This is a genomic window from Mycobacterium sp. GA-0227b, from assembly GCF_001499855.1.
GTDB lineage: Bacteria > Actinomycetota > Actinomycetes > Mycobacteriales > Mycobacteriaceae > Mycobacterium.
This window is the reverse complement of record NZ_LQIK01000007.1, coordinates 1-57,671: the sequence shown is the minus strand read 5'-3', so window position 1 is coordinate 57,671 and position 57,671 is coordinate 1. Positions and strand designations below refer to the sequence as shown.

Annotated in this window: 39 protein-coding genes and 1 pseudogene (1 of these 40 running past the window's edge); 22 read left to right on the top strand and 18 right to left on the bottom strand. The window is 66.9% G+C overall.

What is annotated here, in order from left to right; translation table 11 throughout:
• From AU185_RS07980 to AU185_RS07955, 6 genes are all read left to right on the top strand, one after another.
• A protein-coding gene (locus tag AU185_RS07980) for a PucR family transcriptional regulator (protein ID WP_059098851.1) crosses the window boundary here: on the top strand, nucleotides 1-1,100 show its 3' portion. Its footprint begins 211 nt before the window's first position; 1,100 of the gene's 1,311 nt are visible here — the last part of the coding sequence; its start codon lies off the left edge, out of view; it ends in the stop codon at nucleotides 1,098-1,100.
• A gap of 118 nt (nucleotides 1,101-1,218) precedes the next feature.
• Nucleotides 1,219-2,136, top strand: a complete 918-nt coding sequence (locus AU185_RS07975; RefSeq protein WP_172800316.1) for an ACP S-malonyltransferase — start codon at nucleotides 1,219-1,221, stop codon at nucleotides 2,134-2,136.
• A gap of 64 nt (nucleotides 2,137-2,200) precedes the next feature.
• On the top strand, nucleotides 2,201-2,503 hold the full coding sequence (gene acpM / locus AU185_RS07970; RefSeq protein WP_059098849.1) for a meromycolate extension acyl carrier protein AcpM: 303 nt from the start codon (nucleotides 2,201-2,203) through the stop codon (nucleotides 2,501-2,503).
• Entirely contained in the window at nucleotides 2,500-3,750 is a 1,251-nt protein-coding gene (gene kasA, locus AU185_RS07965) for a 3-oxoacyl-ACP synthase KasA (protein ID WP_059098848.1), read from the top strand. Before acpM ends, kasA begins: the two co-directional genes overlap by 4 nt.
• 23 nt (nucleotides 3,751-3,773) lie before the next feature.
• Complete coding sequence (gene kasB / locus AU185_RS07960; RefSeq protein ID WP_059098847.1) at nucleotides 3,774-5,045, top strand: 3-oxoacyl-ACP synthase KasB; 1,272 nt, start codon at nucleotides 3,774-3,776, stop codon at nucleotides 5,043-5,045.
• A 37-nt stretch (nucleotides 5,046-5,082) separates the two neighbouring features.
• A complete protein-coding gene (locus AU185_RS07955; protein WP_059098846.1) occupies nucleotides 5,083-6,504 on the top strand; it encodes an acyl-CoA carboxylase subunit beta in 1,422 nt (473 codons plus the stop codon).
• Here AU185_RS07955 and AU185_RS07950 read toward each other — a convergent pair whose 3' ends face one another.
• Nucleotides 6,505-7,254, bottom strand: a complete 750-nt coding sequence (locus AU185_RS07950) for an SDR family oxidoreductase (protein WP_059098845.1) — start codon at nucleotides 7,252-7,254, stop codon at nucleotides 6,505-6,507.
• 87 nt (nucleotides 7,255-7,341) lie between these two features.
• Between AU185_RS07950 and AU185_RS07945 the strand changes: the two genes are divergently transcribed.
• Nucleotides 7,342-8,223: a LysR family transcriptional regulator gene (locus AU185_RS07945; protein ID WP_059098844.1), complete on the top strand. Its 882-nt coding sequence runs from the start codon at nucleotides 7,342-7,344 to the stop codon at nucleotides 8,221-8,223.
• Nucleotides 8,224-8,259: 36 nt separating this feature from the next.
• On the opposite strand, the gene AU185_RS07940 is transcribed toward AU185_RS07945, so the two are convergent.
• Nucleotides 8,260-9,801: a glycerol-3-phosphate dehydrogenase/oxidase gene (locus AU185_RS07940; protein ID WP_059098843.1), complete on the bottom strand. Its 1,542-nt coding sequence runs from the start codon at nucleotides 9,799-9,801 to the stop codon at nucleotides 8,260-8,262.
• A complete protein-coding gene (locus AU185_RS07935; RefSeq protein WP_059098842.1) occupies nucleotides 9,798-10,376 on the bottom strand; it encodes a TetR/AcrR family transcriptional regulator in 579 nt (192 codons plus the stop codon). The genes AU185_RS07940 and AU185_RS07935 overlap by 4 nt, the downstream gene beginning before the upstream one ends.
• A 59-nt stretch (nucleotides 10,377-10,435) precedes the next feature.
• Here AU185_RS07935 and AU185_RS07930 point away from each other — a divergent pair, with 59 nt between their 5' ends.
• Entirely contained in the window at nucleotides 10,436-12,016 is a 1,581-nt protein-coding gene (locus AU185_RS07930; RefSeq protein WP_156425444.1) for an FAD-binding oxidoreductase, read from the top strand.
• Nucleotides 12,013-12,927, top strand: coding sequence for a diacylglycerol kinase (locus AU185_RS07925; protein ID WP_059098840.1), 915 nt, complete (start codon nucleotides 12,013-12,015; stop codon nucleotides 12,925-12,927). The genes AU185_RS07930 and AU185_RS07925 overlap by 4 nt, the downstream gene beginning before the upstream one ends.
• Before the next feature lie 97 nt (nucleotides 12,928-13,024).
• Here AU185_RS07925 and AU185_RS07920 read toward each other — a convergent pair whose 3' ends face one another.
• The 4 genes from AU185_RS07920 to AU185_RS07905 form a co-directional block, all read right to left on the bottom strand.
• A complete protein-coding gene (locus tag AU185_RS07920; protein WP_059098839.1) occupies nucleotides 13,025-13,537 on the bottom strand; it encodes a DUF3145 domain-containing protein in 513 nt (170 codons plus the stop codon).
• A 108-nt stretch (nucleotides 13,538-13,645) separates the two neighbouring features.
• Entirely contained in the window at nucleotides 13,646-14,470 is an 825-nt protein-coding gene (locus tag AU185_RS07915; RefSeq protein WP_059098838.1) for a serine hydrolase domain-containing protein, read from the bottom strand.
• A gap of 10 nt (nucleotides 14,471-14,480) precedes the next feature.
• Complete coding sequence (locus AU185_RS07910) at nucleotides 14,481-15,557, bottom strand: class I SAM-dependent methyltransferase (protein WP_059098837.1); 1,077 nt, start codon at nucleotides 15,555-15,557, stop codon at nucleotides 14,481-14,483.
• Nucleotides 15,558-15,589: 32 nt separating this feature from the next.
• On the bottom strand, nucleotides 15,590-16,441 hold the full coding sequence (locus AU185_RS07905) for a class I SAM-dependent methyltransferase (protein ID WP_059098836.1): 852 nt from the start codon (nucleotides 16,439-16,441) through the stop codon (nucleotides 15,590-15,592).
• 82 nt (nucleotides 16,442-16,523) lie between these two features.
• Between AU185_RS07905 and AU185_RS07900 the strand changes: the two genes are divergently transcribed.
• On the top strand, nucleotides 16,524-17,609 hold the full coding sequence (locus AU185_RS07900) for an S-(hydroxymethyl)mycothiol dehydrogenase (RefSeq protein WP_059098835.1): 1,086 nt from the start codon (nucleotides 16,524-16,526) through the stop codon (nucleotides 17,607-17,609).
• On the top strand, nucleotides 17,606-18,235 hold the full coding sequence (locus AU185_RS07895; protein WP_059098834.1) for an MBL fold metallo-hydrolase: 630 nt from the start codon (nucleotides 17,606-17,608) through the stop codon (nucleotides 18,233-18,235). The genes AU185_RS07900 and AU185_RS07895 overlap by 4 nt, the downstream gene beginning before the upstream one ends.
• Before the next feature lie 33 nt (nucleotides 18,236-18,268).
• Here AU185_RS07895 and AU185_RS07890 read toward each other — a convergent pair whose 3' ends face one another.
• The gene (locus AU185_RS07890) at nucleotides 18,269-19,012 is read right to left on the bottom strand and encodes an SHOCT domain-containing protein (protein ID WP_059098833.1); all 744 of its coding nucleotides are present in this window, start codon (nucleotides 19,010-19,012) and stop codon (nucleotides 18,269-18,271) included.
• Between the two features lie 137 nt (nucleotides 19,013-19,149).
• On the opposite strand from AU185_RS07890, the gene AU185_RS07885 reads away from it, so the two are divergent.
• Nucleotides 19,150-20,238, top strand: a complete 1,089-nt coding sequence (locus AU185_RS07885) for a class I SAM-dependent methyltransferase (protein ID WP_059098832.1) — start codon at nucleotides 19,150-19,152, stop codon at nucleotides 20,236-20,238.
• Nucleotides 20,239-20,273: 35 nt separating this feature from the next.
• On the opposite strand, the gene AU185_RS07880 is transcribed toward AU185_RS07885, so the two are convergent.
• The 4 genes from AU185_RS07880 to AU185_RS07865 form a co-directional block, all read right to left on the bottom strand.
• A complete protein-coding gene (locus AU185_RS07880) occupies nucleotides 20,274-22,085 on the bottom strand; it encodes an Hsp70 family protein (protein WP_059098831.1) in 1,812 nt (603 codons plus the stop codon).
• A gap of 63 nt (nucleotides 22,086-22,148) precedes the next feature.
• A complete protein-coding gene (locus AU185_RS07875) occupies nucleotides 22,149-23,234 on the bottom strand; it encodes an NAD(P)H-dependent amine dehydrogenase family protein (protein WP_059098943.1) in 1,086 nt (361 codons plus the stop codon).
• Nucleotides 23,235-23,328: 94 nt separating this feature from the next.
• On the bottom strand, nucleotides 23,329-24,426 hold the full coding sequence (locus AU185_RS07870; RefSeq protein WP_231740279.1) for a glycoside hydrolase family 183 protein: 1,098 nt from the start codon (nucleotides 24,424-24,426) through the stop codon (nucleotides 23,329-23,331).
• Nucleotides 24,427-24,468: 42 nt separating this feature from the next.
• Nucleotides 24,469-24,984 (bottom strand): hypothetical protein, encoded by a 516-nt coding sequence (locus AU185_RS07865; RefSeq protein ID WP_231740275.1) that lies wholly within the window; start codon nucleotides 24,982-24,984, stop codon nucleotides 24,469-24,471.
• A gap of 168 nt (nucleotides 24,985-25,152) precedes the next feature.
• Here AU185_RS07865 and AU185_RS07860 point away from each other — a divergent pair, with 168 nt between their 5' ends.
• The 5 genes from AU185_RS07860 to AU185_RS07840 all read left to right on the top strand — a co-directional run bounded on the left by AU185_RS07860 (nucleotide 25,153) and on the right by AU185_RS07840 (nucleotide 31,108).
• The gene (locus tag AU185_RS07860) at nucleotides 25,153-26,694 is read left to right on the top strand and encodes an ABC transporter substrate-binding protein (RefSeq protein WP_059098941.1); all 1,542 of its coding nucleotides are present in this window, start codon (nucleotides 25,153-25,155) and stop codon (nucleotides 26,692-26,694) included.
• Nucleotides 26,691-27,659: an ABC transporter permease gene (locus AU185_RS07855; protein ID WP_059098829.1), complete on the top strand. Its 969-nt coding sequence runs from the start codon at nucleotides 26,691-26,693 to the stop codon at nucleotides 27,657-27,659. Before AU185_RS07860 ends, AU185_RS07855 begins: the two co-directional genes overlap by 4 nt.
• Nucleotides 27,656-28,537, top strand: coding sequence for an ABC transporter permease (locus AU185_RS07850; protein ID WP_059098828.1), 882 nt, complete (start codon nucleotides 27,656-27,658; stop codon nucleotides 28,535-28,537). The genes AU185_RS07855 and AU185_RS07850 overlap by 4 nt, the downstream gene beginning before the upstream one ends.
• Nucleotides 28,534-30,150: a dipeptide ABC transporter ATP-binding protein gene (locus AU185_RS07845; RefSeq protein ID WP_059098827.1), complete on the top strand. Its 1,617-nt coding sequence runs from the start codon at nucleotides 28,534-28,536 to the stop codon at nucleotides 30,148-30,150. The genes AU185_RS07850 and AU185_RS07845 overlap by 4 nt, the downstream gene beginning before the upstream one ends.
• A gap of 217 nt (nucleotides 30,151-30,367) precedes the next feature.
• The gene (locus AU185_RS07840) at nucleotides 30,368-31,108 is read left to right on the top strand and encodes an SDR family NAD(P)-dependent oxidoreductase (RefSeq protein ID WP_059098826.1); all 741 of its coding nucleotides are present in this window, start codon (nucleotides 30,368-30,370) and stop codon (nucleotides 31,106-31,108) included.
• Between the two features lie 5 nt (nucleotides 31,109-31,113).
• Here AU185_RS07840 and AU185_RS07835 read toward each other — a convergent pair whose 3' ends face one another.
• From AU185_RS07835 to AU185_RS07820, 4 genes are all read right to left on the bottom strand, one after another.
• Complete coding sequence (locus AU185_RS07835) at nucleotides 31,114-32,757, bottom strand: DUF7800 domain-containing protein (protein WP_059098825.1); 1,644 nt, start codon at nucleotides 32,755-32,757, stop codon at nucleotides 31,114-31,116.
• Nucleotides 32,758-32,823: 66 nt separating this feature from the next.
• Nucleotides 32,824-34,464, bottom strand: a complete 1,641-nt coding sequence (locus tag AU185_RS25440) for a hypothetical protein (RefSeq protein ID WP_059098824.1) — start codon at nucleotides 34,462-34,464, stop codon at nucleotides 32,824-32,826.
• A 244-nt stretch (nucleotides 34,465-34,708) separates the two neighbouring features.
• Nucleotides 34,709-34,897: a hypothetical protein gene (locus tag AU185_RS07825; protein WP_059098823.1), complete on the bottom strand. Its 189-nt coding sequence runs from the start codon at nucleotides 34,895-34,897 to the stop codon at nucleotides 34,709-34,711.
• Between the two features lie 22 nt (nucleotides 34,898-34,919).
• On the bottom strand, nucleotides 34,920-36,200 hold the full coding sequence (locus tag AU185_RS07820; RefSeq protein ID WP_059098822.1) for an acyl-CoA dehydrogenase family protein: 1,281 nt from the start codon (nucleotides 36,198-36,200) through the stop codon (nucleotides 34,920-34,922).
• Nucleotides 36,201-36,330: 130 nt separating this feature from the next.
• Here AU185_RS07820 and AU185_RS07815 point away from each other — a divergent pair, with 130 nt between their 5' ends.
• From AU185_RS07815 to AU185_RS07800, 5 genes and pseudogenes are all read left to right on the top strand, one after another.
• Complete coding sequence (locus tag AU185_RS07815; RefSeq protein ID WP_059098821.1) at nucleotides 36,331-36,630, top strand: DUF732 domain-containing protein; 300 nt, start codon at nucleotides 36,331-36,333, stop codon at nucleotides 36,628-36,630.
• A gap of 38 nt (nucleotides 36,631-36,668) precedes the next feature.
• Nucleotides 36,669-37,586 (top strand): annotated as a pseudogene (locus AU185_RS25550) (lytic transglycosylase domain-containing protein); the annotation flags it as partial.
• Nucleotides 37,587-37,691: 105 nt separating this feature from the next.
• The gene (locus tag AU185_RS25545; protein WP_231740278.1) at nucleotides 37,692-38,327 is read left to right on the top strand and encodes a DUF1460 domain-containing protein; all 636 of its coding nucleotides are present in this window, start codon (nucleotides 37,692-37,694) and stop codon (nucleotides 38,325-38,327) included.
• A gap of 362 nt (nucleotides 38,328-38,689) precedes the next feature.
• Nucleotides 38,690-39,382, top strand: a complete 693-nt coding sequence (locus AU185_RS07805; protein WP_231740274.1) for a Type 1 glutamine amidotransferase-like domain-containing protein — start codon at nucleotides 38,690-38,692, stop codon at nucleotides 39,380-39,382.
• Nucleotides 39,383-39,440: 58 nt separating this feature from the next.
• Nucleotides 39,441-39,920, top strand: a complete 480-nt coding sequence (locus AU185_RS07800; protein ID WP_231740273.1) for a DUF2505 domain-containing protein — start codon at nucleotides 39,441-39,443, stop codon at nucleotides 39,918-39,920.
• 6 nt (nucleotides 39,921-39,926) lie between these two features.
• Here the strand turns inward: AU185_RS07800 and AU185_RS07795 are convergent, their stop codons facing one another.
• Together AU185_RS07795 and AU185_RS25875 are read right to left on the bottom strand one after the other, a co-directional pair.
• Complete coding sequence (locus AU185_RS07795; protein ID WP_059156956.1) at nucleotides 39,927-55,817, bottom strand: non-ribosomal peptide synthetase; 15,891 nt, start codon at nucleotides 55,815-55,817, stop codon at nucleotides 39,927-39,929.
• The coding region (locus tag AU185_RS25875; protein ID WP_231740272.1) for a condensation domain-containing protein at nucleotides 55,804-57,671 on the bottom strand (1,868 nt) is incomplete at its 5' end. The genes AU185_RS25875 and AU185_RS07795, both read right to left, overlap by 14 nt.

Here is a 57,671-nt window from a genome sequence, read left to right as displayed (position 1 = left end):
TCGTCGAGTGGATGCGTGACCCGCAGAGCAATGTCAGCTACACCGCGCAGGCCTTCGAAGTCGTCCCCCAGGATCTGCGGCGGCGCATCGCGCTGCGGCAGTCGGTCGAGATGGTCCGCATCACCATGGAGTTCTTCGAAGAGGTGGTGCCGCTGCTGGCCCGCTCGGAGGAGCAGCTGACCGCGCTGACCGCGGGCATCCTGAGATACAGCCGCGATCTCGCGTTCGCCGCGGCCAGCGCCTACGCCGATCAAGCGGAGGCACGTGGCGCGTGGGACACCAGGATGGAAGCCAACGTTGTCGACGCCGTGGTGCGCGGCGACACCGGCCCGGAGTTGCAGTCCCAGGCCGCCGCGCTGAACTGGGACGCCACGGCGCCCGCCACGGTGATCGTGGGCCTGCCACAACCCGACCGGGTCGATCTGGCCAGCGACGACGTACACGACGTCGTTAAGCGCAACGGCCGCGCGGCGCTGTCGGACGTGCACGGCAACTGGCTGGTCGCGATCGTGTCGGGAGCGCTCTCCCCGACCGACCGGTTCCTGACCGAAATCCTGACGGTGTTTGCCGACGGGCCGGTGGTGGTCGGTTCCACCGCCACCACGCTGGCGAACGCCCACCGCAGCGCTACCGAGGCCATCGCGGGCATGAACGCCGTGGCGGGCTGGAGCGGGGCGCCCCGGCCGGTGCCTGCGCGCGAACTCCTGCCCGAACGTGCGCTGCTGGGCGACGTGACGGCGATCGCGGCCTTGGAAACCGAGGTGATGAGGCCGCTGGCCGACGCCGGACCCGCGTTGACCGAGACGCTCGACGCCTATCTGGATTCCGGCGGCGCGATCGAAGCGTGCGCACGCAAATTGTTCGTTCATCCAAATACCGTCCGCTACCGGCTGCGGCGGATCGCCGACTTCACCGGCCGTGATCCCACGGTTCCGCGCGACGCCTACGTGCTGCGGGTGGCCGCAACCGTGGGCCGACTCGGCCGCCAGCCATACCAAACGAGCACAGCAAACATGATCACTGCGCTGCGGCACGCGCCGCCCGCGGAAGCGCTGGACATACCGCTGCCGGGCAGCGAGATCGCGGGCGGATATCAGTAGCGTCGCATCACAGGCAGTTTTGTGGGGTTTCCACAAAAACATAAGACGAGGTTCATAATCTCTTACACCGCGCAAACCCGTCTTCACAGTGTTTTCTTAATTCGTGCCTCAGAAAAGCGTGCTTGCACTTCTCGCGCCCGGACAGGGTTCCCAGACACCCGGCATGCTCGCCGCGTGGCTGGAGCTGCCCGGTGCCGCCGAGCGGCTCGCCGCCTGGTCCGAGATCAGCGGGCTGGACCTGACCCGGCTGGGCACCACCGCGACCGCCGAGGAGATCACCGACACCGCGGTGACCCAGCCGCTCGTCGTGGCGGCCACCCTGCTGGCTCACGAGGAGCTGACCCGGCGCGGCCTGATCGCCGGACGTGCAGACCAGGAAGTCGTCGTAGCGGGCCACTCAGTCGGTGAAATCGCCGCCTACGCGATCGCCGGCGTGCTCTCGGCCGACGACGCAGTCAAGCTGGCGGCCACCCGTGGTGCCGAGATGGCCAAGGCGTGCGCTGTCGAACCGACCGGCATGGCCGCGGTGCTCGGTGGTGAGGAAGCCGACGTGCTCGCCCGCCTTGAGGCGCTCGACCTGGTGCCCGCCAACCGCAACGCCGCGGGACAGATCGTCGCCGCCGGCGCCGTCGCCGCGCTGGACAAGCTCGTCGAGGATCCGCCGGAGAAGGCGCGGGTGCGCAAGCTGGCCACCGCGGGCGCTTTCCACACCCACTACATGGCCTCGGCGCTGGACGGATACGCCGCGGCCGCCGAAGGTGTAACGATCTCTGAGCCCACCGCGAAGCTGTTGTCGAACGCCGACGGTCAGCCGGTCGTCTCGGCGACCGACGCCATGAGCAAGCTGGTGGCGCAGATGACCCGGCCGGTGCGCTGGGATCTGTGCACCGAGTCGATGCGCGAACTCGGTGTGACCGCGCTCGTCGAGTTCCCGCCCGCCGGGACGCTCGCGGGCATCGCGAAAAGAGAACTTCGGGGGGTGCCGACGCACGCCGTCAAGTCCCCCGCTGACCTGGACGGGCTCTCGGAGCTCTAGCCAGTACAACCACATATCGAACGTCATTCCCACGAAGTAACAACCCCAATTAGAAGGAGCCATTGTGGCCGCCAGTCAGGATGAAATCATCGCCGGTCTCGCCGAGATCATCGAAGAGGTCACGGGTATCGAGCCTTCCGAGGTCACCCCGGAGAAGTCGTTCGTCGACGACCTGGACATCGACTCGCTGTCGATGGTCGAGATCGCCGTGCAGACCGAGGACAAGTACGGCGTGAAGATCCCCGACGAGGACCTCGCCGGTCTGCGCACCGTCGGTGACGTCGTCACCTACATCCAGAAGCTCGAGGAAGAGAACCCCGAAGCCGCCGCGGCCATCCGCGCGCAGATCGAAGCCGATCGGGCATGAGTAGACCTTCCACTGCTAACGGCGGTTTCCCCAACGTCGTCGTGACCGCCGTCACGGCGACCACGTCGATCGCGGCGGACATCGAGAGCACGTGGAAGGGGCTGCTGGCCGGCGAAAGCGGCATCCGCGTCCTCGAGGACGAGTTCGTCACCAAGTGGGACCTGCCGGTCCGCATCGGTGGGCACCTCGTCGACGCGATCGACGACCATATGACGCGACTGGACATGCGGCGGATGTCGTATGTCCAGCGCATGGCCAAGTACCTCAGTGGCCAGCTCTGGGAGACCGCGGGTACGCCTGAGGTCGATCCGGATCGCTTCGCCGTGGTCGTCGGCACCGGTCTGGGTGGCGGCGAGAAGATCGTCGAGACCTACGACGCGATGAACGAGGGTGGCCCCCGCAAGGTGTCGCCGCTCGCCGTGCAGATGATCATGCCGAACGGTGCGGCCGCGGTGATCGGTTTGCAGTTGGGCGCCAGGGCCGGGGTCATCACCCCGGTCTCGGCGTGCTCATCGGGTTCGGAGGCCATCGCCCACGGCTGGCGCCAGATCGTGATGGGCGACGCGGATATCGCCGTTGTCGGCGGTGTCGAGGGCGGAATCGAGGCGCTGCCGATCGCGGCGTTCTCGATGATGCGCGCGATGTCGACCAACAACGAGGATCCTGCGGGTGCGTCCCGGCCGTTCGACAAGAACCGCGACGGTTTCGTCTTCGGCGAAGCCGGTGCGCTCATGATCATCGAGACCGAGGAGCACGCCAAGGCCCGCGGCGCCAAGCCGTTGGCCCGCCTGATGGGTGCGGGCATCACCTCTGATGCCTTCCACATGGTGGCGCCCGCCTCCGATGGTCTGCGTGCGGGCCAGGCGATGAAGCGTGCGATGGAAACCGCGGGCCTGGCGCCCAAGGACATCGACCACGTCAACGCCCATGCCACCGCGACCTCGATCGGCGATGTCGCCGAGGCCAACGCGATCCGGTCGGCCGGCGTCGAGCACGCGGCGGTCTACGCGCCGAAGTCGGCGCTCGGCCACTCCATCGGAGCGGTCGGCGCGCTGGAGTCGGCATTGACCGTGCTCTCGCTGCGTGACGGCGTCATCCCGCCGACGCTGAACTTCGAGACCCCCGATCCTGAGATCGATCTCGATGTGGTTGCAGGCGAGCCTCGTTACGGCGACTTCCAGTACGCCATCAACAACTCGTTCGGCTTCGGTGGACACAATGTCGCCCTGGCCTTCGGGCGCTACTGAGCGGAAGGGACTTTCGAGCAGTAATGGCAGGGTTGACGCGTTCAACTCGGCTCTCCACGGGGGCCGGTTTCCCCAACGTGGTCGTCACGGGTATCGCCATGACGACCGCACTGGCAACCAGCGCGGACGACACCTGGAAGAAGCTGCTGGACGGTCAGAGCGGCATCCGCAAGCTCGAGGATCCGTTCGTCGAGGAGTATGACCTGCCGGTTCGCATCGGCGGGCATCTCCTCGAGGACTTCGACCACGAGATGACGCGGGTGGAACTGCGCCGATTGTCGTATCTGCAGAAGATGTCGACGGTGCTGGGCCGCCGGGTGTGGGAGAACGCCGGCACGCCCGAGGTGGACCCCAAGCGGCTGATGGTGTCGATCGGCACCGGCATGGGCTCCACCGAGGAGCTGGTGTTCAGCTACGACGGTATGCGCGCCAACGGGCTGAAAGCGGTTTCGCCGCTGGCCGTGCAGATGTACATGCCGAACGCCGCAGCCGCGGCGGTGGGACTGGAGCGCAAGGCTCGCGCCGGGGTGGTCACTCCGGTGTCGGCCTGCGCATCGGGGTCGGAGGGCATCGCGCACGCGTGGCGCAACATCGTGCTCGGCGAGGCCGACGTCGCGATCTGCGGTGGTGTGGAGACCAAGATCGAGGCGGTGCCGATCGCCGGCTTCGCCCAGATGCGAATCGTGTTGTCCACCACCAACGATGACCCGGCCGGTGCGTGCCGACCGTTCGACAAGGACCGTAACGGGTTCGTGTTCGGCGAAGGCGGTGCACTGATGGTCATCGAGACCGAAGAGCACGCCAAGGCCCGCGGCGCCAACATTCTCGCCCGGATCATGGGAGCCAGCATCACCTCGGACGGCTACCACATCGTGGCGCCCGATCCGAACGGTGAGCAGGCCGGTCACGCGATGACGCGTGCGATCGAACTTGCCGGCCTGCAGCCCACCGACATCGACCACGTCAACGCGCATGCCACCGGCACCAGCGTGGGCGACGTGGCCGAAGGCAAGGCGATCAACAACGCGATGGGCAGCCACAAGCCGGCGGTGTACGCACCGAAGGCGGCGCTCGGCCACTCGGTCGGCGCAGTCGGCGCGGTGGAGTCCATCCTGACCGTGATGGCGTTGCGCGACGGCATCATTCCGCCGACGCTGAACCTGCGCAACCTGGATCCGGAGATCGATCTGGACGTGGTCGCCAGGGAGCCGCGGTCGGGCAATTACCAATACGCGATCAACAACTCGTTCGGATTCGGTGGGCACAACGTCGCGCTCGCCTTCGGGAAGTACTGACACTCCCCCAGGGATCCAGCGCTACAGGAGGTTTTAGATGACGACCATGGCCCCCGAGGCAGTCGGCGAATCGCTGGATCCCCGCGACCCGCTGCTGCGGCTGAGCACCTTCTTCGACGACGGCAGCGTCGAGTTGCTGCACGAGCGGGACCGCTCGGGCGTGCTCGCCGCCGCCGGAACCGTCAACGGCGTGCGCACCATCGCGTTCTGCACGGACGGCACCGTCATGGGTGGGGCCATGGGCGTCGAGGGCTGTGCCCACATCGTCAACGCCTACGACCAGGCCATCGAGGAGCAGAGCCCGATCGTCGGGATCTGGCACTCGGGTGGCGCGCGGCTGGCGGAAGGCGTAAAGGCGCTGCACGCGGTCGGTTTGGTGTTCGAGGCGATGATCCGGGCGTCCGGATACGTTCCGCAGATCTCGGTCGTCGTCGGCTTCGCCGCCGGCGGCGCGGCTTACGGTCCGGCGCTGACCGACGTGATCGTGATGGCGCCCGAAAGCCGGGTCTTCGTCACCGGTCCCGATGTGGTCCGCAGTGTGACCGGCGAGGACGTCGACATGGCGAGCCTCGGCGGGCCGGACACCCACCACAAGAAGTCCGGCGTGTGCCACATCGTCGCCGACGACGAGCTCGACGCCTACGAGCGCGGCCGTCGGCTGGTCGGATTGTTCTGCCAGCAGGGCCATTTCGACCGCGCCAAGGCCGAGGCCGGCGACACCGACCTGCACGCGCTGCTGCCCGAGTCGGCGCGCCGCGCATACGACGTGCACCCGCTCGTCGAAGCCCTGTTGGACGAGGGTGTGCCGTTCGAGGAGTTCCAGGGCAAGTGGGCCCCGTCGATCGTCATCGGGCTCGGCCGGTTGTCTGGTCGCACCGTCGGCGTCATCGCCAACAACCCGCTGCGCCTCGGCGGCTGCTTGAACTCCGAAAGTGCGGAAAAGGCAGCGAGATTCGTGCGGCTGTGCGACGCGTTCGGCATTCCGATCGTCAACATCGTCGACGTCCCCGGATACCTGCCGGGCGTGGATCAGGAGTGGGGCGGCGTCGTGCGGCGCGGGGCCAAGCTGCTGCACGCATTCGGCGAGTGCTCGGTCCCGCGCGTCACGCTGGTGACGCGGAAGATCTACGGCGGTGCGTACATTGCCATGAACTCGCGGTCACTGGGCGCGACGAAGGTGTACGCCTGGCCCGACGCCGAGGTCGCGGTGATGGGCGCCAAGGCTGCGGTTGGCATCCTGCACAAGAAGAAGTTGGCCGCCGCTCCGGAGGACGAGCGCGAGGCGTTGCACGAGCAGTTGGCCGCCGAGCACGAGAAGATCGCCGGCGGAGTGGATTCCGCGATCGACATCGGCGTCGTCGACGAGAAGATCGACCCGGCGCATACCCGGTCGAAGCTGACGCAGGCGCTGGCCGAGGCGCCGGCGCGCCGCGGCCGCCACAAGAACATCCCGCTGTAATCAGCGGGTGGTGTAGCCGCCGTTGGCGAAAATCGTCTGTCCGGTGATCCAGTGGCCCTCATCGGCGAGGAACACCACGAACGGCGCGATGTCCTCGATGTTTGTGAGCCGGCCGCCCATGGCCTGCGACTTGTGGAACTCGACGCGCTCGGGCGTCTCCTGCCCGTAGAAGAAGGGCGTGTCCATCGGGCCGGGCCCGACGTTGTTGACATTGATGCCGCGCGCCATGAATTCCTTGGCGGCCGCCCGGGTGAAGTGCTCGACCGGGCTCTTGGCTCCGGCGTACGTCGAGTAACCGTCGGTGAAGGCTGCAAGCAGTGCGGTGACGATGGTGGTCACCGATCCACCGTCGGCGAGCTTGCGGCCAGCCTGCTGCAAGAAGAAGTACGCGGCCTTGGAGTTGATGTCGAACATCGAATCGTATTCGTCTTCAGTCGTTTCCATGATGGGCTTGCGCAGGACCTTGCCGACGGTGTTGACCGCGATGTCCACGCTGCCGAAGGCGTCGATCGCCGCGTCGAACAGTTTCTCGACGTTGCCCGGAACCGTCAGGTCGCCCTGAACCTTGACGGCCTTGGCGCCTGACCCTTCGACCTGGGCGACGGTCTTGTCTGCATCGGACTCGGTGGCGGGGCTGTTGTAGTGGACCGCCACATTGACGCCGCGTTCTCCCAGCGTGGTGCTGATCAGGCCGCCGAGGTTCTTCGCTCCGGCGGCGACGACTGCTGACTTGCCTGCGAGGTTGCTCATAGTGCCGACCGTAATCAGAAAATCGACAAATGAGAAACGCATAAAACCGCACTATTGACAAACAACAGTTGTAGATAGGCTGTTCGCATGGCACGCGCCATTCCGGACCTTCGCCGTCTGCGACACTTCATCGCGGTCGCCGACGCCGGCGGGTTCACCCGCGCCGCCGAAGCGTTGCATCTCAGCCAGCAAGCGTTGAGCAGTTCGGTACAGCAGCTGGAAAAGGAGCTTGACGCAAAGCTTTTCGAGCGGGTCGGGCGGCAGGTATCGCTGACACGTGCCGGTCGGTTGCTGCTCGCGGAGGGCCAGACGCTACTCGCCGCCGCGCACACCGTCGCCGACCACGTGCACCGCGTGGCGGCGGACACCGAGGCGGTGTTCGTTGTGGGCCACACTCCGGCGTTGAGCAGCGCCGAGGTCTACACGCTGATGGAGCCCGCGATCGCGGCGTTCACCGACACGTCGTTCACCTTCCGGCAGATGTTTCCCGATGTCCTGGTCGCCGGCCTGCTCGACGGCTCAGTACACCTCGGCCTGCGCCGCGGTGTCGTGCCGCCGAGCAACCTGGCAGGCGCGGTGATCGGCTACGACCGCGTCCGCGTGGCCGTTCCCGCCGACCATCGGCTCGCGACCCGCCGGAAAGTGGACATTCACGACCTCGTATCGGAACGGATTGCGCTCTGGGCCCCTCCGGGTGCGTCGTATTACAGCGATTTTCTGATGAGCGCGTGCCGACGCGCTGGTTTCGAACCGGGCTATGTCGTCAGTCGTGTGCAAGGAGCCGCCACTGTCGCGGCGCCGCTGACCACCGGGGCGGTCGGGTTCGTCACGGCACCCGCGGGGCCGGCGATGGGCGGTCGGGTGACGGTCGTCGACCTGGTACCCGTGCTGCACGTTCCGGTTCAAGCGCTCTGGCAACGGCATACGTCGTCGGCGGTGCGGGATGCGGTGGTGACTCCGGACAAGTGAATCCGCTCGGCGACCACCGCCCAGTGCCGGGCGTGGTCAAAGTTGAGATTTCGCCAGCATTTCCTGCGCGACGCCCACGACCCGTTCCCGGTCGGACTCCACCAGGCCGATGCGGGTGCGGCGGTCGACGATGTCGTCGACGTTCAACGCGCCCTCGTGGGTCACCGCATACTCGAATTCCGCGCGGATCACGTCGATTCCCTCGGCGACAGGTTCGGTCGACCGATCGCAACTCGCCGCCGCGATCACGTTCGGTGCCTCTGCACCGAAGCGTGAGAGCAACGAGCCCGGCATCTCCGGTGGATGACGAAGGGTGGCAACAGGATTCGACGGCGCGCCGACCAGCGGCAGATTGCGGGTGCGGCAGCGCGACGCCGTCAGCCCCCGCAAAGCGATGGACTGGTCGAGCACATCCTCGGCCATGTGCCGGTATTCGGTGAGCTTGCCGCCGATGACGCTGATGACGCCCGACGGTGATTCCACCACCGCGTGATCGCGCGACACGTCGGCCGTGCGGCCGCTACCGGTGTCGATGAGCGGTCGCAGGCCCGCGTAGGCGCCGATCACATCCGACGGCGTCAATGCTACGGCCAACGCGGTGTTCACGGTGTCCAGCAGGAACGAGATTTCGTCCGGCGAGGGTTGCGGCACATCGGGTATGGGCCCCGGCGCGTCCTCGTCGGTCAGCCCGAGGTAAACCCGACCCAACTGCTCGGGCATAGCGAACACGAAGCGGTTGATCTCGCCGGGGATCGGGATCGTCAGCGCCGCAACGGGATTACCGAACGCCGCCGCATCGAACACCAGGTGCGTTCCGCGGCTGGGCCGCAGCTTGATCGACGGGTCCACCTGTCCCGCCCACACTCCGGAGGCGTTGATCACCGCGCGCGCGGTGACGTCGAAGGACTCACCGGTGAGCTGGTCGGTCAGCATCACCGAGGTCCCGGTGGCCGACGACGCCGCGACCCGGGTCAGGACGCGGGCACCGTGCTGCGCAGCGGTGCGCGCCACGGCGGTGACCAGGCGGGCGTCGTCGATCAACTGCCCGTCGTATGCGAGCAATGCACCGTCGAGTCCGTCGCGCCGCACGGTGGGCGCCAGTTCGGCGGCACGGCGCGCATCGATCCGCCGCGACCGGGGCAGCGCCGAAGCCGGTGTGCCCGCCAGTTTGCGTAGGCCGTCGCCGGCCGCGAAGCCGAAGCGCACCAGCGCACGCGACGCCGCATTCATCGACGGAAGCAGCGGAACCAGCTGCGGCATGGCCGTGACGAGATGAGGCGCGTTGCGGGTCATGAGGATTCCGCGTTCGACGGCGCTGCGCCGGGCGATGCCGACATTGCCCGTCGCCAGGTATCGCAGCCCGCCGTGCACCAGCTTCGAGCTCCACCGGCTGGTGCCGAACGCCAGGTCGTGCTTTTCCACCAACGCGACGCTCAGCCCGCGGGTGGCGGCGTCCAGCGCGATGCCGGCGCCGGTGATACCGCCGCCGATCACCAGGACGTCGACCCACTCACCGTCGGCGAGTGCAGCCAGTTCGGCAGCGCGGCGCGCGGCGTTCAACGCCGTTGAGCCGCTCACGGTGCGAGGTATCCGTTCAAGGCGCGGGCCAATTCGGCGTTGAGCGAATCGCGGTCCAACAGCTTTTCGACCATCTGCGCCGACTGGATCGTCGACTGCGTGATGAGCAGGCACATGGCGCCGATCTGGTGTGGGTCGCCGGGTCGGACGCTGCCCTCGTCCTGGGCCGCCTTGATCGCCGTCGCGAGTGCATCGACAAGGATCATCTGGCTCGTGCCCAGCCGGTTGGCGATGTAGACCATGGCGAACTCGGGCGCGTCGTGCAGCACCGACATGACGACCTCGTCGTTGCGCACGTGCTCGGCCACTGCGACGACGCGTTGCACCAGTGCTTCGCGGCCGGGTCCGGTGTCTGGCACCGCCTCGAGCACACCGGCGATGCGCGACGTCATCAGCGCCGCGAGCACGCCGTTGGTATCCGACCAACGGCGGTAGATGGTCGGGCGGCTCATCCGTGCGCGCCGAGCGATCTCGGTCATCGTCACCCGTTTGACACCGACGGCGAGCACGCATGCCGCCGCGGCCTCGAGGACGCGGTCCTCGACGGACGATTGATCGTTACGGATTGACGACATGTGTAATACTGTAACGCATGACGCGTCCGGATGCTCACCACACCGCCCTCCTGCCACCGATGAAGTGGAACGCCTGGGGCGATCCAGCGGAAGCCAAACCACTGTCCGACGGCATCCGCGCGCTGCTCGAACAAGCGCTCGGCGTGCAGGAATCCGCGACGTCCGAACTGCGGCCCGACGAGGTCAGGGTGCGGCCGTCGTCGCTGTCCGCCGCTGACCGCGATGCGTTGACGGGCATCGTCGGGTCGGACTACTGCCGAGTCGACGACCAGGGCCGGCTGCTGCGGGCAGGCGGTAAGTCCACGCTGGATCTGTTGCGCCGCAAAGACACCGGCGTGCAGGACGCACCCGACGCCGTGGTGCTACCGGGAAGCGAGGACGAGATAGCCGCAATCCTGCACTTCTGCAGTGACCACCGGATCGCCGTCGTACCGTTCGGCGGCGGCACCAGCGTCGTCGGCGGCCTGGACCCCCTCCGGGGCGATTTCAGCGCGGTGGTCTCGCTGGATCTGCGCCGCCTGAACGAACTGCACTTCCTCGACGAGGTGTCCGGAGAAGCCGAGCTCGGCGCGGGGATGACGGGACCGGACGCCGAACGCCTGCTGGGCGAACGCGGCTTCTCCCTCGGCCACTTCCCGCAGAGTTTCCAGTTCGCCACCATCGGCGGTTTCGCTGCGACCCGGTCGTCGGGTCAGGACTCCGCGGGCTACGGGCGGTTCAACGACATGGTCCGTGGCCTGCGGGCGGTGGCGCCGGTCGGCGTGCTAGACCTCGGACGCGCCCCAGAGTCGGCGGCGGGACCGGATCTGCGGCAGCTGGTGATCGGTTCGGAGGGCGTGCTGGGCGTCATCACCCGCGTGCGGGTGCGGGTGCATCCGGTTCCGACTGCGACGCGTTATGAGGCGTGGTCGTTTCCCGATTTCGCGACCGGCGCCGACGCGCTGCGCGCCGTCGTCCAGACCGGCACCGGTCCGACGGTGATCCGGCTGTCCGACGAGGCTGAGACCGGGGTGAACCTCGCGACCACCGAGAGCATCGGCGAAAAACAAGTCACCGGAGGCTGTTTGGCGATCACGCTGTTCGAGGGCACCGAGGCGCACGTCGCCAGCAGGCATTCGGAAACGCGCGCGGTGTTGGAGGCCGCCGGCGGCACGTCGCTCGGCGAGGAACCCGCGCGGGCATGGGAGCACGGCCGGTTCGGGGCGCCGTATCTGCGTGACTCGCTGCTCTCTGCGGGCGCGCTGTGCGAAACCCTCGAGACCGCGACGAACTGGTCCAACGTGCCGGCGCTGAAAGTCGCCGTCACCGAAGCGTTGACGAACGCGCTGGCCGAATCGGGCACGCCCGCTCTGGTGCTGTGCCACATTTCGCATGTGTATCCCACCGGCGCATCGCTGTACTTCACCGTTGTCGCCGGGCAGCGGGGCAATCCGATCGAGCAGTGGCGCAAGGCGAAGGCCGCCGCATCGGATGCGATGGTCCGCACTGGGGCCACCATCACCCACCACCACGCGGTCGGCGCCGACCACCGGCCGTGGATGCGCGACGAGATCGGGGACCTCGGCGTCGAGATTCTGCGAGCCGTCAAGGACAAGCTCGACCCGGCGGGAATCCTCAACCCCGGCAAGCTGGTTCCATGACGTTTCAGGGTCGCGTCACGATGCTGACCAACCCCGCGTCGGGGCACGGCAGCGCGCCGCATGCGGCCGAACGCGCTGTTGCTCAGTTTCATCGGCGCGGCGTGGACGTCGTCGCGATCGCAGGCACCGACGCCGAGCACGCGCGGCGACTCGTCGAGGGTGCGCTCGAACGCGGTATGGATGCGCTTGTCGTCGTCGGCGGGGACGGCATCATCTCGCTTGCGCTGCAGGTGTTGGCGCAGACCGAGATACCGCTCGGCATCATTCCGGCGGGCACCGGCAATGACCACGCGCGCGAGTTCAGGATCCCCACGCGCGATCCCGAGGCCGCGGCCGACGTGGTGGTCGACGGCTTGGTCGGCGGTGTCGCGCAAACGATCGACCTAGGGCGCATCCGCGGCGCGGACGGCACCGACAAGTGGTTCGGCACGGTGATGGCGGCAGGTTTCGATTCCCTGGTCACCGACCGCACCAATCGGATGCGCTGGCCGCACGGCCGGATGCGATACAACCTCGCGATGGTGGCCGAGCTGTCGAAGCTGCGACTGTTGCCTTTTCGGCTGACGTTCGACGGCGAGGAGGTGACGACGGAGTTGACGCTGGCCGCGTTCGGCAACACCCGCAGCTACGGCGGCGGCATGCGCATCTGCCCCGACGCCGACCCCACCGACGGTCAACTCGACGTGACGATGGTTGCCTCGGCGTCGCGAACCAGGCTGATCCGGCTGTTCCCCACCGTTTTCAAGGGCACGCACGTAGATCTCGATGAGGTTCGCACAGCGCGGGCGAAGACGATACGGGTCGACTCCCCGGGCATCAACGCGTATGCCGACGGCGAGTACGTGTGCCCGCTGCCGGTCGAAGTGACGGCCGTTCCCGGCGCGCTGAACATCTTGACGCCCGCCACATAACGCGAGCAGACGCAAATTGCCTCATTTCGGCCCATTTCTGGGGCAGTTCGCGTCTGCTCGGCGAGGCGAGGACCCAGCCCAGCTCGGCGAGGAGACCTCAGCCGACTCCGCGGCTGAGCCAGCTCACCTCCGCGCCCGCACCGCCGTCTCGGTATGCCTCGAGCGCCTCATCCCACGCGGTGCCCAGTACCGAGTCCAGCTCGGCGGCCAGCGTGTCGGCGCCCGAAGCCATCAGCGCGCGCAACCGCATTTCGCCGACCATCACGTCCCCGTTGGCGCTCATCGACCCGCTCCACAGACCCAGTTGAGGGGTGTGGCACCAGCGGTGGCCGTCGACGCCGGGGCTGGGATCCTCGGTCACCTCGAACCGCAACACCGACCACGAGCGCAGCGCGCTGGCCAGCGCCGCGCCGGTGCCCACCGGACCCACCCAGTTGGTGACCGCACGCAGCTGTCCCGGCATGGCCGGCTGCGGAGTCCACTTGAGGTTTGCCCGGGCCTGAAGGGTCGACGACAACGCCCACTCGACATGCGGGCACACCGCCGCGGGTGAGGCGTGGATGTAGACCACGCCCGTCGTCGCGTCGGCGAACTGGTTCGACGCACGCATAGCTGCTCCTTCGGCTCCACGAGGGACGTCTTCCCCAAGCGGCCTCGCGAAATCCGAATTACAGCTGTGTCGTGCGTGTCTATTGTGCCCTGTGAGACGCCTGTTGCGCTAGTCTGCGCCGAATTCTCTCAGGACTTCGTCAGACAACTCCCGCCACGGCTCGTATGCCCAGTCCCCGAAATCCCGGTCGGTCAGCACGACCAGCGCCAGATCGGCCTGCGGATCGGCCCACAAAAACGTCCCTGACTGGCCGAAATGCCCGAAAGTGCGGCCCGAGTTCCCGGTGCCCGTCCAGTGCGGGGACTTGCCGTCGCGGATCTCGAAGCCCAACCCCCAGTCGTTGGGGCGCTGTACCCCGAAGCCCGGTAGCACGCCATCCAGGCCGGGAAACTGCACCGAGGTCGCCTCGGCGTGCAGCTGCGCCGACACCGTGACCGGCCGCAGCAGGTCGCCGGCGAACGCTGCCAGATCGGCCACCGTCGACGTCGCGCCGTAGCCCGCGGCCGCCGCTCCACCGTCGAGTGCGCTGTCGGTCATCGCGAGCGGTTCGAACACGGCTTCGGTCAGATACCGCGCGAACTCGATGCCGGTGGCCTTCTCGAGCGTCTCGGCGAGCACCTCGAAGCCGTAGTTGGAGTAGACGCGGCGCGTCCCCGGTTCTGCCATCGTCTCCGCCGAGTGCATGGAGTAGCCGGCCGCGTGCGCAAGCAGATGACGGACGGTGGCGCCCGGCGGGCCCGCCTCGGTGTCGAGGTCGACGGCGCCCTCCTCGACACCGACCTGCACCGCGCGGGCGGCCAGCAGCTTGGTGACCGACGCCAACGCGAACCGGTGGCGGACATCGCCGCACTCGGCCAGCACGCCGGACGGTCCGACCACGGCGGCGGCGGCATCCGGAACAGGCCAATCGGCCAGGGCATCGAGCGCGCTCATCGCGCCGAGCCTACTTGCGCGCGATGTAGTAGTTGTTGATCGGATCCGACTCGATTTCGCGCATCTGGACGTCGGCGAACCCCGCCTCGGCGAGCATCGACGTGGCGAGTTGGTGACCCCAACAGGTGCCGAGCCCTTCGCCGTCGAGGCCCAGCGACACGCTCATGCAGTGCATCGTCGAGACGGTGTAGAGGTACGTGGACAACGGCACGCCGACGTTGTCCTCCAGCCGGCTCGACGCCTTGATGTCGACCATGAGCAGGTAGCCCCCGGGCCGTAGTGCGCGGTAGATGTTCGCCAGCACCGCAGCCGGGGCCGCCTGGTCGTGAATGGCGTCGAAAACCGTTATCAGGTCGTAGCTTTCGGGCATGTCGAGTTCGGCCACGTCGGCGGCGACGAACGTGGCGTTGGTCAGGCCGAGCCGAGCCGCCTCGGCGCGCCCGACGCCCAACCCCTCGTCGGAGAAGTCGATTCCGGTGAACCGGCTCGCCGGGAAGGCCTGCGCCATGACGTTGATGGCATGCCCACTGCCACAGCCGATGTCGGCGACCTCGGCACCCTCACGCAATAACTGCGGAAGCCCGTCGGCCATCGGCAGGATGACGTCGACGAGCGCGGCGTCGAACACCTCACCGCTCTCCTCTGCCATCAGCGTGTGGAACCGCGGATACTCGCTGTAGGACAGTCCGCCGCCGGTTCGGAAGCAGCCGATGATCTTCTGTTCGACCTCGGCCAGCAGCGGAATGAACTGCGCGACCCGCGCGAGGTTGTCCGGGCCGGCGGCGCGGGTGAGCACCGCGGCGCGATGGCGCGGCAGCGTGTAGGTGTCCGTCGCGGCGTCGTAGTCGACGACCCGCGACGCGACGACTCCGCCGAGCCATTCGCGTACGTAGCGTTCGTTCAGCCCGGCGGCGTCGGCGATTTGGGCGCTACTTGCCGGCGGTAGCTCGGCCAGCGTGTCCCACAACGAGGTCTGGTGTCCGATGGACAACAGGATGGACAGGCTGGCGCTGTCGATCGCGTCGACCATCCGCCCGGCGAATTCTTCGGTGGAGTCGGCGGCGGAGTTCTTGTCGAGTGTGGTCATAACCCGATCAACGGTAGGCGCGCCACGTCGGTTCAATGCCCCGATTCGTCGACACGGCGCCGCGCCACGATCGCGAAGTTGAGCGGAATTCGTGGCGCCGATGGTGGGAGCGCCCAGCCCTCCGGTGATGGGATAAGGTCGGCAAACGCAGGCCAGTCCATGTATGGCAGTTCGACCAGTGCTTCGATCTGCAGTCCCGCCTGCAGCAGGGCGGAGACGATTTCCCCGAGATCATGCCGCCACTCATGGTTCTCGACGTGGCTGATGAGACCGGCTGAATCCTCCGTGTACGTGCCAGAGTCCTCGTAGATGCGACTGCCTCCGCCAGCCAAGTAGTCGTCGGTGATCTCCCATGGCTCGAACGCCATGGCACCGAGGATTGGGTGGTCATCGCGGATCAGGAACAGTCCACCCGGCTCGAGCAACTCACGGATGGACTGGGCCCAGTTGACCAACTCGGGCAACCACACGATCGTTCCGGCGCTGGTGACGATGAGCTCGAACCTTCGCTCGATCAGCGTCGATGCGAACCGGGCGTCACCTTCGACCCACGTCAGTTCGCGGCCATCGCGCTCTGCGATGCGGGCGGCGTGACGAAGAGAATTGGGCGAAAGGTCGAGACCGTGGACGTCAACGGCTCCCATTCTTGCCCACGAGACGGTGTCGATGCCGATGTGGCACTGCAAATGCAGCAGCGAACGGCCAAGGACCTGACCGTTCGGCAGATGCGGTTGCAACACGGAGAAGTCTTTTCGCACTACGCGGGAGATTTCGGACGGGTCGCTCAGGAACCCGTCCACGTCATACATCTGCGATATCGCGTGGACATCTGCACGCTCGTCCCAGTTAGCCCTATTCGCTGCAATCGCTTCGGCGTCACTCACGGCACCAGTGTCTCCCGAGCCGCTAGCTGGACATACGTATGGACACTATTCCAATCCGGACGCCACCCATTAGGTTGGACGCATGAGCCAGACGGTGCGCGGTGTGATCTCACGCAAGAAGGGCGAGCCAGTAGAAGTCGTGGACGTCGTGATTCCCGACCCCGGTCCGGGCGAGGTGGTGGTCGACGTCACCGCGTGCGGGGTGTGCCATACCGACCTGACGTATCGCGACGGCGGGATCAACGACGAGTTCCCGTTCCTGCTCGGACACGAGGCGGCCGGGACCGTCGAATCGGTCGGCGCCGGCGTGACCAACGTCGAACCCGGTGACTTCGTGATCCTGAACTGGCGCGCCGTGTGCGGCCAGTGCCGGGCCTGCAAGCGCGGCCGTCCGCATCTGTGCTTCGACACCCACAACGCCGCGCAGAAGATGACGCTCACCGACGGTACGGAGTTGACGCCTGCGCTGGGCATCGGCGCGTTCGCCGACAAGACTCTGGTTCACGAGGGCCAGTGCACCAAGGTCGACCCCGAGGCCGATCCCGCGGTGGCCGGGCTGCTTGGCTGCGGCGTGATGGCCGGTCTGGGCGCGGCGGTCAACACCGGCGCGGTGGGCCGCGACGACACCGTCGCGGTCATCGGCTGCGGCGGCGTCGGCGATGCGGCCATCGCCGGCGCGCGATTGGTCGGCGCCAAGCGCATCATCGCCGTCGACACCGACAACAAGAAGCTCGACTGGGCCCGCGAATTCGGCGCCACCCACACCGTCAACGCGCGTGAACTGGACCCGGTGCAGACCATTCAGGACCTCACCGACGGTTTCGGCGCCGACGTTGTGATCGACGCGGTCGGCCGACCGGAGACCTGGAAGCAGGCGTTCTACGCCCGCGACCTGGCGGGAACCGTTGTGCTGGTGGGTGTTCCGACGCCGGACATGACGCTGGAGATGCCGCTGATCGACTTCTTCTCCCGTGGAGGCTCACTCAAGTCGTCGTGGTACGGCGATTGTCTACCCGAACGGGACTTCCCCACCTTGATCAGCCTCTACCTGCAGGGGCGGCTGCCGCTGGACAAGTTCGTCACCGAACGCATCGGCATCGACGACGTCGAGGAGGCGTTCCACAAGATGCACGGCGGCTCCGTGCTGCGTTCGGTGGTGATCCTGTGAACGGCGGGCCGATCGGGCGGGTGGTCACCCACGGCACCTTCGAACTCGACGGCGGTAGTTGGGAAGTCGACAACAACATCTGGGTTGTCGGCGACGACTCCGAGGTGGTGGTGTTCGACGCGGCGCACGACGCGGGCCCGATCGTCAACGCCGTCGGCGGCAGGCACGTCGTGGCAGTCGTCTGCACGCACGGGCACAACGATCACGTGACCGTCGCGCCCGAGCTCGGTCAAGCGCTCGACGCTCCTGTGCTGTTGCATCCGGCTGACGAGGTGTTGTGGCGAATGACGCATCCCGACAGCGACTTTCGCACCGTGTCCGACGGTGACACCCTGCGGGTGGCCGGCACCGAGTTGCGCGCGTTGCACACCCCTGGCCACTCGCCGGGGTCGGTGTGCTGGCATGCGCCCGAGTTGAATGCGGTGTTCTCCGGTGACACCTTGTTCCAGGGCGGGCCCGGTGCGACGGGGCGGTCCTTCTCGGACTTCCCGACCATTCTCGAGTCGATCTCGGGCCGGCTCGGCAAGCTGCCCGGCGACACCGTCGTCTACACCGGCCACGGCGATTCCACCACAATCGGCGACGAGATCGTGCACTACGACGAGTGGGTGGCCCGCGGCAGCTGAGCTGCCTATCGGCTCGGGCCACTGGTCCCGTAGCTAGTCATCGAGGATGCGGCGCTTCTCGGCCTGGAACTCCGCCTCGGTGAGCGCACCCGAATCCCTAAGTGCGGCCAGCTGCTTCAACTGCTCGAGCCGCACCCCCTGGTCGTTCGGCTGGTAGCCGGAGGTCGGTGTCGACACCGACCGCAGCGTCGGCGGTCCGTCGGCGCTGAGCATCTCGTGCGGCGCAAGCGGTCGCGCCGCCTTGCCGGCGCGCGCCGACCAGACCATGGCGGCGATGAGTTCGAGCACCCCGAGCGCGATCAGGCCGCCGAACACCCAGAGCAGCCAGCTGTAGGCACTGCCGTGGCCGAAAGCCAGCCGAGGGTTGATGTACCCGGCCACATCGCCGTCCGTCGCGACGCGGTAGGTGCCCGCTTCGGCCACCTCGATCAGCCACACCCGCACGTGCGTGTCACTGTTGACTGTTGTTGTCCCGCCGATGTTTTCGGTCACCACCGGGTCGGCGACGCCATCGGGCGACTCGATGTCGATGCTGATCTCGGGGATGGGGAAGCCGCTCGTCGGCTGACCGGTGATCATGGTGTGGAAGCTGACGGTCACCTCGCCGGCCGGCAACTCGATGCTGCCCGTTCCCGGGATCGGCACCTCACCGTATGCGTCGAACTCGTCGAGCACGAACGCGTTGAGTACCAGCGTGACGATGAACCCGACGACGGACACCAGCAGGGTCAGCACGGAGACGACGACGGCGATGCGCGGGGCGACCCTTCCGCTCATGGCCAGAGTGTGACACGGCCGGGCCGCGTGCGGTGGCCTTGATGGGATCAGTCGACACCTTCGGCGGCGTCAATTCCGAACGGGGACTACCGTCGTAAGCGACCGAATCTGTTGTCCGCCACGTCCGGGAGGTCGCGTTGCCCGAGTCCAGCATCGTCGTGCGGCCCGAGCCGATGGAGAGCGGGTCCTACACCGCCGGCTCGCGGCTGCAGGCCGCCGGACTGCAGGCCGCGATCAAGCTCTTCGAGGAAGCCGCCGCCGCGGTGCCGGTCCCCCGCCTTCCGCAGCCGTTCGTCATCGCCGACTACGGCGCCTCCACCGGCCATAACTCCCTGCTGCCGATCTGCGCGGCAATAGCGGTGCTGCGCAAGCGGACCCGCACCGACCACTCCACGCTCGTCGTGCACACCGACGTGCCGGAAAATGACTTCACCGCATTGTTCCGGACGCTCGCCGACGATCCGGATACCTATCTGAGCAAGGACGCGGCGACCTTCGCCTCGGCGATCGGCCGGTCGTTCTACTCGCAGATCATGCCGTCCAGCAGCGTCAATCTGGGGTGGAGTTCGTGGGCGGTGCACTGGCTCAGCCGTGTCCCGGCGCCGATCCCCGATCATGTCCACGTCGCATACAGCCGCGACGAGAGCGTGCGCGCCGCCTATGCCAGACAGGCCGCCCAGGACTGGCAGGAGTTCATCGCGTTTCGCGGCCGCGAGTTGCGTCGCGGCGGTCGTCTGGTGGTGATGACGACGGCGGTCGACGACGACGGCGAGATCGGGTACCGCCCGGTGCTGGGCGCACTGGTCGACACGATCGACGAGCTCGCCGCCGAGCGGCTATTGACCACCGACGAGGTGTACCGGATGGGCATCCCGATCGTCGGCCGCAGTGAGCAGGATTTCCTGGCGCCGTTCGCGCCGAAGGGCCGCTTCGAACAGCTCGAGATCGAGCACCTCGAGGTCTTCGACGCCGGGGACCGCTTCTGGCAGCAGTACCAAGTCGACGGCAACGCAGACGCTTTCGCCGCGCAGTGGGCGTCCTTTTGCCGGGCCGCGGTGTTCCCGACGATGGTGGGTGCGCTCGACGGCGTCGGCACCGAGCCACGGGTGGCGGAGATCTTCGACCGTCTCGAGGCTGGCGTTGCGACCCGGCTCGCCGCGGCGCCCGAGGAAACCCAGATTCCGATGGCGCACCTGGTGTTGACGAAACGACCCAGGGCCCACTGACCGCGGCTCGACGGGTAGCCCGTTCGCCGGTGGGGTTACGGCGCGGGCTGCCCGGGCAGTTGCGGAGCCGGCACCCAGGGCAGCCCCGGGATGGTCGGGTACGGCGCGGTTGGGGTCCACGCCGGCGGCTGCGTCGTCGGTGGCGGCTGCGTCGTCGGTGGCGGCTGCGTCGTCGGTGGCGGCTGCGTCGTCGGCGGTGGCGGCTGCGTGGTCGGTGGCGGCGCGGACGTAGGCGGCGGCGCGGACGTGGGCGGCGACTCGGGTGACGGCGGCGGCTCGGTGACGGTCCGCGTCTGCGGCGGAGGCGGCTGGTAGACGGTCTGCGGCGGCGCCTGCGTCGCGGGTGCCGGTTCGGCGGAGGTGGGCGGCGGTGTCGCGGGTCGCGGGGTGGCCGTGACCGGAGGCGCGGTGGTCGACGCCGGCGTGGGAGCGGTCTGGTCGCCGTCCATCACCCAGAACACCGCTGCCGCCAGGGCAGCCAGCACCACGACGACGCCCGCAGCGAGCGGAACGGCCGGGTTTCGGTACCACGGCGTTCGTCGAGGTGGCAGGTCATCCCAGGACTCGTCGCCGAACTGCAGCTGTGGTCGCACCCCGGCGGCGGCGCCCGCGGGCTCCGGCGCGTAGTCGTACGGGTCGGTGGCCGCCACCTCGGGCACCTCGTCGGCGTCCGACCACGCCAACGCGCCGAAGGCGCTCGACTGCGGCGACATCTCGTCGGCCGCCGCGTCAACCTCGGGCGCCATGGCGGTTGCCGCACCGGCCGCAGCGGCGGCCCCGGGCGCCGCGGCCATCGCGGTCATCCCCTCTTCGACGGTGCCCCGGGCGGCCGCCAGCCCGCCGCCCACCGCCGCGGTCAACTCGGGCTGGGCCGTCGTGATGACCGGCACCCGGAATCGCTCCGACAGCGTCGTCGTGATGACCGGGATCCGCGCGCTGCCGCCTACCGATGCCACCGCCGCAAGCTCTCGAACACCGTTGCGCTCCAACGTGTCCTGAAGCACGTCGGCGAAGGCGGTGACCGGCGCGCGCAGCAGCTCGTCGAGTTCGGTGCGGGTCAGCCGCACGTCGCTTCGGTGCCCGGGCAGGTCGGCCACCAGCGAGGTGAACGCCGCAGTGGACAGCCGCTCCTTGGCGCCGCGGCACTGTGCGCGCAACCGCGACAGCGATCCGATCGCCGAGGTGCCGGACAGGTCGATGGTGCCGGCCCTGGCCAGGTCGTCGAGGACGTGGGTCAGCAGCGCCTGGTCCACCAGGTCACCGGACAGGTCGGGGTGACGCACGGTTTCGGCGACCGGCGAATAACCGTTGCCGGCGTCGACCAGGGTGATGCTGGTACCGGTGCCCCCGAAGTCACAAAGCGCGATGACGCCGCGCGCGGGCAGGCCAGGCTCGTTCTGCAGCGCGGTCAGTGCCGCGACACTGTCGGAGACGACGGGCGCCGGCTGCGGACGGTCGAACTCGGGCATCGCGGCCAGCGCGCCGCGCAGCGCGTCGACCGAGGCGGGCCGCCAGTGCGCCGGATGCGTCACCGCGACCGGGCCGACGGGCCGGCGCCCACCCCCGACCGCGTACAGCATCGCCCGCAGCGCATCCGCGAGCACGGCATCGGCGCTGTGACTCGAGCCGTCGGCGGCGACGATGCCGACCGGATCGCCGACGCGGTCCACGAAATCGGTCAGGATGAGGCCACGCTCGTTGAGGTTGGGGTTTTGGCCGGGCACGCCGACCTCCGGGGGCCGGTGCGCGAAACGCGTCAACACCGGCGACCGGGTCAGCGCGGACCGGTCCAGCACGACGGCCGCCAGGTTGGTGGCACCAACCGACAGCCCGACCCCGTCAGCCATCACTCCTCGTCTCGATGAAAAACCCCATTGGGTTCCATCTCAGCAGATCGGGTTGGCGTTACTTCACCGGATGGTGCCTGCACCCGGAATCAGCGGTAGATCGAGCGCCGTCACCCAGCCCGGCGAGAGTTCGTTGACCGCGGGTACCGCGTTGAGTGCGCGTAGTCCTGTGGCCAGGCAGCCGGCCGCGGCCGCATCGCGCCCGGAGCCGTCGGTGAACCGGAACGCGGTCTCCTGGAAGATGCTGGGAGTGCCCTCGATGTCGACGCGGTACACGTCGTTCTCGTTGCCCGAGGGCCAGTCGGGCGCCGCGTCGCTGCCGATCCGGTTCACATGCTCGAGCTGGATCCGGGTCTCGCCCCGGTACACGCCGTTGATCGTGAACCGCACGGCGGCGACATTGCCGGGCGCGATGGTTCCCTTGACGGTCTTGCGTTCGGTCGGCGTCACCCATTTGTCCCATGTCGTGGTGATCTCGTCGAGCATGATGCCCGCAGCGTGCGCGATCATCGGAACCGTTGCGCCCCAGGCGAACACGAGGATGTCGGGGTTCTCCAGCAGCGGGCGGTACTCGGGCGGTTTGCCGATGCCCATCTCGCGGTCGTAGTCGCCGGAGTAGTTGGTGTAGTCGAGCAACTCCGAGGCGCGCACCTTCCGCACCTGCGAGCACAGGCCCATCAGCGTCATCGGGAACAGGTCGTTGGCGAACCCGGGGTCGATGCCGGTGGTGAAGCACGACGACTCGCCGAGCTCGCACGCCGCGGTGACGGGCTCGATCCAATTCGGCGGGTTCAGGTGCATGGTCGGCCAGATCCACGGCGTCATCGCGGTCGAGCAGACGTCGATCCCGGCCCGCAGGAAACGGGTGATCAGCGCGATGTTGTCCTCGGCGTGGTTGGCCGTCGGGCCGTAATGCACCAGCGCATCGGGTTTCAACGCGATCAACGCGTCGAGGTCATCGGTCGCCGTGATCCCGAGCGGGGTGCTCAGGCCGCAGATCTCGCCGACGTCGCGGCCCACTTTCTCCGGGTCGCTCACCCCGACACCGGCCAACTCGAACAACGGGTGCTCGACGATTTCGGGGATCACCATCTTGCCCACGAATCCGGTGCCCCAGACCACTACGCGCTTGGCGCCAGCTTCCTTCACCACAGCTCGACGGTCCCCTTCCACTCGGCCACGGCCTACACCCTAGGTGCGCGCGTGGCGTTTCAGCCGCGAACAGACGCAAATGGCCTCAAAATCAAAGGTTTTCGGGGACATTTGCGTCTGCTCGCGCTCGACGGGATGTGTCGCGCAACGAAGCCTTGAATTGCATTGCGCGATAGGGCCAGCCGGTCGCGGTGTTCCACTGTGACACCACCAGCCCGACGCCGCCGTCGATGTCGAAGCGCGACCCCGGCAGCAGGTAGCCCCCGTAGAGCTGGGCGACGCGGCTGCCGAAGTGGTCCTCGGCGTCCCACGCCGTTCCGACGACCGGCATCTGGATCGGCGTGGTGTGCATGTTCGCCACGGGCGAGGCCACCACCCGATAGCCGAGTGCATACTTCGACGCGAGAAAGCCGCCCAGCACCCACTTGTCCGGCCCGATACGGCGAAACGCCAGCTCTCCCCATCTCTCACCGGCCGGTGTGACAGGTGTCGCGGAAGTCCCCCACGCCCACCGGCCGCCTCTGAAACCCCAACCGAGATAGCGGGTCCGGTCCCCGATGTGTTCGGGACGCACCCGCATCAAGACGATCCCCTTGTCGCGCTGAAAGCCGGTGGCCGCCACGTAAACCCAGCCGTCGTCCGGATCGAAATCCCATGCCCAGCACTGTGCGTGCCCGCCGTGCAGGTCGGCGGGGAACTTGGCCTTCTCGCCCAAGTGCGTCCAGGTGACACCGCTGTCGGGCGAGCGCCAGATCTCGGTCCAGACGACTGTGCCGAAGCCGCGGTTGACGATGACGTGCAGGTACATCGAATCACCGACGGTCAGTAAGTCCGACGGGATCACGGTGCTGATGCCGCTGCGGCGCCATCCGGAGGCCGCATCGTCGTGCGCGTAGTGCCACAGCTGCCTCGCGTAGTCGGGGTCGCTGCCGCCTGCGCACTCGAAGACGATTTCATGGTCGGCGTCGCCGGTGCCGATCAGCACGACCGGTGAGCGCCAATCACCCTCCCCCACCTTGCGACCCGAGAACGTGTCGCCGAACACCGACACCAACTTGCCGTCCGGCGCCGTCACCGAGGCGCCGAGATCGGTGCAGGTGACGCCCCATCGGTCGGTGAGTCCCGGACCGGTGAGGTCGACGGCCTTGCCGTTGAGAAGCGGCAGTCGGGCCCGTCGAGTGGGCCGCAGGCCATGGCCGGCTGCCCGGCCGATCGACGGGTTGTCGGGCACCTAGAAGCAGCGTCGAAGGCCGCCGGGCTCACAGATCAGCGGATACGGCGTGACGGGGATGGCCAGCGGCTCCTTGAACGACAGGGTCAGCGGCATCTCGACCATCGCGGGCTGCTCGCCGCATACCGCGCCGTGGATGACCTTGAGGGTGCCGGCGAGCGTGCTCCCGTTGAACGAGTAGATCATCGTCTGGGGCGCCTTACTGCCGTCCGCGCATTTACGGAACGAGTCATTGGGGTTCGCCTCGAATGTCCACTGGCCGCCGACCTGGACGGCTTCGGCGCCGCCGCGGCCTGCCGGGAAGACCTTCAGCCGACACCCGACGGGAAGGATCAGGGGCTCGCGCAGGTCGCCGACGGTCGGGACGCAGATCGGGTAGATCTCCCAGGTGGTTTCGGCCTGCCCGGCGATGCGGACGTTGTAGACGCCCTCGGGAGTGTCCGGCGACTTGACGTCCCCCTGACCGTGCGCAATACCCTGCGCGCCGAACAGCACGCCGAGAACGAGCGCGGCCACGCCCAGAGTCCGTGTGATCGTGTTCCTCAACGTGGTCCCTTTCCCGGCGTCAGCGGTGTACTGAGTATTTCAGTGTGCACATCGGCTCGTCACGGCTTTCCCCTGTCCCGGGTTTCGCCGACCAGCGCCGACGGGTAAAGACGCGGCACGAGGCTCGGGATGGTGGCAATGAAACGACTGGTGGCGGTGGCCCCAGCAGTGGTCTTAGCAGTGGTCTCGGCCATCGTCATCGTCCTGTCCGGGTGTTCCACCGGGCAACGTGTCGACCTCGGCGACTCGTCGAACCACCTCATCGCCGCCATCGCCGGCGAGCCCGACCAACTGGACCCGCACAAGACCAGTGCCTACTTCTCCTTCGAGGTGCTCGAGAACGTCTTCGACACGCTCGTCGAACCGGACGCCAACCTCGAGATGCGGCCCGCGCTGGCCGAGTCGTGGGACGTCAGCCCCGACCAGCTGTCGTGGACGTTTCACCTCCGGCCCGGGGTGACATTCCACGACGGCAGCCCGTTGAGCGCCGACGACGTCGTGTTCTCGTACCGGCGCATCATGGATGAACAGCTGGCCAACGTCGACAAGTTCAGCGCCGTCACCGACGTGCGGGCCGTCGATCCGCTGACCGTCGTGATCCGCGTCAAACACCCCACGCCGAACCTGTTGACCAACATCGGCGGCTTCAAGGGCATGGCGATCGTGCAGCGCCGCAACGTCGAAAGCGGTCAGATCGCCACCCACCCGATCGGCACGGGACCGTTCGCGTTCCAGTCCCAGAAGAGCGGCGACTCCATCACGCTCAAGGCCAACCCGTCGTATTGGGGTGGCCCACCGAAGGTGCCGGGTGTGACGTTTCGCTTCATCTCCGAACCGTCGACCGCGCTTTCGGCGTTGCAGGCCGGTGAGATCGACTGGACCGACTCCATCCCGACGCAACGGGTGATGCAGCTGCGCGACGACGACTCGCTGCACCTGGCGGTGACCCCGAGCAACGACTACTGGTATCTCGCGCTCAACCAGGCCCACAAGCCGTGGGACGACGTGCGGGCGCGCCGAGCCGTCGCCTACGGCATCGACCGCGACGCGATCGTCGCGGCGACCAGCTACGGCACCGCGGTTGCGAACCAACTCGCGATCCCCGAGGGCAACCCCTGGTACACCGAGTACACGCGCTACCGCTACGACCCCGACACCGCCAACCGGCTGCTCGACGAGGCGGGCGTCGGCGACATCGACCTCGACATGCTGGTCACCAGCGAGTACCCCGAGACCGTCACCGCGGCCCAGGTGATCGCCGACAACCTTGCGCCGCTTGGTATCACGGTCAAGATCCGCACGGTCGACTTCGCCACCTGGCTCGACGAACAGAACTCCGGCCTCTTCGACATGCTGATGATGGGCTGGCTCGGCAACATCGACCCGGACGACTTCTACTACGCCCAGCACCACACCAACGGCACCAGCAACGCCCAGAAGTTCTCCAACGCCGAGGTGGACCACCTGCTCGACGCCGGTCGGGTGGAAACGAATCGCGAAGCGCGCGAAGACATCTACCGCCGAGCCGCCACGATCATCGCCGACCAGGTGAGCTACATCTACCTCTACAACCCGTCGGTGATCCAGGCCTGGGTGACAAACCTGTCCGGATACGAGGCCCGCCGCGACGGTGCTGTCCGGTTCCGCACGGCAAGCCTCACCCAGGCCGAAACGACATGACCGCCTTGCTCGTTCATCCGATCACCCGGTTTTTGGCGCGCCGGCTGGCGTACTCGGCGGTGGTGCTGCTCGGGGTGCTCGTCGTGAGTTTCGCGTTGGTGCACCTCGTGCCGGGCGACCCGGTGCGCATCGCGCTCGGCACGCGCTACACACCGCAGGCCTACGAGGCGCTGCGGTCGGCGAGCGGCCTGGACAGACCGATCATCGGCCAGTTCTTCGGCTACCTCGGTTCCGCGTTGACCGGCGATCTCGGCGTCAGCTTCCGCAACGGCGATCCGGTGACGGAGATCCTGCTCGAACGCCTGCCCGCGACGGTGTCGCTGGCCGCGGTGGGCATCGTGATCGCGCTGCTGATCGCCATTCCCGCTGGCATCTGGTCGGCGCTGCACGAGGGCAGGCTCAGCGACGCGATCGTGCGGATCGGCAGCCAGTTCGGCGTCTCGATCCCGGATTTCTGGATGGGCATTCTGCTGATCGCCTTGTTCTCGTCAACACTGCACTGGCTGCCCACCTCCGGCTACCGGCCGCTGGTCGAGGATCCGACCGGGTGGTTGCGCCACCTGGTCTTGCCCGCGGTGACCATCGGCCTGGTCGCGGGAGCGATCATGACGCGGTACGTGCGCTCGGCGGTGCTGGAGGTCGCGGCGATGGGCTACGTGCGCACCGCGCGGTCGAAGGGACTTGCGCCGCGGGTGGTCACGCTGCGCCACACCGTGCGCAACGCGTTGATCCCCGTACTGACCATCACCGGTATCCAACTCGCCACCATCCTTTCCGGTGTGATCGTCGTCGAAGTGGTGTTCGCGTGGCCCGGACTGGGTCGACTCGTCTACAACGCGGTCGCGGCGCGCGACTATCCCGTCATCCAGGGCACGGTGCTGCTCATCGCGGCGCTGTTCCTGCTCATCAACCTCATCGTGGATGTGCTCTACGCCGTCGTCGACCCGAGGATCCGGCTCTCATGACCACTCCCGCCGAGCAGGGCAGCAGGATGTCGTCGCTGCGACTCCTGCTGGGCAACCCGGTCACCGTGGTCAGTGCCGGTCTGTTGATTGTGATCGCGTTCGTCGCGGTCACCGCGAATTGGATTGCGCCGTACGGGATCAACGACGTCGACGTGCCGAATGCGCTCCAGGCACCCAGCGGCACGCACTGGTTCGGCACCGACGAACTGGGCCGCGACGTGTTCTCCCGGGTGCTGGTGGCGACGCAGTCGTCGATGCGCGTCGCCGTGGTGAGCGTGGCGTTCGCCGTGGTGGTGGGCGTGGCGATCGGCGTGGTCTCCGGCTACCGCGGCGGTTGGCTGGACACGGTGTTCATGCGCGTCGTCGACGTGATGTTCGCGTTCCCGGTGCTGTTGCTCGCGTTGGCGGTGGTGGCGATCCTCGGGCCTGGTGTGACGACGACGATCCTGGCGATCGGCATCGTCTACACGCCGATTTTCGCGCGCGTCGCGCGGGCCAGCACGATGAGCGTGCGCGTCGAACCGTTTGTCGCGGTGTCGCGCAGCATGGGCACCGGCCATCTGTACATCCTCGGCCGCCACATTCTGCCGAACATCGCCGGACCACTGGTGGTGCAGACCTCGCTGTCGCTGGCGTTCGCGATCCTCTCGGAGGCGGCGCTGTCGTTCCTCGGGTTGGGCATCCAGCCGCCGCAGCCGTCGCTGGGCCGAATGATCTTCGACTCCCAGGGTTTCGTGACCATGGCGTGGTGGATGGCGGTGTTCCCCGGCGCCGCGATCTTCGTCGCCGTACTGGCGTTCAACCTGCTCGGCGACGGCCTGCGCGACGTCCTCGACCCGAAACAGCGCACCATGATCGAAGCCCGGAGAAAGCAGTGAGCGAACCGGTGTTGAGCGTGCGCGACCTGCGGGTCGGCATCGGCCGACGCGAAATCGTGCACGGAGTCTCGTTCGACGTGCACCGCGGGCAGACGCTCGGCATCGTCGGCGAATCGGGATCGGGCAAGTCGATGACCGTGCTCGCCGCGACGGGTCTGCTCGACGCCCCTGGTGCCACTGTCTGCGGAACCAGCACGCTCACAACGGGTTCCGGCCGGACCGAGCTCGTCGGCGCACCGAGCCGGATTCTGCGCAGCGTGCATGGCGGTCAGATCGGCTTCGTGTTCCAGGATCCGGGCACGTCGCTGAACCCGCTGTTGACGCTCGAGCGGCAGATCACCGAATCGCTCGAGGCGCACCGCCGGATGAACCGGCAGCAGGCGCGGGGCCGCGCCGTGGAGTTGTTGGAGGCGGTCGGCCTGCCCGATCCGCAGTCGCGGCTGCGCGCCTATCCGCATCAGCTCTCGGGCGGGCAGAAGCAGCGCGTGATGATCGCGATCGCGATGGCGTGCGATCCGGTACTGCTGATCGCCGACGAACCGACGACCGCACTCGACGTCACCACCCAGGCTCAGATCGTCGAGTTGGTGGCCGACCTGCAGCGCGACTTCGGCACGGCGGTGGTGTGGATCAGCCACGACCTGGGCGTGATCGGCCAGGTCGCCGACGACGTCACGGTGCTGCGCGGCGGCGAAGCCGTCGAGCAGGCGCCGATCGCCGACGTCTTCGACCGTCCTGCGCACGAGTACACCCGTGAACTGCTCGCGGCCCGGCCGCTGATCGGGCGGCCCGGCCCGGCGGCCGTGGCCGATGCGCCTGTGCTGCTGGACGTCAACGGCCTCGACGTGCGCTTCGCGGTCCGCACGCCGGTCGGCACATCGACCGTGCACGCCGTCAAGGAGTTGACGTTTCAGATCCGGCGCGGCACCACGCTTGGTTTGGTCGGCGAGTCGGGATCGGGTAAGTCGACGGTGGCCGCGGCGCTCACCGGCTTGCTCCGCCCAAATGCCGGCACGGCAACGCTCGACGAGGCCGAGGTGTTCAGCGTCCGCGGCTCTGCCGAGAAGGCGCTGCGCCGGCGGATCGGCCTCGTGTTCCAGGATCCGTTCTCGTCGGTGAACCCGCGTGCCCGCGTCGGCGCCGCGATCGGCGAACCGCTGATTGTGCACCGCCTCGCGAAAGGCAGGCGTGCACGCGCGGCCAGGGTGGCCGAGTTGCTCGAACTCGTCGGTCTGCCAACGTTATTCGCGTCGCGCTACCCCCACGAACTGTCCGGGGGTGAGCGCCAGCGGGTGAGCATCGCCCGCGCGCTGGCCGGCGAGCCGGAGCTGCTGATCCTCGACGAAGCGACTGCGGCGCTGGATGTCTCGGTGCAGGCGCGGGTACTCGACCTGCTGGCCGGGCTGCAGCGCGACCTCGACCTGACGTACCTGTTCATCGCGCACGACCTCGCGATCGTGCAGCAGGTCAGCCACGACGTGCTGGTGATGCGCGACGGCGCCACGGTCGAGTACCGTCCGGCCGCGGAGCTGTTCGCGTCTCCGCAGGACGACTACACCCGCACGTTGTTGGCGGCAGTACCCCCGGAGCGCCCGCGAGCCTCGTGCAGCTAGCTCGTCGGCACCGATGTACATCGATCCGGGCCCTACGGTCGAGATTGCACTCATGGTCGTGATGTGTGCGGTCGGCGCCGTACAACCCTGGGTGCAATCTGGCGCGTAGGACGTCTCGGGCAACATAGGACGGCCAGGTTGTCGGCGAGTTGTCCGCGCGCACGTTGCATAGCTTGTTGTCTCGAGGCGACAAATGCCGTTATGAGAAGGTCTTGCCATGACTCAACTCAGCGGCAAGGTCGCTCTGGTTACGGGTGCGTCGGCGGGCCTGGGCGCCGCGGTGGCCCACCTCTTCGCCGAGCGCAACGCGATGGTGTTCGGCATCGCACGCGACGCCGAGCGGATGGCATCGGTGTTCGAGGCGGTGCCCGGCGGTCGTTTCGCGTCGGTGGACGTGGCGTCGTCGCAGGCCTGCCGCGACGCCGTCGCACAGTGCGTCGACGCGTTCGGCCGACTCGATGTGCTGGTCAACGTCGCCGGCTTTCACCAGATGCGGCACACCACGACGGTGACCGACGACGAGTGGGACCGCGACCTGGCGGTGAACCTCAACGGGCCGTTCTACCTGTGCCGTGCCGCTCTGCCTCACCTGCTGGAGAGCGGCGGCAACATCGTCAACGTCGCCTCCATCGCCGGCGTCGAGGGCGAGGTCTACTCGGCGGGGTACTGCGCGGCCAAACACGGGCTGGTCGGGCTGACCCGCGCACTGGCCGTCGAGTACACCAAGGACAGAATCCGGGTGAACGCGGTGTGCCCGGGCGGGATGCCGACCGCGCAGACCACCGAGTTCACCGCGCCCGACAACGCCGACTGGAACCTGATCATGCGCATCGCGTCGCCGCGCGGGTTCTCCGACACCGCCGACGTCGCCAAGGCGATCGCGTTTCTGGCCAGCGACGACGCCGCCGCGATCCACGGCGCGGTGTACCGCGTGGACAACGGCAAGGGCGCCGGCTGAAGGGATCAGAGCAGCTTGTGCTCGATCACCGTGGTGAGACGCGGTTTACGCCAGCCGCCGCTGATCTTCTCGATCCGCACCCCCATCTCGCCGCCGGCGATCTCCAGCGTGCCGACCTGGTTGCGGAAGTGCGGCATCGTGACCGGCCGCCAGCGCAGTCGCGGCATGCCCACGTCCGTGGTCTTGACCAACAGCTTGCCGACGATCTCCGCGGTCCGAGTATGACCGAGCCGCAATACGATTCGCTCCACCGCCGACGGTTCCTTTCGCAGCCCCGAGCACACCACCTGCCAGATCTTGGTCAAGGCATTCGGCGCGTCCTGCGGTAGCTCGATCTCCGACACCCAGCAGTGGTGGACGTCCCCGCCGAACATGACCATCGACTGCGGAGCCTCTCCTCGTTTGCCGGTGGCGACGTCGATCACCAGGTCCTCGAACCGCCGGAAGCTGTACTGGAAGCACGCCCAGTGGTCGAGGTTCGCCGCGATGCGCACCTTCTCGCCGAGCCCGGTCAGCCATCGACCCCAAGCGCCGTCGGTGACCGCTTCGGACCAGCCCTCGATGTGGTGCATGCCGTAGGGCAACAGGATCGGCAGCGAGCTCGCGAACAGCAGATGGTCGTAGTTGCCGTCGACCCTGGCGGTGATCCACTCCCATTCGTCGTCGGTCATGATGCGGCGCTGCCCCGGTTGCAGTTGCCTACCGGTTCGCGAGTCGGCGACGATCAGCCGGGACGAGCCGAGGTCGCGGCACATGCTGAATCGTGAAGCGCCCTCGTCACTTTCGGCCCGCTTAGCGAGCAGCCTGATCGGCTCGGTGCCGTCGCGGCTGGCCAGGACCTGCTGGAACGTCTCGTCGTCGGCGAGCTCCTGCGGCGACATGTTGCCCAGATGCTGGTAGATCCAGTAGGCCATCAACCCGCCGATGATCCGGGTCTCGTACCAGTCGGTCTTGCGCTTCTCCTCCAGCCACGCCTGCGAGGTGTTCCACTTGTCGTTGATCTCGTGGTCGTCGAACATCATCGACGTCGGCAGCGTGGACAGCATCCACCGCACCACGGGGTCGCTCCAGGCGTCCCAGTAGCCGATGCAGTACTCCTCGAAGTCCTCGAGCACCTCGACCGGCCCGTCGGCGTGTACCTCGCGGTCGGCGACGAGGTCCCTGATCGTGTCGTTGACCTGATCGGCGTAGAGCTGGTCGCCCATCATCAGCAGCGCGTCGGGCCACAGCGCCGACGGCTGTCGCAGCATCCGCATACCGTAGGTGCGCAACACGTCGATGCCCTTGCCCTTGGGATGCCACCAATGTTGATAGGTGTAGGGCGGACGGTGCGGCGCCGAGCAGCGGCACGATCCGAACAGCAGCCGCAGGGAACCGTCGCGCGGCATCAGCCTGATACGCGGCTGCGGGAACTCGTAGTCGTCCGGTGGCCACGCCTTGGCGCCGTCGAGGTGGACCTCGTAGGGATGTTCGCGGTTGGGGTCCAGATCCGCCACGCAGACGATCGCGAAATGGTGGCCCTCGACCTCAAAGGTGTTGGCGCCGTTGCCGAGAACCTCGACGCGGCATGGCCCGTCGGTCTCCACCCAGACGGTCGCGTCCGTTTCGCCGACGTGGCGGAGCAAGGGCCCAACACGCACCTCGGGCATCACCCCATCATGCCCGCTCGTCGACGCCCGTGCACCCGTCTTCGGGCGCCGGCGCAAGAGGCGAACTCAGTGCTCCGGCCGCCGGCGTCCGAGGAAGAACGCCAGACCGATCGCCCCGAAGCCCAGCGTGCCGATCACGCCGGCCGCCACCATCAGGAAGATGTCCCTGCCGGTGAGGCCGCCGGTCGTCGCCTCATCAGACGCGAGTCGGAGCCGGTAGTCGCCGGGCAGCCGGCCCTCGGCGGGTTCGCTCAAACCGGGGAACTGCTGAGTCCGGTGCACCTCGAATTGGCGTTCCCCGCTTGCCGTCTGGGTCCACTCGCCCCAGGCCGGCGTCGCCCCGTCGAGCAGCACCTTGCGGCCACCGTAGACGGGGTCCACACCGACATCGACGATCTGGCGGACCCGGAACGGCTCGTAGCGAGCATTGGAGTAGTTGACCAGGACCGGCACGTTGTCGTAGCGCAGCACCGGCGGCGGAGGTGGCGGCAACGGCAGGCCGGCACCCGGGAAGTAGCCACCGCCGAAGAAGCTGCCGACCGCGATGTTGGTCGCCGCCTGCGCGAGGTTGGCCGCCACGTTGACGGGGCTGAGCACTGCGGCCGTGAAGCTGTAGGCCGCGAACCGCGCGGCTTCGATCACGAGCCGTGTCAGCGGCGGGATGTACACGATCCGGGGCCGCATGTCGTAGACGTAGACGATGCGCACCGGCGCCCGGAAGGGGTTCATCAGCACCGGCCGGTAATACTCGTCGTACTCGATCCAGTCGGGCCGCCACTGGCGCACATTGCTGATCAGCTCGAAGTCGCGGTCGCGCTTGGCCTCCAATTCGACCTTCGCGCTGGTGCTGGCTTCCAGGCCGTTCAGCCCCAGGGTCAGGTCGACCGACTGCTTGAACGCGTTGACGTCCTGCTCGGGTGCGGCGGCGGGCTCCGGCTCGAAGATCGGTTCGGCCTTCTTGGCGAGCTGGATGTTCTCGGCCGGGGCCTCGAGCGTCTCCGGGGCCAGTATCTCGATCTCCTTGGCGGCCTGCTCGATGGACACCGTCGGGGTTTCGGACGCCTCGCCGTCGTCCTCGGTCGCGGTGGCCTGCGATCCGCTGGTCGGCGTCGCGCTGTCCGTAGCCGGCGCGAGCGCGGCCGACGTGGACGTCGACGGAGCGGCCGACTCACTGACCTCGGGCGCGGTCGCCGGAGCAACGCCGGTGGTGGCCGGTGCGGCCGACGTCTGCGGGGCCCGCTCGACGGCCGTAGACGGCTCGGCGCTGGGCTCGGTGGCGTCGGCAGTCGGAACCGCCGCGGTGGTCGTCGGGGCCACGGTTTGCGGTGCAGGTTCCGGCTCGGGCGCCGGTTCCGGCTCGGGCGCCGGTTCCGGTTCGGGCTCGGGCGCCGGCTCCGGTTCGGGTGCGGGTTCCGGCTCGACGACGACGGGCTCCTGCGTCTGTGGCGCTTGCGTCTGCGGTGCCTCCTGGGTGCGCGGCACGTCGGGCACGACGGGCTCGGGCGCCGTCGTCGGCTGTTCGGCCGTCACCTCGCGCTTTGGAGCTCTCACTTCGGGTTCCGGCGCGACCGTCGTCACGACGTCGTCGGAGTCCGGCTTCGCAACGGCGGGGGCGACACCAACGGTCAGCGCGGTCATGGAGATCACGACCCCCGACGCCAGGGCGGCGATGCCTCGCCTGCGGACATCATCCAGCGGTGCACCCATCGTGCATCGACTCCCTTCTCTTGGGCGGCATTCACCGCCGCTCCCCCGACGCTACGAATTTGTTGGGCAACTGGAGGCTCGCCTGAGGCGCCCCCGACGCTCCGGTCTCAGAGACTTCATCGTTGACACGGGCCACGCGTTACACATCGACGGCCGGCGCTCGTGCGTCTACAGCGAACAGAAGTTAAATGTGCTATCGGTGTGGCTAGTGGTGCCTGTGGGGCCCGGCCAGGTGGGTGCGAGGTTACGGCTTACGGCGCCGAAGACCACCGATCGCCAACGCGATCCCGATCAGCGCGATGATCGGTCCCAGGATCGACCAGGTGGTGGTGTTGCTCATCGGGCTGCCGCCGACCACACCGAATCCTTGGAGTGTGAACAGCAGGCCGAACAACGCGACAATCACGCCGAGTAGGGCAATGGCGAACCTCATGCGTTCACAGTAGGCGCGAAGCTCAGCGGCGCTGCGACAGGTACTTCTGATACGCCTCGGCGGCGGCCGCCAATTCCGGACGGGCGTCGAGCACGGGCTTCATCTTCTGGCGCGCCTGTTCCCGCTTGTAGGGCAGGAATTCCGTCGGGAAGTCGCCGTCATGCGGCTGATAATCGCGCAGCACGCGCCGCGCAACGGTGGCCTTGTGCACCTCGTCGACGCCGTCGGCGATGCCCATCGTCGGGGCGCCGGCGTACATCGCCTGGATCGGGGTGAGATCTGTGGTGCCGAGCGAGCCGAGAATGTGCAGCGCGTTGAACGACACCTCGCGCAGCACCTTCGCCATCGTGAACTTGACGGCCGCAATCTCGGTGCGGGCCTCCTGCGTCGAGGTGTTGTCGATCTTCCACGCCGTCTCCAAGACGAACAGGCGCAGCATCTTGATCATCGCGTAGGACTCGGCGATCTTCTCCTGCACCATCTGATGTTCGGCGATGACCTTGCCGTGCGATTCGCGGCTCAGCGCCCGCTCGCACATCATGTCGAACGCAAGCTTGCACTGCGCGATCGTGCGCATGGCATGGTGGATGCGCCCGCCGCCGAGTCGGCGCTGCGCCAACACCTTTGCACCGTTCTCCGGGCCGAGGAGATGGTCGAGCGGCACCCGCACGTCGCGGTAGATGATGTGGTTGTGGTTGCGCGGCTCGGGCATGATCTCCACGCCGGGCGTCTTGCGCGGGACAACGAACATACCGTTGGTGCACATCACGAACAGGATGTCGGCGACGCGGCCGGCCGAGGTGAACCACTTCTCGCCGTTGATCACCCAATCGTCGCCGTCTCGCACGGCGTGGGTCTTGAACAGGTTGGGGTCGCTGCCACCCTGCGGCTCGGTCATCGAGTACGCCGAGAACATGTCCTGGTTGAGCAGCGGCTTGAGCCACCGTTCCTTCTGTTCGTCGGTTCCGTACGCGGCCAGCATCTCCATGTTTCCGGTGTCCGGCGCCGATGCGCCGAACATGTGCGGGGCACCGGCGTAGCGGCCGATGATCTCGTTGAGCAGGCCGAGCTTGAGCTGGCCGAAGCCCGGCCCGCCGAGATCCTTGTCGAGGAAGATCGCCCACAGGCCCTGGTCCTTGACCTCCTGCTGGAGCTCACGCACGTAGGCCTTGACCGCCGGATCGGGTGACCGCACCGCGTACGGAAACACGTGGTCGAGCGGTTCGACCTTCTCTTCGCAGAACTGCTTGACCCAGTCGAGCTTCTCTTGGAATTCCGGTTCGGTGCTGAAGTCCCACGCCATGCTCGCAGTCTGTCACCACCACCGCCGCGATGCGGCAATCCCGGCCTCGGTAACGCCGTAGTCTCGATCTGCATCCGATCCTGCGTGCCCCGAGCTAAAACGGGTAATTGGGCGCTAGGAAGGACGTGACATGACTACGCGTGCGCTCACAGCGCTTTCGATCGCAGCGGTGGGCCTACTGTTCGCCGCACCGCAGGCCGCCGCATCACCCGAAGACGATCTCTGCCGCAGCATCACCTCGGTGGGATACACGGGCGACTGCGCCACACTGACCACCCTCGCCCGGGATGCGTGCGCGCAGTTCGCCCGCGGTGCCGACTCGACCGCCGTGGCCGAGAAGTTGGACATCACGACCAAGGACGAGGCGCTGTCGAACTTCATCGTGGCCGGTGCGCGCCTGTATTTGTGCCCGCAGCCCAAGCAAGCGTGATCCGCTGAGGCGGTTGGCGGCGCTAGACTCCGACGGCAATGAACGCCCGTCTCGACGCCGCCAGGACCGTTGCCGCCGCGGGCATCGCGGTGATCTTGTTCGCGCCGGTCGGGTGCTCGACCCCTGACAGGCCGGAGGCCTCGTCCACGACGACGGCAGCGCCGGCTCGCCCGTTGCCGACACCGGCAGCCGACGCCCCGCGCCGCGAGCTGGCATCCGATCCGGCGCGCATCGCCGACGATCTGGTCGCCGACGAACGCGTGCTGCGCGACCCGTCATCGTCCGAGGCGCTGATGACCGCGGCGGCGCATCGGCAGCAAGCGGCGTACCGGGCGCTGGGACGGCATCCCGAGTGGGATCCGATCGTCCGCCCGCGAATCCCGCCGGAGCTCCTGCAGATCTACGACCACAACGTCAACGCCCGTCGAGAACTCGGGGTGATGAGCCGACCGAAGGACACGCTGCCCGCCTGGCGGATCGTCCCGCCCACACCCGCCGACGAACTGATGGGCTACTACCGTCAGGCCGAATCCGAGTTCGGTGTCGGCTGGAACTTTCTGGCGGCCATCAACCTCATCGAAACCGCTTTCGGGCGGGTCGCGGGCGTGAGCACCGCGGGCGCGCAGGGCCCGATGCAGTTCATGCCCTCGACATTCGCTGCCTACGGCGCCGGCGGCGACATCCTCTCGCCGCGCGACAGCATCATGGCGGCCGGCCGTTACCTCGCGGCCAACGGGTTCGCCACCGACCGCGACTACGCCCTGTACCGGTACAACAACTCGAACAACTACGTCCGGGCGGTCAGCGACTACGCCGCGGTTCTGGCCGCCGATCCCGCTGCGTTCGCCGGCTATCACCGGTGGGAGGTGTACTACCTGTCGACAGCCGGAGACGTGCTCCTGCCGGTCGGCTATAACGAGACCTCCCCCATACCCGTCGCGACTTACCTTGCGTCGTCGGCGAAGTCGTCACCCGACGTCCAGATCTCCGAGCAGAGCGCGCAGATACTCGAAAGGTTGCTGACCGTCAGGAACGGTGCGGCCGGCGCCGCCGCGCCCGAGATGACCGACACGATTTCACGGCAGTTCCTCGACACGCCCTATGGCGCAGACACTCTCGTCGGTTCCGCGAGCGAGCCCGAAAAGCTCGTCGTTGAACTGTCGCGCGTCGACTGTTTCACCTATGCCGATTACGTCGAGGCGCTGAAGCGGGCGGGAAACCGCGAGGAGTTCATCGCCGCACTGACCGAGGTCCGCTACCGGGACGGCGTCGTGAGCTTCCCGAACCGCAAACACTTCTTCACCGACTGGGCCGCGGGGACGCCGCCGATCGCCACCGACATCACGACGAGCTTGAGTCCCAACGCTGTTCAGGTGCAGAAGAACCTGAACCAGAAGGATTCCGGCGGGGTGTACCTGCCCGGGTTGCCGGTCGTTCCGCGAACCGTGTCCTACATTCCGAGCGCACAGGTCGACGGGGGCGTGCTGAGCCAACTGAATACCGGCGATTACATCGGTTCGTATGCCGAAGACGGCGGCCTCGACGTCACGCACGTGGGCATTTTCATCGATGCCCCGAACGGCCCCGTCGTGCGGAACGCGTCATCACTGGACGCCGACGAGAAGGTCGTCGACACCCCGTTACAGGACTATCTGCGCAACGTGCCCGGGGTGGTGATACTCCGCCCGGTTCGTTGACAAGTCACGGACACCCGTGAGCTTGAATCAACCGCTCCGCCATACCGATCCGCCCAGGGCAAGGCCGGAGTATCGTCTGCCTTCTCCTCGAGGAGGCGATCATGAGGCATGCGGCCACACCATTCGAAGTTCAGCCACCGCGGCCCACTGCCCGAAGCACAACGACTCTCGATACGAGTGATGTCGCACAGCAGCATGACAGGTCTCGTCGGAGATCTGGCGCGTCTCAGCATTCTGGGTGATGACGTTGCAACACAATGAATCTCGCCGATAGGAGTGGCACCATGGTCGATTCCGGGCCGAATGGGCGAGCACATTTGACAACCACTATCGACGCGTCAGCTTTCTCGGAGACCGAGACAGTGACACAACTTCAACCGCTCTATCTGCTGGCAGACAGTCAGCTGCTGTTCTGGAAGCGGCACAACCGATTGCTTCTCGAAGCGGCCCTCGATGGATTGGCCGGCGACACAGCGATCAGCGCGGCCTACATCGGCGCCTCCAACGGGGATCGTCCGGAGTTCTACGACATCTTCGAGGCGGCGGTGGACGCGATCGGCATCACCGACCGTCGCATGATCAAGTCGTCGTTCGGCCCCGACGATCGCGCTTTCTTGGAGCGTGCCCAGTTGCTCGTGCTCGCAGGCGGCGATGTGCGGCTCGGCTGGGACACGTTCAAGAGAACCGGCATGAACGAGGTAATCGTGGACCGGCGTGCTCAGGGGGCGGTCCTGGTGGGCGTTTCAGCTGGCGCCGTTCAACTCGGACGCTATGGCATCCTCGAGGCATCGGATCCACCGGCGCTGCTCGACGTGTTCAACTTCGTTCCCCTGGTCATCGACACGCACGACGAGCGAGCCGAATGGTCGCGGCTGTCGCGCGCGATTCATTCGCTGGAGGGAGCGGCGACCGGGCTCGGGGTTCCGTCCGGCGGCGGAGTCATCGTGCACGCGGATTGCACCGTCGAGCCTGTTCGGCGTCCCGCGCACGAATTCCGCTTCGACGGCGTTGCCGTCACGCATTCACTGTTGTGCGCCGAGGAGGACACCGAGTGACGCGACCTACAACGGTCGCGATAGCTTGGCCGTTGTGCCACGATCATTCGACTTTGCGATGGACTCCTCGGCCAGCGTCGAACAAATTCTTTCGGCGTTCTCTGAGGAGGAGTACTGGCTGGCGCGGCTGGCGGCCTTCGGCGGCATCGGCAGGCTCGAGTCGTTGGACGTCGACAGCGGTGGCTCAGTGTGCGTGGTGATCAGAACCGACCTGCGCCACGACGGTCTGCCCGGCCCGATAGCCCATTTGTTTCCGCACAGCTGGCACACGATTCACAAGGAGAGGTGGCGCCCGATTCGCGAGGGGCAGGTGCAGGGCGAGATCAGTGTAGTCACGCACGGAGCGCCGGGTTCCGGGACGGGAACAGGACTACTCATACCGACGCCGCAGGGCACGCGCCTGGAGGGCGCCGCGACTGTGGAGTTCAGAGTCCCTCTGATCGGAGGCAAGGTCGAGAAGATGATCGGCCGTCAGTTGGTTGAAGGCCTTTCCGCAACGTTGAACTTCACCGCAGAGTGGGTCACGGAGCACAACTGAGTTGCCTTATGTGGCTTCAGCTTCAAGTGAACGTCGGAGTTGTTGGCCATACAGGCTGACCGATTCGGCGGTCAGCATGTTCTCATGGGTGCAGTCGACCGAGTACTCGGTGATGTCGCCGGCTACAAACGGGGACCAGTTCTGCGACGCAGACGACGGCTCTCCTTGCACCGCGGAGAACACGGTCATATCGCCGTCGAAAACGCCCGGTTCGTGGGTCCGATACAACTCCACGTTGGTGTTGATGTTGTTGACGATCAGATCCCGGAGATACTTGTATCGGCTGAACTCCACGGAGGCGTGCTCGCGAAGCAGTTCTTCGACCTGCTCGTAGGTAAGCGGCTCGTCTTGTGCTGGGACGTCGATATTGCACAGCCGCAACACTGCTTCAAGCATGTCTTCCTGGCCGAAGTCTTGGTCCGGCAGGGTGACGGTCCCGCCGGCACTGGGCTGGGCGTCGAGAAGGATGAGACGGCTGATCTCAGATCCGCGACGCTGAAGTTCGATGGCGACTTCTTGGGCGACGACTCCTCCAAAAGACCAGCCGAGAAGATTATACGGCCCTGTCGGACAAGCCTTTTGAATCCGGTCCGCATAGTTCTTCGCCATCTCGCGAATTGTCCGCGGTTCGACTTCTCCGCTGTCCAGGACTTGTTGAATTCCGATGATCGGGCAGTCCAGAGAGATGCCGAGAGCGTGGTACGCCCAACTCACCCCACCCCCGGCATGGATACAGAACAGCGGTGCGCCCGTGCCCGGTTTGAGAGTCTGGACCGGTGCGACTTCAACGGAAACGGCATCTGTGTCCAGCCGCTGACTCAGGCTCTTGACCGTGGGTGCCTCGAACACGGTGGGTACCGAAAGATCGGTACCGAGCGAGGACCTGATCGCCGCGATCAGGCGCATCGCTGACAGTGAGTCTCCTCCGAGGGCGAAGAAGTCGTCGTCGAGTCCGGCGCGGTCGAGGCCCAGGACGTCGGCGAAGATTTCGGCGACGGTTTTTTCGGTCGGTGTTTGCGGGGCGCGGAAACTGGCGGTGGAAAACACCGGGGCGGGCAGGGCCCGGCGGTCGATCTTGCCCGAGGACGTCATGGGGAACTCGTCGAGCACCATGATCTGGGTGGGCACCATGTACTCGGGCAACCGCGCGCTCAACTGTTGGCGCACCGCGCTGATCTTGGTGTTGGTTTGCGGGTCGTTGGCGTGTGCGCTGCGCTCGCCGGTCTCGGGGTGGGGCAGGTACAGATCGGTCAACGCCGACTCGCACCCGACCGCGGCGGAATCGATGAAGACCGCATCCAAGGTGCCGGGCTGAGCACCCCAGGTGACCGCGACGCGATAGCCGGCCGCCTCGCCCAGTTGGTGCAATTGCTCGGCGGTGACCGCATCAGCAGCGGGCACCGCCAGTGCCTCGGTCAGCGTCAGCCCGGCGGCCAAGCCCTGTTCGACACCCACGTCGACGATCACCCCGGCACGCGGAATCTCGGTGACCCGCACCGCCTCGCGACGTTGCGACACCAACTCCGCATGCAACCCACTGAGCCCGGCGCATCGCGTCCACTCCCAGACGGGCACTGCGGCCAGCGAGTGCGCCACGGTGGGATCCTTGTGCACCACAACGTCATAGCGGTAGCGGGTCAACTCGTTATCGGCCGATCCCCGTTTGACCTGAATGTCGAGCCCGGCCACCGCCGGATGCGCCGCAGCCCAGGTGGTGAAAAACTCCGGCGCCAACAACAATTCGGGTTCACCGACGACGGCGCGCTGGACCCGCTGACGGATCTCGGCGGCATCGGTGCGCTCAATGTTCTCAGTGCGCGCCAACGCGACACCGGTGTGAAACGCCCCCTGCAGACTGTGATTGCGCACATCGCCGATGACCAACGCCCCACCGGGGGCCAACAACTCGACCGCGGTGTCGATCACCTGAGTCAAATAAGCCGCGCTGGGGAAATACTGCACCACCGAGTTGACGATGATGGTGTCAAAGAACCCCGGCGGCAGACCCTCGCTGACATCGGCGCGCTGCACCCGCAACCGCACCCGATCCCCCCACGGTTGCGCGGCCACCGCCGCCTGCAACGTCTCAATGGTCGGCGCGGAAAAGTCGGTGCCCCAATACTGTTCACACTCCGGGGCGACCTGAGACAACACCAACCCCGACCCCACCCCGATCTCCAACACCCGCCGCGGCCGCAGCGCCAAAACCCGATCCACAATCGCCGAACGCCACTGCTGCATCTGCTCAACAGGAATCGACTCACCGGTGTAGCTACTGTTCCAACCCCGAAAATCCATCCCGAAACCCGGCACCTCGAGCTGGGCGTCATACAACTCGTCATAAACGTGATGCCACTGCTCGACAATCCCGGCATCATCACCAGCACTACTCGCCTGCTCCAGGGTCACATAGGCCACCAGGTGTGAGCCGGCGGTGCCTTGATGCACGGTGGCTGCGGCGTGGGTGACCTGCGGGCAGCCCAGCAAGCTGTTTTCGATCTCGCCCAACTCGATGCGCTGCCCACGCAGCTTGACCTGGGTGTCGGCGCGGCCCAGATACTCCAACGTGCCCGCCGAGGTCCACCGCACCAGATCCCCGCTGCGATACATCCGCGCCCCGCCATCCCCATACGGATTGGCCACAAACCGCTCAGCGGTCAACCCCGCCCGACCCACATAACCACGCGCCACCGCCGGCCCACCCAGATACAACTCACCCACCACCCCGACCGGAGCCGGATGCAACCGCGCATCCAACACCAACGCACACACACCCGCAATCGGAGCGCCGATGTCCACGCGCTGTCCCGCCGACAGTGGTGCGGTGCACGTCGCCCAGACGGTGGTCTCGCTCGGACCATATGCGTTGAACATCCGCCGTCCCGGCGCCCAGGCGGCCACCACCTCCCCCGCACACGCCTCCCCGGCCGTGATCAGCGTGCCCAGTCCGTCGAGCTGGGTTCGATCGAGCGTCGCCAGCACCGTCGGAGTCAATACCGCCGCATCGACCCGATGGTCATGCAGCACCGCGGTCAACGCCTCCCCGGCATAGGCATCCGGCGCGGCCACCACCAACGCCGCCCCTGGTCCGGCGGCCAGGATCACCTCGAACACCGAGGCGTCGAAGGTGGGTGCGGCGACCATCAACACCCGCGACCCGGCGCCCAACCCGAACGTTTCCCGCTGCGCCGCCGCCAAACCCAACAGACCGGCGTGGCTGACCACCACCCCCTTGGGCACACCGGTGGACCCCGAAGTGAAGATCACATAGGCCCCACTTTCGGGCCCCAACGGGGCCAACCGATCAGCATCGGAGATCGGATCAACACTGCGCCCCGACACATCCAACTCATCCAGACGCAACACCGGACGCGAGCCCGCCCCCGCCACCGAATCCGCACCCATCGTCACCACACACACCGCACCCGCAGCATCGAGCACCGTGGCGATGCGCTCCACCGGATGGCCCCGATCCACCGGCACATACACCCCACCGGCCTTGACCACCGCCCACCACGCAACCACCAACTCCGCACACCGATCCACCGCCACACCCACCGCACGCTCGGGACCCACCCCCACCTCGATCAGCACCCGCGCCACCCGAGTCGACCACTCATCAAGCTCGCGATACGACACCCGCCGGCCACCATCGAGCACCGCCACGCCATCTGGATCAGCAGCCACCGCCATGGCCAACACCTGCGGGGCCACCCCCACCGGCGCGACCACCCCAGCACCCGACCACTGCGCCAGCACCAGATCACGCTCACCACCATCGAGCAACGCCACCTCGCCGATCACCACCGAGGCATCAGCCACCACCGCCTCGACCACCCGACCGAACCAACCCACCAACCGCTCGATAGTGGAACGCTCATACAGATCCCTGGCATAGGTCACCATCCCCGCAGCCATCGGCGCATCCGGATCCTGGCCGGGCATCTCACCCAGCTGGATGTCCAGGTCGAACTTCGCGGAACGGGTTGACGCGGCGAGTCCGTCGACGCTGACCCCGTCGAACGTGACCATTTCGGGGCGCACGTTGTTCTGGAACACCATCAGAACTTGGAACAGTGGATGATGCGACGTGGAACGCACCGGGTTGAGCTGCTCGACCAGCCGCTCGAACGGCACATCCTGATTGCTGTAGGCATCCAGCGCCTTATGCCGCACCTGCTCGAGCACCTCGCTGAACCGCTGCCCCGAGCTCACCCCCACCCGCAACACCCAGGTGTTGACGAAAAACCCGACCAGCTCATCCAACGACTGATCCATCCGCCCAGCGATCGGCGTGCCCAACGCCACGTCCTCACCAGCCCCGGCCCGGTGCAACACCACCGCCACCACAGCCTGCAACACCATCGACGCCGTCGCATTATGCGCTGCAGCCACCCGTTTGAGCCCGGCCCACAACTCCGGATCAACGCGCAACTGCACCTCATCACCGCGATAACTGGGCACCGGCGGGCGCGGCCGATCAGCCGGCAACGACACCACCTCCGGCAGATCAGCCAACTCCTGCCGCCAGTACGCCAACTGACCCGAGATCACACTGTCCGGATCAGACTCGACCCCCAACCAATCCCGCTGCCACAACGCATAATCGGCATACTGCACCCCCAACGGCACCCAATCCGGAGCCCGACCCAGACGGCGCGCTCCATACGCCTGGGCCACATCACGCACCATCGGAGCCATCGACCAGCCGTCAAAAGCGATGTGATGCACCACAATCGCCAACACATACTGCTCAGCACCCACCGCAAAGATCTGCGCACGAACCGGGATCTCATCGGCCAAATCAAACCGATACCCCGCCAACGCCACCACTTCACCGACCACATCGCCCTCGGCCAACGACACCACCGCCGCGCCCCCACGCCGCCACATCCCCACCCGCGCAGGCAACACCTTCTGGAACGGCACACCATCAACCTCAGGAAACACCGTGCGCAACGACTCATGCCGCGCAATCACATCATCGAGCGCCGCATCCAACGCCCCCACATCAAGCGCCCCACCAATCCGGAAGGCAGTCGGCATGTTGTAAGTCGCCACCCCACCCTCAAACCGGTTCAAAAACCACAACCGGCTCTGTGCGAAGGACAACGGTACGACCGCGGGTCGTTGTCGCGCCTCCAACGGCTTACGCCGTTGCGAGCCCTCACCGACCCGCTGCGCCAACTGAGCAACCGTGGGCGCGTCGAACAAAGTGCGCACCTCGAGGCGAGCGTCCAGTCCCGTATTGACGGCGTTGATCACCCTCATCGCCAGCAGCGAATCGCCGCCAAGGTCAAAGAACGAGTCGTCGACGCCGACCCGCGCGTGCCCGAGCACCTGGGCGTAGATGCCGGCCAGAATCTCCTCGACGGCGTTAGCCGGGGCGCGGTACCCGCCGGTGGCGTACTCCGGTGCCGGCAGGGCGCGTTTGTCGAGTTTGCCGTTGACCGTCATCGGTAGCGCCTCGATCGCCACTATGGCCGCGGGCAGCATGTAGGCGGGAAGCCGGTCGGTCAGCGCACTGCGCACCTCGACCGGATCGGCAGTGCCGGTGACATAACCCACCAACCGCTTGTCGCCGGGGCGGTCTTCGCGGGCGATCACTACCGCCTGCTCGACGCCGTCCACCGCAGTCAAGGCGGTCTGGATTTCGCCGAGTTCAATGCGATACCCGCGGATCTTGACCTGTTCGTCGGCGCGTCCGAGATACCGCAGCTGCCCGTCAGAGCCCCAAGAGACCAGGTCTCCGGTGCGGTACATCCGTTGTCCTGGCGCCCCCGCTCCTGCGAACGGACACGCCACAAACCGCGCCGAGGTCAATCCGGCTCGACGCCAATACCCCAATCCGAGCCCGGAACCGGCCACATACAACTCACCGACCACCCCGGCCGGAACCGGACGCAACCATCTGTCGAGCACAAAAAAGCCAAGATGGGCCAACGGAATACCGATGGGGCTGACGTTGCTGGTGGCATCGCCGTCGACGATCTGCCGGAGTGAGGCATGCACCGTCGTCTCGGTTGTGCCGTACAGGTTCAACAGACGTGGGGACTCGGGATGTTTGTCCAGCCATGGCCGAAGACGTTGCGGGTCAAGCGCTTCGCCGGCGAACAGCACAGCTTCCAGTTCCAACTGCTGGCCCGGGTCGTCCTGCCGCACGTCGGCGGTTTGCAACGCGTAGAACGCCGACGGCGTCTGACTCAACACGCTGACCGATTCACCGACGAGCAGGGCGTGGAAGTCGTCTGGCGAACGGGTCACCGGCTCGGGCACCACGACCAGCCGCCCACCACCCAGCAGGGCACCCCAGATCTCACACACCGAGACGTCGAAGGCGTAGGAATGCCACTGCGACCACACGCCCGCGCGATCGACGTCGTTATTCAGCGACGCCAGCAGCTCGATGACGTTGCGATGAGTGATCGCCACGCCCTTGGGCACACCGGTCGTGCCGGAGGTGTAGATGAAGTAGGCGACATCGTCGGCGGCCGGCGCCGGTGGCGCCGCGGCGGACTGGCTCCTCACGGCGGAGGCGGCGGTGTCGATGACGACGAGGTCATGCCCACTCAGCCGCTCGGCGAGGCCCGCTGTGGTGACCGCGGCCATCGGCGCCGCATCAGCGATCATGAAGTCGATCCGTGCCGCCGGCAACGCCGGGTCGATCGGCAGATACGCCGCACCGGTCTTGAGCACCGCCAGGATCGCCACAATCGCCTCGGCGGACCGCGAAACCAGCAGCGCCACAGTCTCACCCGGACCCGCGCCGTGGCCGACCAACAGCTGCGCCAACCGGTTGGCAGCCTCGTCCAGCTCTCGATACGTCATAGCGTGACTGTCGAAGGTCACCGCCACCGCATCCGGAGTCTGGGCCACTCGCGCGGCGAACAACCCCGGAATAGACATCGACGAGGGTTCGTGCTGGGTCAGCACCGCCCGATTACTCCATCCTTCCAGGCGGGCGTGTTCACTTTCGTCGAGCAGATCCACCGACGAAAGTGGCCGGACGGGCTCGGCGGTCATCGCCGCCAACACGCGCTGCAGCCGCTCGATCAACGCGTCGATGCCGGCGGCGTCGAATACGTCGGTGTCGTACTCGACGCGGATGCCCAGTTGGGCACCTGGCGTGGCTTGCACTGTCAGCGGGTAATGGTTGTATTCGCGGCTGGCGAACGCGGTGACGACCACGTCGTGGTCGCCCGACATGGTGGCGGTGTCGATCGGGTAGTTCTCGTAGACGAACAGCGTGTCGAAAAGCTGCTCCTGACCCGTGATCCGGTGGATTTCGCTGAGCGCCAGGTGTTGGTGGTCAACGGTGTCGTTGTGGGCGCGCTGCAGTTGGTCCAGCAGCTCGGCGGTGGTGGTTGTGGGCGTGATTTTCGCCCGCACCGGCACGGTGTTGATGAACAGGCCGACCATGGATTCCGCACCGACGACGTCTACCGGTCTACCGGAGACTGCGGTGCCGAAAGCGACGTCGTGCTGGCCGGTCAGCCAAGCCAGGAGTTTTGCGAAGGCTCCTTGCAGCACGGTGTTGACGGTGGTGCGGCGTGAGCGGGCGAGCTCGGTGACAGCCCGTGTGGTTTCTTCGGACAGTCGAGACGATGCAATACCGCGGGTGCCCATCCCCAGCCGTTGAGCGGGTCCCACGAGAGTGGGGGTGTCAAAGCCGGCGAGCACCTCACGCCAGGCGTTAAGGGCGGCGTCGAGGTCTCGATCGGCCAGCCAGGTGACGAACCTGCGATACGGCGCAGCCGCGGGGAGTCGCTGACCCTGATAGCTGGCGAAGATCTCGCCGAGCAGGATCGGCAGCGACCATCCGTCGAGCACGATGTGGTGGTTGGTCAGCACCAACCGGTGCGTCTCGGGGGCGGTGCGGATCAATGCCGCCCGGAACGGCGGTCCGTCGGCCAGATCGCAGACCGCGGCGCGTTCGGCAGCGCACAGCTGCTGCATCTCTGCGTCGACGTCGTGGGTGTTCACTTCGGCGTAGCGCCACGCGGTCACTGGATCGGCGGGGATGATCTGCACCGGCTCGTCGAACTGGGAGCAGAAACGGGCCGCCAAATTGGGATGGCGGTGAACCACCGTACGCACCGCATCACGCAGTCGGTCGGAGTCGAGATGACCGCTCAACGCGATATCCAGTTGCACGGCGTACACGTCGTCACGGTTGTGCTGCGCCGTGCTGGCATGGAAGAGCAGGCCCTGCTGCAGCGGGGTCAACGGCAAGATGTCGACGAGTTCGTATTGCCCTGCGAGATAGTCGATTTGATGTTGACTCAGCCGCGCCGGGGCGATATCCGATGGTGTCAACCCGCCACCGCCCCGTCGCACATGGACGCAGATGCCGGCCAGTGCGTCGAACCACAACTTGCTCAGCCGGCTGACTCGGGCACGATCCAGCACCGAGGGTGCCCACGTCCAATTGGCGTGCAGCTGCGGGCCGGCCTCGGTGTCGAGGGTGCCGGCGTTGAGTTCCACGGTGTGCGCCAAGGGCATGGGCACTGCCGTGGCGGCGGCGGTCAGCGACATGTCGTCATGGTCGACACGCCACAGGCCACTGGATGTCTCGCCGGCCGCGCCGCCCAGGCGGCCGAGGTAGTTGAACCCGATTGAGGGGTCCGACTCGGGCAGGTCGACGTCAGGATTCAGGTAGCGCAGCAGACCATAGGTCAGCGGATCGGGCAGGGCGCGCAGCTGTTCTTTGGCGTCCTTGATCGAGGCCCCCAGCGACGGCTCGCCGGCGATCACCTGTGCCCAGCGCAGGCCACCGATGCTCATCGACACGGGATACTTGGTGGTGAACCAGCCCACCGTGCGCGACAGGTCAACTCCTGCGGCCAACTCCTCGTCTCGCCCATGGCCCTCGACATCGATGCCGATCGGCACAGCGCCGTTGCCCACGAACTCCGACCATGCCAACCCCAGGGCGATCAGCAGGACCTCCTGGATGCCCGCGTGGAATGCCGCTGTCACCTCCCCCAAGAGCAACCGGGTCGTCTCCGCATCCAGCGACACCGACAGATGGCCGGCACTGGCATACGTATCGAGGTCGGGTCGTATTGCCGGCAACGCTGCTGGTGCTGCCGCAACCTGCTTCCACGCCGCCGCATGGTTCACCACCTTGTCGGCACGGGCATACTCGGCCAGCAGCGACGCCCACCGGGCGAAAGACGTCCCGCCCGCCGGCAACTTCACGGGCTGTCCGCTGTGGTGCTGGGCCCAGGCAAAGTTGAGATCCTCCAGGACAATTCGCCACGAGACGCCGTCGATGGCCAGGTGGTGAATGATCAGCACGAGCTGGCGCGCCGAGGCCACCCACAGCGCGCTGAGCATCAGCCCTGCAGCCGGATTCAACCGCGAGCGGGCGGCCACCAGCACCTCGTCGGACAACTCATCGACGGTTCGCAGGCACGTCAGGGCATCCACCGCTCCGACTTCGGGCACCGTCAACGACCACTCGCCGTCGACGTCGCGATCGACGCGCAGCCGCAACATGGCATGCCGATCCAGAAGCGCCTGCAGCACCACCACCACGTCGGGCTCAGACACCCCCGCCGGAGCCGACACCAACACCGTCTGGTTGAACTCGTCGACAGGGCCGTCCACACTTGCCAGCCAGCGCATGATCGGGGTCGCCGCTATCGGTCCAATGCCCGGATCGACCACATCGGCCTCACCGTCGGCCACCTCGGCCACGCGGGCCAGTCGGGCCACGGTCTGCTCGACGAACACATCGCGTGGCCGACAACGCAATCCGACGGCTCGCGCGCGCGCCACCACCTGCATCGACAAGATGCTGTCGCCACCCAGATCGAAGAACGAGTCGTCCACGCCGACGCGCTCCAATCCCAGCACTTGGGCGTAGATGCCGGCCAAGATCTCCTCGACCGCGTTGCCGGGGGCTCGGAAGTGTTCGGCGTCAATGTATTCCGGCGCTGGCAGAGCGCGTTTGTCGAGTTTGCCGTTCACCGTCAGTGGCAGCGCCTCGATCGCGACAACCGCGGCGGGCACCATGTAGGCCGGCAACCGTTCGGCCATCGCGGCGCGAACGCTGGTCACGTCCGCTGTCCCGGTGATGTAGCCAATCAAGCGTTTGTCTCCCGGGCGGTCCTCGCGGGCGATCACCACCGCCTGCTCCACCCCATCCAGCCCGGCCAACACGGCCTGCACCTCACCCAGTTCGATGCGGTAACCGCGGATCTTGACCTGCTCGTCAGCGCGTCCCAGATACTGGAGTTGCCCGTCGGCGCCCCACCGCACCAGATCGCCGGTGCGATACATCCTCTGTCCGGGCGCATCCGCGCCTACGAAGGGGCACGCCACGAACCGCGATCCGGTCAGCCCGGTCCGGCGCCAATATCCGCACCCCACGCCGCGACCGGCCACATACAACTCTCCGACCACTCCGGCCGGCACTGGTCGCAACCATTGGTCCAGCACGAACAACGCCGCCCCGGGCACCGGCTTCCCGATCGGCACCGCCCCCGAATCCGGTTGCAGCGGAGCGCTTATCGTGGCGTACACCGTGGTTTCCGTCGGCCCGTAGCCGTTGATCATCACCCGCCCGGCCGCCCACCGGTCCACCACCTCCATGGGACACGGTTCAGCGGCGATCATCAACGCCGTGGATTCCACACCCTCGGGTGAGAGCATCCCCACCGCAGACGGGGTTTGACTCAGAACGCTGACTTTCTCGGTGACCAGCAAGGCATGAAAGTCCTCCGGTGAGCGGGCGACCGATTCGGGCACCACCACCAGCCGCCCACCGAACAACAAGGCGCCCCAGATCTCCCACACAGAGAAGTCGAAAGCCAACGAATGAGACTGCGTCCAGACCTGCCCCGGCACCAGGTCCACGCCGACATCCAATGCGTCGAACAACCGCGTGACGTTCTGATGGGTGACGGCAACACCTTTGGGCACACCGGTGGTGCCCGAGGTGTAAATGATGTGGGCGAGATCGTCGGGATCCGGTGCCGGTAATGCCGCGCTGGGTTGGCCGGCGATGTGGAGGTCGTCGACAGCGATGACCGAGACGTCGCACCCGGCCAGCCGCTCAGCCAAGCCCGTGGTGGTGATCGCGACGAGCGGTGCGGCGTCGGCGATCATGAACTGCATTCGCGCCACCGGCACGACCGGGTCGATCGGCAGGTATGCCGCCCCGGTCTTCAGCACCGCCAGAATCGACACGACCGCCTCGACGGAGCGGTTCAACAGCAGTGCGACACATTCGCCCGCAGCCACGCCCTCGCCGGCCAACAGGTGCGCCAGACGATCAGCGGCCTCGTCCAGCTCGCGATATGTCAGACAACGGCTTTCGCAGCTGACCGCGACCGCCTCGGGGGTACGGCACACCTGTTCGGCGAACAGCGCCGGTATCGACGCCGGTGTCGAAGCTTGCGCCAGGACCTCGCGGTTGCCGATCTCGGCCAGCCGGACGTGCTCCGTTTCGTCGAGCAGATCGATCGATGACAACCGCCGCGTCGGGTCGGCGGTCATCGCCTCCAGCACCCGCGACAGCCGTTCGATCAGCGCCTCGATACTTTCCGCGTCGAACACGTCGGTCCGATACTCCACCGCACCGCCGATTCCGGCCGGCTCCCCGACTTCGGTGAACCGTTCGCCCAGGGAAAACGTCAAATCCATCCGAGCAGAACGTGTGTCCACCGGCACCGGGGTGACTTGAACATTTCCCAATGCCCCCGCCGCGGGCTGCGTTGAGAAGTCTTGCCAAGCCAACACCACCTGAACCAAGGGCTGGTGGGTGAGTGATCGGTTCGGATTGAGCCGCTCCACAAGAACTTCAAAGGGCACGTCCTGGTTCTCGTAGGCGGCCAGGCTACGTTGGCGCACCTGGCCCAACAGCTCAGCGACAGTGGGATCGCCGACGAGCTCGACCCGCAGCACTAAGGTGTTGACGAAAAAGCCGATCAGCTTGTCGAGCGCTGGGTCGCGTCGTCCGGCGATCGGAAACCCTACCGCCACATCTGAATTAGCGGTGAGCTTCGACAGCAACACTGCCAGGGCGGCCTGAACCACCATGAAGTTCGTCGCGTTGTGCTCACGGGCCACCCGAGCCACCCGCTGCTGCAACTGCGCCGACCAGCCCACGGCCACGGTGGCGCCGCGCTGATCCGAATTCGGCGGATATGGCCGATCGGTGGGCAGCTGCAGCCGCTCGGGCATTCCTGCCAGCGCTTGCTCCCAATAGGCCACCTGCGCGGCGATGGTGCTGTCGCTATCGGCCAGATCCCCCAATTGGGCGCGTTGCCACAACGTGTAATCGACGTACTGAACCGGCAACGGCGCCCAATCGGGGCCCTGTCCGGCACACCGGGTGGCATACGCCACGGCCAGATCCGCCATCAACGGCGCGACCGACCAGCCGTCGGCGGCGATATGGTGCACGACCGCCACCAACACGTGCTCATCATCAGCGAGCCGGAAAAGCTTTGTCCACAAGGGCATATCGGTCGCCAAATCAAAGGTGTGCCGCACCGCCGCGTCGATTGCTTCTTCGAGACGGGCCGGGGACCAGCCGCTGGCGTCAGCAACATCCCAACGGAAGTCGGCACGTTCGGGCGGGATCACCAGCTGCTGAGGCAACCCCTCGGGCGCGACGAACAACGTGCGCAGGCTCTCATGGCGGCACACGACGTCGGCCAGTGCCGCATGCAACGCCTCGACGTCGAGTCCGCCGCTCAACCTCAATGCGGTCGCCATGTTGTACACCGGCGACGGCCCCTGCAACTGGTCGATGAACCACAACCTCTGCTGGGCATACGACAAAGGAACCACCGCGGGTCGCTCGACCGCCACCAACGGCGCCAGTCGGCGCGAACCCACACCGATACGCGGCGCCAACTGCGCAATTGTGGGAGCCTCGAACACCGTGCGTACCGAGAGGTCGCTGTCCAGCGCCGCGTTGATCGCCGCGGCCAGCCGCATCGACGAGATGCTGTCGCCGCCCAGTTCGAAGAACGAGTCGTCCACCCCGACGCGATCGATCCCGAGGACCTGGGCGTAGATGCCGACGAGGATTTCTTCCACCGCGCTGGTCGGTGCGCGATACTCACCGGCGGTGTATTCAGGTGCCGGAAGGGCGCGGATGTCCAATTTGCCGTTGACCGTGAGCGGCAGTGCGGCCAACACCACCACCGCCGCTGGGACCATGTAGGCCGGGAGCCGCTCGGCCAGCCGCACGCGTATCTCGGCGGGGTCAGCCGCGCCGGCCGCGGTCTCGGTGACGTAGCCGACGAGGCGTTTGTCGCCGGGGCGGTCCTCGCGGGCGACCACCGTCGCCTGGTCCACCCCGACCATCCCGGCGAGAGCTGCTTGTACCTCACCGAGCTCGACGCGGTAACCGCGGATCTTGACCTGTTCGTCAGCGCGGCCCAGATACTGCAGTTGCCCGTCGGCGTCCCACCGCACAAGGTCGCCGGTCCGGTACATCCGCTGTCCTGGCGGTCCCGCACCGACGAACGGACACGCCACAAACCGCGACCCGGTCAGCGCGGGCCGGCGTACATACCCCACCCCCACGCCGCGACCGGCCACATACAGCTCGCCGACCATCCCGGGTGGGACCGGCCGCAGCCATCCGTCCAACACGAACAACGCCGCGGTCGACACGGGCGCACCGATGGGCACGACGCTCAGACCCGGTGTCAGCGGCGCACTCATCGTCGCGTACACGGTGACTTCGGTTGGGCCGTAGGCATTGATCACCACTCGCCCGGACGCCCATCTATCCAACACGTCGGCCGGACAGGGCTCACCGCCGAGCAGCAACGCCGTCGAATCCAGGCCCTCAGGTGAGAGCACCCCGACCGCGGACGGCGTCTGGGTCAGCACACTGACACGCTCGGCAACGAGCATGTCGTGGAAGTCTCTGGGGGAAGCCGTAACCGATTCGGGCACGACCACCAGCCGACCACCACTGAGCAGCGCTGCCCAAATCTCCCACACGGAGAAGTCGAAGGCGTACGAATGGCATTGGGTCCACGCCTGTTCATCCGGCAGGTGTGTCGGCATTGACTCCGCCACGTGTGCCAGGTTGTGCTGGGCGATGGCGACACCTTTGGGGGTCCCGGTGGTGCCCGACGTGTAGATGAGGTAGGCGATGTCATCGGGGCTCGGCGCGGGCAACGGTGTTGTCGGGTACTTGTCGATCCGCGGGTCGCTGACATCGATGATGTCCGTATCGAATCCATCTAGCCGCCAAGCTAATTCGGAAGTGGTGAGCACGGCAGCCGGCACGGCGTCGGTGAGCATGAACTCGATTCGCGGCGCCGGGAGCGCCGGGTCGATCGCCAGGTACGCCGCCCCGACCTTGAGCGTCGCCAGCATCGCCGCAACCGCTTCGGCCGACCGCTCCAGTAACAGCGCCACGCACTGCCCGGCGACCACCGAGTGATCAGTCAGCAGATGCGCCAACCGATTTGCGAACTCCTCGACCTCTCGGTAGGTCCACGAGCGCCCGTTGGACCACAGTGCCACCGCATGCGGTGTCTGAGCGACCCGCGCAGTGAACAACGCCGGGATCGACACCGGCGTCGCCGGCTTGCTCAACACCGACCGGTTACCAATTCTGTCTAGGTGGACATGCTCGCACTCGTTCAGCAGGTCCATCGACGACAACCGCCGGTCGGGATCGGTGGTCATCACCGCCAGTACCCGCGTCAACCGCGTGATCAACGCGTCAATGCTCTCGGGATCGAAGACGTCGGTGTCGAATTCGACGCGAAGGCCCATCTCACGTCCGGGCTGGGCTTGCACCGTCAGCGGATAGTGGTTGTATTCGCGGCTGCTGGCGCCGGTGACGGCCAACTCGTGATTACCCAACACCGCGGCGGCATCGACCGGGTAGTTCTCGTACACAAAGAGGGTGTCGAACAGTCGCTGATGGCCGGTGATGCGATGGATGTCGCTGAGCGCCAGGTGCTGGTGCTCGAGGAGGTTGTTGTGAGCGGCTTGCAGCTGATCGATCAGATCGCTGGTAGTCGTCGTCGCCGTGATGCGGGCACGAACCGGCACTGTGTTGATCAACAGCCCCACCATTGCGTCCGCGCCGACGATCTCGGCGGGGCGAGCGGACACAACCGCGCCGAACGCGACATCGCGTTGACCGGTCAGCCACATCAGCATGTGCGCGTAGGCGGCCTGCAGCACGATGTTGACGGTGGCGTGGCGTGAGCGCGCCAAGTCCCCAAGCGCCTGAGTGATCTCCTCGGGAATCCGGAACGACTCAACGCCTCGGCGCCCCAACCCCAACCGGTCTGCCGGGCCCACCAACGTGGGCGCATCGAAACCGGCCAGCGCCTCGCGCCACGCCGCGTGCGCCGCAGCGTGGTTTCGCCCGGCCAGCCAGGTGACGAAGCTGCGGTACGGCGCGGGTGCGGGCAGCCGCTGTCCGTAATAGCTGGCGAAGATCTCGCGTAGCAGCACTGGCATCGACCAGCCGTCCATCACGATGTGGTGACTCGTCAGCACAAACCGATGCGCGTCTGGTGCAGTGCGGATCAACGCGGCCCGGAAGGCCGCTCGGTCGGTCAGGTCACGGACCGCAGCGCGTTCGTCCGCACTCATCCGCGCAATTTGCTCGTCGACATCGGCGCCGGGTTTCAGCACGACGTACCGCCACTCCACGGTGGGGTCGGCCGGGATGATCTGCACTGGCTGGTCGAACTCTCCGTGGAAGCGGGCGGCCAAGTGCGGATGACGGTTGATCACCGCATCCACTGCGTCGCGAAGCCGGTCCGGGTCGAGCGGGCCTGCGACCGAGATATCCAGCTGCACCGCGTACACGTCGTCACTGGCGCTCGCGGTGCTGGCATGAAAGAGCAGCCCCTGCTGAAGGGGCGTCAGTGGCAGTACGTCAGCGATCTGCATATTGCCTCTGGAGATCGTCGATCTGCTGCTGGCTCAGCGAGACAGCGACATCGGAGGGCGTCAGCCCGCCGCCACCGCGTTGCACATGTGCGCAGACGCCGGTCAGGGCGTCGAAGAACAACTGGCTGATCAGACTGATCTCTTCGCGCTTGAGTGCAGAGGGCGCCCATGTCCAATTGGCGTGCAACTGCGGACCTTCCTCGGTATCGACGGTGGCGGCGTTGAGCTCCACCGTGTGCGCGAGGGGCATCGGTACCGCTGCGGCCGCCGCGGCGGCGACCGACAGGCCGTCTGGGTCCACCCGCCAGATCGCATCGGACGCCACGGCAGCGGCTGGTCCCAGTCGTCCCAGATAGTTGAACCCGATCGACGGTTCCGACTCGGGCAGGTCGACATCGTGGTTGAGGTAGCGCAGCAGGCCGTAGGTCAGCGGGTCGGGCAGAGCGCGCAACTGTTCTTTGGCATGTTTGATCAGCGCGCCCAGCGCCGGCTCGCCCGCGGTCACCTGTGCCCAGCGCAGACCGCCGACGGTGATCGACACCGGGTACTTGGTGGTGAACCATCCCACCGAACGGGACAGGTCGACGTCGCCGGCCAGTTCCTCGACCCGGCCGTGGCCTTCGACGTCGATGCCGATCGGTGTCTTGCCGTTGCCCAAGAACTCCGACCACGCCAGAGCAAATGCGATCAACAGGATTTCGTGGATGCCGGCATGAAATGCCGCGGGCGCTTCGCCCATCAGCAGCCGAGTGGTCTCGCCATCCAGCGTCGCTGACAACTGGTCCGCATTGGCATAGGTATCCCGCTCGGGTTGCACCGGCGGCACCAGTGCTGGCACCGCCGCCACCTGCTTCCAGGCGTCGGTCTGCTCCACCACGGCCGCGTCATGCGCATGACCTGCCAACAACGATGCCCAGCGGGCAAACGACGTCCCGCCCGCCGGCAACTCAACCGGCTGCCGGTGCTGATGCTGAGCCCACGCAATATTGAGGTCTTTTAACAGGATTCGCCACGACACCCCGTCCACGGCGAGGTGATGGATGATCAGCACCAGCTGGTTTGTGGTCGTCACCCACAGCGCACTCAGCATCGCCCCAGCCGACGGGTCCAGCCGTGACCGCGCGGCCACCACCGCCTCAGCGGAGAGCATCTCGACCGCATGGAGGCGTCCGCGAGCATCGACCGAACCTGCCTCGGGCGCCTGAAGCGACCAGTTCCCTGCACCGTCGTCGTCCACGCGCAACCGCAACATGGGGTGCCGATCCAGCAGGGCCTGCAATAGCACCACCACATCGGCGTCGGTCACGCCAGCCGGGGCCGACACGACCATCGTCTGGTTGAATTCGTCGGTCGGGCCCTCCACGCCTGCCAGCCAGCGCATGATCGGAGTGGGCGTGACCGGCCCGATACCCTCATCGGCCGTAGGCTCACCGTCGGCCACCACCGCGACTCGGGCGAGTCGGGCCACCGTCTGCTCGACAAAGATGTCGCGTGGTCGACAAAGCACTCCGACTGCCCGCGCGCGAGCAACTACCTGCATCGACAGGATGCTGTCGCCGCCGAGGTCGAAGAAGGAGTCGTCGACTCCGACGCGTGGTAGGCCGAGTACTTGGGCGTAGATGCCGGCCAGGATGTCTTCGATTGCGCTGGCGGGGGCGCGATATGCGCCGGCGGCGTATTCGGGTGCGGGCAGGGCGCGGGTGTCGAGTTTGCCGTTGGGGGTCAGCGGCAGCGCGTCGAGTAGCACCACCGTGGCCGGGACCAGATAGTCGGGCAACCGATCCAACAGCTGGGCGCGAATATCGCCCGGGTCTGCGCTGCCGGTGATGTAGCCGACCAGACGCTTGTCACCGG

Coding starts and splice junctions, on each gene's coding strand:
- AU185_RS07920 (WP_059098839.1), bottom strand. CDS start 13,537: ATGCGTGCGTCGAACCAGTTCGCCGACGCGACGACGGGCGTGGTCTAC.
- AU185_RS07835 (WP_059098825.1), bottom strand. CDS start 32,757: ATGCCCGAGGTGCGTGTTGGGCCCTTGCTCCGCCACGTCGGCGAAACG.
- AU185_RS07910 (WP_059098837.1), bottom strand. CDS start 15,557: ATGACCACACTCGACAAGAACTCCGCCGCCGACTCCACCGAAGAATTC.
- kasB (WP_059098847.1), top strand. CDS start 3,774: ATGGCAGGGTTGACGCGTTCAACTCGGCTCTCCACGGGGGCCGGTTTC.
- AU185_RS07930 (WP_156425444.1), top strand. CDS start 10,436: ATGAAGTGGAACGCCTGGGGCGATCCAGCGGAAGCCAAACCACTGTCC.
- AU185_RS07800 (WP_231740273.1), top strand. CDS start 39,441: ATGGACTCCTCGGCCAGCGTCGAACAAATTCTTTCGGCGTTCTCTGAG.
- AU185_RS25440 (WP_059098824.1), bottom strand. CDS start 34,464: ATGGGTGCACCGCTGGATGATGTCCGCAGGCGAGGCATCGCCGCCCTG.
- AU185_RS07850 (WP_059098828.1), top strand. CDS start 27,656: ATGACCACTCCCGCCGAGCAGGGCAGCAGGATGTCGTCGCTGCGACTC.
- AU185_RS07925 (WP_059098840.1), top strand. CDS start 12,013: ATGACGTTTCAGGGTCGCGTCACGATGCTGACCAACCCCGCGTCGGGG.
- AU185_RS25545 (WP_231740278.1), top strand. CDS start 37,692: ATGACCGACACGATTTCACGGCAGTTCCTCGACACGCCCTATGGCGCA.
- AU185_RS07900 (WP_059098835.1), top strand. CDS start 16,524: ATGAGCCAGACGGTGCGCGGTGTGATCTCACGCAAGAAGGGCGAGCCA.
- AU185_RS07945 (WP_059098844.1), top strand. CDS start 7,342: ATGGCACGCGCCATTCCGGACCTTCGCCGTCTGCGACACTTCATCGCG.
- AU185_RS07815 (WP_059098821.1), top strand. CDS start 36,331: ATGACTACGCGTGCGCTCACAGCGCTTTCGATCGCAGCGGTGGGCCTA.
- AU185_RS07935 (WP_059098842.1), bottom strand. CDS start 10,376: ATGTCGTCAATCCGTAACGATCAATCGTCCGTCGAGGACCGCGTCCTC.
- AU185_RS07955 (WP_059098846.1), top strand. CDS start 5,083: ATGACGACCATGGCCCCCGAGGCAGTCGGCGAATCGCTGGATCCCCGC.
- AU185_RS07855 (WP_059098829.1), top strand. CDS start 26,691: ATGACCGCCTTGCTCGTTCATCCGATCACCCGGTTTTTGGCGCGCCGG.
- AU185_RS07950 (WP_059098845.1), bottom strand. CDS start 7,254: ATGAGCAACCTCGCAGGCAAGTCAGCAGTCGTCGCCGCCGGAGCGAAG.
- AU185_RS07890 (WP_059098833.1), bottom strand. CDS start 19,012: ATGAGCGGAAGGGTCGCCCCGCGCATCGCCGTCGTCGTCTCCGTGCTG.
- AU185_RS07840 (WP_059098826.1), top strand. CDS start 30,368: ATGACTCAACTCAGCGGCAAGGTCGCTCTGGTTACGGGTGCGTCGGCG.
- AU185_RS07795 (WP_059156956.1), bottom strand. CDS start 55,817: ATGCAGATCGCTGACGTACTGCCACTGACGCCCCTTCAGCAGGGGCTG.
- AU185_RS07825 (WP_059098823.1), bottom strand. CDS start 34,897: ATGAGGTTCGCCATTGCCCTACTCGGCGTGATTGTCGCGTTGTTCGGC.
- AU185_RS07860 (WP_059098941.1), top strand. CDS start 25,153: ATGAAACGACTGGTGGCGGTGGCCCCAGCAGTGGTCTTAGCAGTGGTC.
- kasA (WP_059098848.1), top strand. CDS start 2,500: ATGAGTAGACCTTCCACTGCTAACGGCGGTTTCCCCAACGTCGTCGTG.
- AU185_RS07820 (WP_059098822.1), bottom strand. CDS start 36,200: ATGGCGTGGGACTTCAGCACCGAACCGGAATTCCAAGAGAAGCTCGAC.
- AU185_RS07915 (WP_059098838.1), bottom strand. CDS start 14,470: ATGAGCGCGCTCGATGCCCTGGCCGATTGGCCTGTTCCGGATGCCGCC.
- AU185_RS07880 (WP_059098831.1), bottom strand. CDS start 22,085: ATGGCTGACGGGGTCGGGCTGTCGGTTGGTGCCACCAACCTGGCGGCC.